Source organism: Photobacterium sp. BZF1 (genome assembly GCF_014349205.1).
Classification (GTDB): Bacteria; Pseudomonadota; Gammaproteobacteria; order Enterobacterales; family Vibrionaceae; genus Photobacterium.
Map to the genome: position 1 here is coordinate 1 of NZ_JACSOF010000001.1, position 57,671 is coordinate 57,671.

Here is a 57,671-nt window from a genome sequence, read left to right on the forward strand (position 1 = left end):
AGCCCGTTTGGCGAAAAACCACCCGCCACAACTAAGATTTTATACTATCAGGGTAGCGAACGAAATATTGTTCCAGTATTATCGAATTAAGATTCGTTTTGGAATAACCAATCATGGATATTGAAGTTGTCGCAAAGGCACTCAAAGAGCTGGGCCACCCTACCCGCCTAAGTATTTACAAAGCGGTTGTCCGCGCGGGATTTCAGGGCACACCTGTAGGAAGCTTGCAGGAGAAACTTGCCATACCGGGTTCTACGCTTTCGCACCATATCTCAAGTCTTGTTTCGGCAGGCCTTCTTACCCAGCGCCGTGAAGGGCGTACTCTGTATTGTGTAGCAGAATACGAGCAGCTTGACTGTGTTATCGGATTCCTGAAAGACGAGTGTTGCGTCGAAGAGCAAGTTCAGCAGCCCAAATAATGACTGAAGTTTTGTCGACTGCAGACACGCTAACATCATGGATACCTAATAAAAAAGCCCTCAAATGAGGGCTTTTTCTATCTTTCAGCATGCCTAATCAACGTGTTTAGGCACACTCAATCTGCTTTTTTTCCAGAACAGACTCTTCTTCACCGGAATACATACGCAGGTATTGCTCAGCCGCATCCTTCCACTCAAAGCGGCAAGCCATTGCATTTAGCTGAAGGCGCTTGAACTCTTGAGGGCGCTGACAATAAAGCAACAAGCTTCGCTGCATCTTGATAAGCAGTCCTTCCGGCGTTGGGGCATCAAATACAAAACCTGTCGCAAACTGCGGAGTAGCATCGTAATCGATAACCGTATCTTTCAAGCCACCTACACCACGAACAATCGGCAAAGTGCCGTATGCAAGGCTGTAGATTTGATTCAAGCCACAAGGCTCAAACTGAGATGGCATCAAGAAGAAGTCAGAGCCGGCTTCAACACAGTGCGCAAGCGGGTTATCGTAAGCTTCGATAAACGCGAATTTATCTGCAAACGCTTCGCTAATTTCACGCAATGCAGAGGCCAACTTAGGATCACCGCTGCCAACAAGCACAATTTGCACATCGTTGACCAAGAAGTCACGAAGAACAGGCAATAGGTATTGAATACCCTTCTGCTCTGTCAAACGACAAACCATACCATAAACAGGCACATCATCCTGAGGCAGGTTCACCTGCTGCTGCAGATCACGCTTACACGCTTTCTTGCCGCGAGCAAGGCTAACTTTATTCGCTTTGAAGTGCTGCTTGATATACGGGTCTGTCTCTGGGCTCCAATCGCCATAGTCACAGCCGTTTACAATGCCATAAAGGACATCTGAACGGTGCTGGAAATCTGTTGCCATACCGTGAGAACCCAATTCCGTCAGCAGTTCTTTGGCATAATTCGGGCTTACTGCATTTACCTTGTCGGCAAATGCAACGCCAGCTTTTAGCATACTGATGTTGGCTGCACCATCTTCAAGTTGCAGATAGCGCTTCTGGATCAACTCAGGGATCAAGCTGTACTGGTCGTAATTAAACGTTCCCTTGAATACTGCATTATGAATAGTGATAACACTTTGCATATCCGCATAAAAAGCATCATCGGCATAACGCGTTTTTAGCAAGAACGGAACTAGACCTGTGTGCCAGTCATTACAGTGAACCACATCAGGCTTGAACCCTAGTTTTTCACACATATCCAATGCGGCAGCACTGAAGAAAGCAAAACGCTCACCGTTATCACGGTAACCTTCGTTGTTCTCAGCATACAACTCGGGGCGGTCAAAGTATTGTGGCGCATCAACCGTATAAACAGGCACATCACCATTATGTAGCTGTCTTACTTTATACGATACGGCCTGAGGTTGAGTTGATACCAGTAATTCGGTATCAAGTAACTCAACAGCTTCAGTACCATTAGGTACTTTGCGGTACAGAGGCATCACCACCCGCACATCATGCCCTAGTTCCTTTAGAGCTGCTGGCAGCGATTTGGCAACATCTGCCAAACCTCCGGTTTTGACCAATCCGTCTACCTCTGAAGCAACAAACAATATTTGCAGTGGCTTAGAGTTAGATTTCTTCCTAGTAACCAATTTTTGCTCCTTTTGGTATCACAACAATTCCTTCGTCAGATACGTGGTACTTCTTCTTATCTTCTTCTAGGTTCTCACCAATCACCGTGCCCGGAGCAATCATCACATTCTTATCGATAATTGCGCGGCGGATAGAACAGTTAGCACCGATTTTCACATCACCCAAGAGCACAGATTCACTGATAGTCGTGTCGTGATCAACGTTGGTACGGAAACCCAATACAGACTTATGTACCTTAGCACCACGGATATAGCTACCTGCAGAAATCATACAGTTGTTGATATCAACTTTGCAGTCATCACTATCTAGTACTGTCGCAGGTGGTAGTGGTGGGTAGTATGTGTGTAGCTGCCACTGACGGTTGTATAGCGAGAATGGTGCATCTTCAGAAAGAAGATCCATGTGTGCCTGCCAGTAAGACTCGATAGTACCTACATCACGCCAGTATCCAGCTGTTTTTTCACCAGGGATAACATTGGTCATAAAGTCATAGACAAACACTTTTCCTTGTGGGAAAAGCTTAGGAATAATGTCTTTACCAAAGTCATGGCTTGATTCTTCGTTAACAGCATCTTCTTCTAGCTCTTTGCAAAGAACATCTGTTTCGAAAATGTAGTTACCCATAGAGACAAGGGCATTTTCTGGATCACCCGGAATTGACTTAGGGTTAGCCGGTTTTTCTTCAAAACCAACCATACAACCGTTTTCATCAACCTCGATAACACCGAATGCACTTGCTTCACTGAGCGGCATACGAAGAGCAGCTACTGTTAGATCCGCTTTTTTCTCATTATGGAAATCAAGCATTTGCTTAACATCCATCTTGTAGATGTGGTCACTACCAAAAATACAAACCTGATCAGGTTCTTCTAGCTGCATGAAACGCATATTCTGGTAAATGGCATCTGCTGTACCATCATACCAGCGCTTACCCATACGCATCTGCGCTGGAATAGGATCGATAAAACGCCCTGTGATCCCCGATACATTCCAGCCCTTCTTCATGTGCACATACAAAGATTGAGATTTGAACTGAGTCAGAACATAAATCTTCATCAGGTCAGCATTCAAAAAGTTGTTTAGTGCGAAATCGATAAGGCGGTAACTGCCACCAAATGGCACCGCAGGTTTAGTTCTTGTATCTGTTAATGGACGCAGACGAGAACCTTCGCCACCTGCTAAAATCATTCCTAAAACACCAGCCATGGTGTACCTCCTTGTTAGTAAGCAATCGTAGTCATATATACCATATTCCAATGGGCGATTAGAATAGGCTTTCAATGAAAATTGGTGAATAGTTTCAAAAATCTCGTTTTATTACATTTTGAACACTGATTTTTACATCACCTCATACCACCTCATCCTTAGTGGTAGAACTATCAATAAACCATATAACAAGAAAATGCCAACAAAATATTATTTTGTTTACAGTACGGACAATTTTCAAACATTTTTGCAATAGTGGTCTGACTACTCCCCCACTCCTCCTCCCCTTTTTTTAGTCAAACAGCTGAATACTTTTTCATCAACTAGCGGTAGACTGCGCTCAGTTCATTGAAGGGACACAAACCATGACCACCAGCAATACGACCAAGACGACAATCAAAGCGACCAATGTCATTCTTCATGCCTTTGACTGGCCGTATAATCGAGTCACACAGTATGCTAAAGACATTGCAAAATCAGGCTATAAAGCCGTTCTTGTCTCTCCTCCTCTGAAATCATACAAACATGAAAGTGGTACTCAATGGTGGCAACGCTACCAGCCGCAAGACTACCGAGTGATAGACAACCAGCTGGGTAACACCCAAGATTTCCGTACCATGACAGCAGTATTAAAAGAACATGACGTGCATGTTTATGTCGATGTTGTCTTTAACCACATGGCCAATGAGTCATACCTCAGAGATGATTTAAACTTCCCCTCTGAACAGATATTGGATGAATATAAGCAGTCAGCAGAAAATTATGAAAAGTTGAAGTTATTTGGAGATCTCACTAAGCCCTTATTTAGCGAGCGGGATTTTATCAAGGCGTTTCCCATCAAAAACTGGACCGATCCATGGGAAGTTCAGCACGGTAGGATCAGCGGGGGGAACGAAGACCCTGGTTTGCCGACACTGAAATGCAACGAAAATGTAGTAAAACAACAAAAAAACTATATTACTAGTTTAAAGCAATTAGGTATAAAAGGGTTCCGAATTGATGCCGCCAAGCACCTAACGCTCGAGCACATTCAATTAGTCTGGGACAAAAACATTAGCGCTGACGTCCATATTTTCGGTGAAATCATCACCGATGGCGGCGCAACAAAAGAAGAGTATGAACTTTTCTTAGCTCCCTACCTGAAAGGAACCAGCTTAGGGGCGTATGATTTCCCGCTATTCCACGCCATGTATAACGTATTCGAAAAAGGCCAGCCGCTTGCTGAATTAGATAACCCTTACTCAGTGGGACAGGCATTAGCCTATGACAGAGCTATTACCTTTGCCATTACCCATGATATCCCAAACAATGACGTATTCTTGGATCAGGTGATGGAGGAGCGAAACGAGCTCTTTGCTTACTGCTATATTTTGGGTCGGGATGGTGGGGTTCCGCTAATCTATAGTGATTTAGATACCAGCAAAATTAACAACACCAACGACTTGCCTCGCTGGAAAGATAGATGGAACGATCCCTTGTTAGTCCAAATGATCAGCTTCCATAATTTGATGCAGTGCCTGCCTATGAAAGTGCTGGATAAGGGGGAGGATCATTTAGTCTTCAGTCGGGATGATAAAGGTATTGTTGCGATTAACAGAGGCAGCGAGCCACTGAACATTAAACTTCCTTCAGGCAAATTTGCTTTCCTGATGAGCTCTGATGAAAAAGGCTCAATCTCAAATGAAATGGTATCTGATCAATTCACAATCGAAGCACAAAGCTGCGCTATGTTGGTACAAGCTGACATGATCAGTTAGGCATAAAATTAAAAAAGCCGCGGCTTCTATTTATCAAAGCAAATGAACGTCGCGGCTTCCTTTAAATCAATGATAATTGAGCAACAGTTTAATCTCGCTCTACAGCCAGTATTTTCCCACTAAAAAGATCCATTTCAATCTCAACTCTGTGGCCATCGGCATTACGTGCTTCAACTTCAATCTCGTGCTCGTCACGTTCCACTTTAATCTTGCGAAAATCATGATAGCCATGGCTTTGCAACATCCTCATTGCCTTTGGCACTGTAAGCTCTGGAGTGGCTGTTCGTTCTACCGGATCGGCGTAAACAGGCAGATAAAAACAACTCACTGTGAGCACTGCTAACAGAGATTTAAACATAACTTTCATACATCCACCTGTAACCATTACTACTCAGCGCATAATAACAAAAGTGCAGGCAAGAGCTTGCTTACACTGCATGGAAGGTGTGAAACCCATCACGCATTTATTTCTTTAGCCCTGAGTATGACCTATAGATTGCATACACCCCGCTTCATTTCTTGGATTCTATCTATTGCTCCTGCTATGCAAGTCAATTCTTAGTTAATTATCTCGGAACCATGAATTACATCTAAGCTTTTCGTAGCACCTTCATTTCTGATTCCGAAGGGGGACACCATGACATCACGATACCGGACAGAAGTTGACAGCATGGGGGAAGTGAGAGTCCCGACAAAGGCGCTTTATCGCGCACAGACTCAGCGCGCTATTGATAATTTCCCCGTCAGCGGCATACCTATGCCTACCCTATTTATCCAAGCCCTTGCATTCATCAAGCAGGCCGCAGCAAGGAGCAACCTAGAACTTGAGTTACTGGGCTTCGATAAAGCACATGCCATCATCGACAGTTGCCAGGAGATCATTGATGGGCAGCACATAGACCATTTCCCTGTCGATATTTTTCAGACAGGCTCTGGCACCAGTTCAAATATGAATGCTAATGAAGTCATTGCAACCCTAGCCACCCAGAAATTAGGCGATGAAGTGAGCGCCAACGATGATGTCAATATGGGGCAAAGCAGCAATGATGTTATTCCAACAGCCATTCAAGTCAGCTCAGCACTTGCTTGCCATCGGTTATTGCTTCCAGCTTTTGATCACATTATTGATACACTCGAGAAAAAAGCGCTCAGCGTTGGCCACCATGTCAAAACGGGTCGTACCCACTTAATGGATGCGATGCCCGTAACCCTTGGGCAGGAGTTGGAGGGGTGGCAAACACAACTCTGTAAAGCCCGTCAGGGTATTGTGATGGCCTTGGATAATGTCATCGCCCTTGGGCAAGGCGGTACTGCTGTGGGAACAGGGATAAATTCAGCCCCTGAGTTTCCCGCCATCTTTGCCAATAACATTTCAATCTCGACAGAAATTGATTTTACAGTCAGTGATAATTTCTTTTATAACCTCAGTAGCCAAGATGCGATTGTCAGCCTGTCAGGTCAACTAAAAACAACGGCTGTTGCTCTGATGAAAATCAGTAATGACCTAAGATGGATGAATTCTGGCCCGCTTGCTGGCCTTGGTGAAATCGAATTGGAATCTTTGCAGCCGGGATCATCAATTATGCCAGGCAAAGTGAACCCAGTTATTCCAGAATCATCAGCCATGGTGGCCGCTCAGGTGATGGGCAACGATACCACCATTTCGATAGCCGGTCAGTCGGGTAACTTCCAACTCAATGTGATGTTACCCGTTATTGCTTACAATATATTGCAAAGTATCGAGTTACTGGCCAGTTCGCTAGAGTTGCTTGCAGACAAAGCCATTGATACCTTCCAAGTGAAGCAGGACACGCTGGAAAACGCCCTAGCTCGAAACCCAATTCTGGTGACCGCCCTCAACCCAATTATTGGTTACTTAAAAGCTGCAGAGATTGCTAAAAAAGCCTATAAAGAACAACGAAACATCATTGATGTTGCAGATGAAGAAACAGACATCAGCAGGAGTGAGTTAGAGAAATTACTTGAGCCCCACCATCTGACTCAAGGTGGCGTCGCAGATAAAGAGTAATGGTTCTATTTATTGGCCAGCCGAACTAGTATTAATTTGACTGGTCAATATTCCCCTTGTTATCAGTTTGACCTGATCTTACGTTAAATTGATTTGCTACATTTATGCCCTTAGGAAAGCCGACATAATATCCTTGAAGGTAATCTGCTCCTAGTGAAATAGCTGCATGATAACCTTTCAAGTTTTCAACACCTTCAATAATGAACTTTGCATTCAGTTCACGACATAAAGTGCTTACCTTTAGAAGTGGCTCAGTGTTCCCTTGCAGATAGTCTACCAATAACGAAGCATCTGCCTTAATGATGTTCGGATAAACATGCCTGGCACGTCGCTCTGACGAACCCTCAACGCCAAAATCATCAATAACAATGTTCAGTCCAGCTTGCTTCAAATGCCTTATCGCTTTTGTTAGAGCCTCATCGTCTTCGGTGTGATGCTCTAAGATTTCTACATAAATTTGCGCTGGATTTAAGCCAAGTTCATAAATTCGAGGCAAAAATATAGAATCCACCAGACCTTCATCTTCACAAAAAAGTATAGTGACTGGCATCATATTTATAAATAATTTGGTTGAGCTTTGCGAACGAGAAAAGTTTCTGAGGTGAATCACCCGGGCAAGGCGATCAATATTAATTAAATGAACAGGGTGGCCTCGGTAATAATTAATTAAATCACCATTGTTCAGTAGTAAGCCATCTGAGTTATATATTCTCATCAAAGCTTCGTAAGCAAAGATATCACCATCGCTCTTTACTATTGGCTGAAAAGTGCTTTTAAGAACAAGGTCTTGATATGTAGCAACATGCTGACCTTCCTCTTCTAGAAGATGGTTCTCAATGTCATTTCTTGTTCTTAATATCTTATCCACAGAGAAAATTCCTAATATAAGCTATTTTGAGCCACCATCGTATTAATGATTAAAATATTAACTATGTAGTTAGGTTAGACCATATCCTAACGATATTCAGTGTATTTACAATATCTTGACAATTCACACTAACGATAAACAACAATTTATTAGTCAAAAAAGTCTATTCGATGGCAAGAACGGTAAAATAACGACCCCGAATGCATAGTGAATTTAACCCTCACAAAATGCAACAAATCACATAACGTTCTGCGACTTTACAATCACTTTCCATGAAATTAATTGTGAAAGGTGATCTCATATCGTCTTACAGGTAGAATTGCCGGCCTAATCCCTATCCAAACCCACCTTGAGAGGGATAGATAGGACTGGATAAATTCACGATAGATCAGCTTATGCACGCCCCGGAACACTGTTTTACGCCCTTTACTTCATCTATCGAGCATTTTGAATTGCCCGAGCGTTTTACATACCCGTTCTACTATGAACCTCATCCCTTGTGTCTCGTAGCTGCAGAGCAACTGCAACAGCACTTAGAAACACAAACAGACTGGCAGCATAACTTTGGCTTAGACGGTAATACTGAGTCTGCCATCGGCAAAATGTTTGGCGTTCTGCTGGTTAAAAACCAACAGGGTCAAATCGGATACCTTTCGGCATTCTCTGGAAAAATAGCCGATCAAAACTTGTTGCCACACTTTGTCCCACCCGTTTTTGATATGCTCGCGGAAGGGAGTTTTTTTCTAAACGGTCAAGATAAGCTCAACGAACTTAGTCAGCAGATCAGAAGCTTAGAAGCTAACCCAGCCTTGGAAGAAGCCAAAAATGCCTTGAAAGAAGCGCAATCGGCTGCCAGTGATGCATTAGCAAGCCACCGCAGCAATATGGTCGAAGCAAGAAAGGTGCGTAAGGCAAAACGTGCGGCAAGTGCTGATCTTGAACCTGAAGTTCGCAATGAGCTAAAGAAGCAACTCAGCCAAGAAAGCGTTATCGAAAAGCTTCAACTTCGCGATCTCAAGATTCACTGGGAAGCCGAAGTTGCCCGTAAACAACAGCAACTTGATCACTGGCAAAATGAAATCACACCACTGATTGAGCAGCGTCGTAACTTCTCGTCTTCGCTACAACAACAATTATTCGAGCAGTACCGTTTTCTGAATAGCAAAGGCGAAGAGAAATGCCTCGGTGAGCTTTTTGTAGATACAGCACAAGGCGTCCCACCTGCTGGGGCTGGCGAATGTGCAGCGCCAAAGTTGCTACAGTATGCCTTCAAACATAATATGACGCCTATCGCGATAGCTGAATTTTGGTGGGGTAGCTCACCGAAATCTGAAATTCGTCGCCATAAGCATTACTACCCTTCTTGCCAAGGTAAATGCCAACCTATCCTGACTCATATGTTAGAGGGTATGGAGCTTGATGATAACCCGCTCCTGACTAACCCTGCCGAAGGAAAGAGCGTCGAAATTATCTACCAAGATGAAGATATGGCCGTGGTAAACAAGCCGGCTGAGTTCTTATCTGTACCAGGAAAAACCATTGAGGATTCAGTCTATTTGCGGATGAAGCATCAGTACCCTAAAGCAACAGGGCCATTGATTGTTCACCGTCTAGATATGTCTACTTCCGGCCTAATGGTTATCGCTATATCGAAACGCGCTAACAAAAGCCTGCAGAAACAGTTTATCCAGCGTACGGTCCAAAAAAGATATACTGCATTAATCGACGGCGTGCTGGAGCAGGATACTGGCTATATCAACCTCCCGATGCGTGGTGATCTCAATGATCGTCCCCGTCAATTGGTCTGTTACGAACACGGCAAACCTGCTGAAACCAAGTGGGAAGTGATCAGCCGTAATAACAAACACACTAAGGTCCATTTGTACCCTAAAACAGGTCGAACCCACCAGTTGCGTGTTCACTGTGCCCACGCTTCAGGGCTTAACATGCCTATCCTTGGTGATGATTTGTATGGTGTGAAAGCCAACCGCCTTCATTTGCATGCTGAACGTTTGGAACTAGTACACCCTATTACTGGCGAACCGATGGTCTTCCAAGTTGACGCAGAGTTTTAAACAAACTTCAAAGAGGGTGTAAAGCAACACCCTTTTCATAGATATAAAAAAGCCCCGGAACCAAAAGGCACCGGGGTTTTCTTTTTCGAATCTGATTAAGACTGAGCTGCTGCCTCTTGGGTGCTTTCGTCTTGGTTCTTATACAGCTTGTAAGACATGATACCGATAACCAATGCTTTGATGATCATCATCTGAGGGTTACCGAAGTATCCAACCATTCCAACAAAGCCAGAAATTAACATGAGAACACGGTATTTGCGTAGGCTAGTCATGTAGATGGCAGTAAGGATAATACCTAAGTCCATAAACTGGAAACCTACCGCCAATGTTGGCTCAGCCACAAAAGAAGAAACAGCCACGTAAAGAATATAGCCAATACCTACAGCCATAACGCTGCCCAAGGCAATCAGCAGTGCCTTAGAGACTTTCATGAAATCTTTTGCGTAGCGATAAGAGTTAACACTTGCTACCGCTAGATTAAGAATCACCTTTGGGTACCAACCCATCAACAGGGCCCAAACCGTATCGTTCGCAGCAGAACCAAACGCAGCAAAGCGCGTTGCCTTCATACTATTGAAAATAGTCAGTGAAATGTAAAAGGCGACACTGGTCCATCCCAGCACTTCGACGATAAAGTCCATTAAAGTATCTCCACAAGGTAAAATTCGGCGTAGATACTAATGCTGTAGACCTGCTGAAACAAGCGTTTTCGCCAGTTGAAACAGAATTAAACACTATATGAAAACCGAAAACCAGCCATTAACAAACAATTAAAAAGCATCAACAAAACATCATAAAATTATACCGAATGAAATTCATTAAAATAATCAAGCTGTAACCGTTACGACACTTTATCAATCTATCGAGTTATCCACAGTTTCTGGGGATAGTTTGTTGCTAATCCTGTTTATAGCTACCAGATGTATAAGTTGGTCATCTATGTTGGCTTAACACCTGCCGCCATACTTGCACAATATCATCACCAAAAAGGTAAAACGTCTTTTCAAGCGACTTGAATTCATCTTCCAAACAGACAGACACCGCTATCTCCGCCGCTTCATTCAGTGGATAACCATACACCCCACAAGATATCGCTGGAAAAGCGATACTCTCACAGCCATTTTCCAATGCAAGGCGCATAGAATTACGATAAGAAGAAGCTAACACCAATGCTGCCGCTTCTGACTGTGAATAAATAGGCCCCGCGGTATGAATCACATATTTTGCATTTAATTTTCCCGCCGTTGTAATCCTTGCTTCGCCAAACGGGCACCTTCCCCTTTTGGTTAAAGGTACTTGCTTACAAGCAGCCAGTAACTCCGGACCCGCAGCTCGATGAATAGCCCCGTCCACGCCACCGCCCCCTAACATGGTTGGGTTTGCCGCATTCACTATCGCATCAGCTAAAGCTCGGGTGATATCACCTTGAACAATATGTATGCCCATCCAACATCCCTCTTTCGAGATAATCATTAGAAAATACTGATTACAACAATAACCAAAACCAAATATCGCTTCACTCCAACACCGCGTAACCTTCCTGGGTAACAGAGATATTGAGGTTTGTATGTATATTGAAAACAGTCGCGCATTAATTGTAGAAGGTGGCGCAATGCGTGGCATTTTTGCCAGTGGTGTATTGGATGCCTTTATGTCTTGCGACTTTCAGCCGTATGATTTTGCCATTGGTGTTTCAGCCGGCGCGTCTAATTTGCTTGGTTACCTTTCAAACCAACCCAAGCGTAGCTATAACGTCATTACTGAACTTGCGACAAGCAAAACGTTTTTCAACCCGAAACGCTTTCTAAAAGGAGGGGATTTAGTTGATGTCGAATGGCTATGGCAAGAATCAAACCGTCGATACCCTGTTGATAAGCAAAGCCTCTTTGAAGGTATCCCCTTTTTGGCAACCGTTACCAATGTATCTAATGGTCATGCTGACTATTACCGCATCAACGAGTCAAATATGCAGGAAGCACTCATCGCAACTGCAGCATTACCGGTTGCAGTGAAAACGCCCTCTTGCTTTTCAGGCGCATGCTATACCGATGGCGGGGTTGCAGACTCTATTCCGGTAAAAGAAGCTTACCATCGCGGTGCTAGGGATATTACGGTGATTCTCTCTCACCCTTTAAGTTACCAAATGAACCCCGCCAAGCACCCTTGGTTGATGAAAAAACTGTTGTCACGCTACCCAGGTGTGGCAGAGGCAATGGTACACCGCGATGAAAATTACAACGCTTCACTGGAGTTCATCCGTAACCCTCCGGCGAATACCGTTGTAAAAGTGATAGCACCACCGGAAAATTTCGCGGTTAAAAGACTGACAATGAAGCCTGAAGTATTAGAAGAAGGTTACAGCATGGGGCTGGATGCGGGTCACTCTCATATCAGCAACCTAATGGGGCACCATGGGCTTACCGACGAAAACTGCCACTTCTGTCTATGACCACTTTGATACACAAAATAAAAAAAGAGGCTGCACTGTGCAGCCTCTTTCCTTTTTGAAAATTGTTCAATGACTGAAATTAGTTCGCTTTACGGTCAAGCTCAGTCAGTGGTAGCCAGTTTACTCTTACTCCAGCCTGCTCAAACATTTCCTGACTCACTTGGATTTTATCCCCCCAACGTGACAGGAAGTCTTCTGTCTGCTCAGGACAATGGACAGTTGAAATGCCGGTCTGAATAATTTTTGCTGCACAGTTTGGGCAAGGAAAGTGAGTCACCCAGATATCACAGTCGGCCAAATCACGCTTAGCAAATAAAATGGCATTTTCTTCCGCATGAAGCGTTTTCAAAAGCTTCATCTCGCGGTCATCTGTATCGGCACTGTCCGAAACACCGTGTGGATAGCCATTAAAGCCTACCGATACAATTCGGTTCCCTTTGGTGATCACAGCACCAACCTGGGTCGAAGGATCTTTACTCCATGAGCCTACTAGCTCCGCCATTTGAAAAAAGCGCACTTCCCATTTCGAAATCATGATCTTTACCTTTATTACTCTTTATCGGCATTATTCCATGCGTTCAAGATACGGCAACCAGCCAGCCTTGAAATCAATAGGATATATGATGCAAAACTTATGCCTGACACTCAAGTCCGACCTTGTCAAAGAATGTGTTTTTATCGCCAGGCCAATACCCTGACTTCATTGCCTTCCTCGGGTTTGGCAGGGATATTCAGTGACAACAGCAGTGATACACCGGCCATAGCGGCACCAGCGAAAAACACTGCGGCAGGCGACGTAAGCCAGAGCAGCCCGAAGCTAACCGGGATAACAACCGCTGCAATGTGGTTGATGGTAAATGCGACCCCGGCAGTTGAAGCCATATCAGCGGGGTCGGCAATTTTCTGGAAGTAGGTTTTCATTGCCAGCGCCAGGGCAAAAAACAAATGGTCAACAACATATAGCGCTGCAGCCATTTCAGCCTGCTCCACAACTGCATACCCTGCAAAGACACCGATTAGCCCCACATATTCAAATACCAATGCCTTGCGTTCACCCACTTTACCGATAAAGCGGCCAATTTTTTTGGCAAATAGCCAATTGAATAGATAATTGATTAAGAACAACAAAGTGATATCCGCTGCAGAATAACCGAACTTCTCTACCATCAGGAAACCAGCAAATTATGTACTGGGATTTTTTTGTAACAGTAACAATTTAGCCTAAACACCTATCATAAATAGGCTTTTACTTAAATGCTATTTACAAAATGATTATAGCTGCTACTCTAAGTGCATTCTTAAGTGACGGGGCTGTTTTGTAATGATGGCTATAGTGACAAAGTTCAAACACGAAGATGGTAAACAGGATGTTGTGATCGAGGACGGACTAGGGTTGCCCGCATGCCTTCATCTTTCGATGTACCTGGCAAACAACTATCTGAAGAGTGCGTTGAACACCAGGGTAACCTACGCTCATACCCTAGCCTTTATACTCCGATATTTTAACCGAGTCGGAATCGACTTGCCCTTGCGCGTTGAAACCGGAGGGTCCCTAACCGAGGAAGAGTTGCAGGGGTTTTTCAAGCATTGCTCGTTTACTGCAGACTCAGCCTTCGCCAGTGACAATGATAGCAACGTCACATCCTTCGCCCGGTTCAGTGGCCTTAAACAAGACAAGCTAATGCATGCCTCACAGGCCGCTGACTCAGAGGTCAGCAGTTCGACGGCAAGGCTGAGGCTTCAACAGTTTAAACACTACATGGACTGGCTGAACAGGCATTTCCATGAGACTGCCCACCAAGACTCTGATGCTTCTGTCAGGCACCTCTCCCTGATCCGGGCTATCGACAAAGAACTGAGATCGATGAAGGACCAAAACAACGTCACCCAAGACCCCTTCCAGTCAGTTATTCCAGATGAGATCTTCATGAAGCTGATTGCTTGCATTAACCCTATGTCCGATGAGAATCCATTCAAAGGAGCGCGCATCCGCAACCAGTTGCTGCTCACCCTGCTCAGGGAGACTGGAATGCGTCGGGGTGCTTTGATCAAGACAAAGCTGTCTGACGTTGTCACCGACCACAACAATCCACGAATCAAGATCACCCGAACCCCGAACGACCCCTCAGATCCCCGCAATAACAGACCTGCGCAAAAAACCAGAGCCTACGCTGTCCCCATTTCCCAGCCCACCATGAAGTGCCTGAAACTTTATGTGGAAAGCATCCGTGCAGGGATCCCTGGAGCGGATCAACACGATTTTGTGTTTGTGTCCGAAAAAGGCAATTCAGCTGGCCAACCACTGTCGATAACAGGGTTTAACTACCTATTTGATGTCCTGTCGAAGTACCTGAGATTCAAGCTTAGAGCTCACATGCTCCGCCATAAGATGCTTGAGATACTCGACGAGGAAGCCGAAAAGCAGGGGATACCTCCCGATGTCATCAAAGATATGGCGGTTGCCACCTTGAGCTGGTCAGAAAACACCAAAATGTTTGCCCACTACAACGAAAAACGCCTAGCCCAAAAGGCTGCGGAGCTGTCACTAGGTCGCCAGGCAGAGCAATTTAACCCAAAGGAATCCGCTAATGACTAAGGCACGACAACCTTCATCCGATGACCGGGGTTATATCACCGACCCGGAGATGCTGAGACTACATCAGGCTAAAAACAAGGCGTTTGATTTTCGGCCCTCGGAAGACCAATGGATGCTGGATGTGGCAACGCTAGACAACATCGACATGCAGTGGTTTCACACCGTTGATATCGGTGTCGACCGCAAGCGTGCAATGCTGTACGTGTTCACTGACATGGCCACGCGCTTAAGTCCCAATACGTTCTATAGCTACGCCTTACTAATGAAAAGTCACATCGAATCACTGGATCGTCATGGCATCGAGCAGGTGTGGCCACAGTTATCAGTATCGTACCAGAATAAACTGGGCACGTTTTTCAACACTACCAAGGAGATAGGCCATCACGTCTTTGATGATGAACTGGCCTTTATCGAGCGGGTCGGCTTAGAGGAAATCCAACGAAAAATTCTGGATCCCTACAAAGGGGCTTTGTCGGAAGAAGAGGAGGACTCACTAACCTATGCGCAGCGCTTAGCCACCGACCAAATGCTGAAAGAGGTCGCTGGCTGGCCCCAGGTCGTGAGTCCAACGCGTATTACGCGGCTGGGAACACAGCTGGCCTACCATCTGATGCGGGCCATTCTACGGCGCCCCTGCCAACTGGTAGCAATGAAATGGGACGATGTACGCAAAGCAGGCGTTCCCTTCAGTCAAGCCATTACCAGTCCACTACTGGCCGAGGATGATGTACTGCATCTACGCACCTTCAAAGGCAAGCAAGGCGAGATGCGTGGTTTTGCTGAGCGTCGTAGCCACCCTTTGACGCGAGAGCTGTCCAGTTTGGTCGTGCTGTATCACAAGCTCTACTGGGCAACAATGACTGATAACCTCAAAAAGTCAGGCATTGTACTCACGAATGAGGAGTTGACTGAAGTACGCAAGAAATCGCCTGTCTTCCCGGAGTTAAACCTGTTCACGACGGTGTTTCCGGATAAAGCCACGCTGTTTCAATCGCTGTCCATGAAGAGCAAAAGTTACCACACCTCTGCAGAAACCATGAGGGTAAAACTCGGCAACTTCTTTAACGCCAACCTGCGGCCGCACATGCGCAGTGACCGAATTGACCCGCTCGAAATAACGGTGGGTAACAACCGGTTGCGCCACACCACGCTCACCAACGGGTCTATCCAGGGACTGAACGACGACCAACTGGCTGCGATACACGGGGTGACGACAGATGCGGTGAAACCCTATATCGACCTGTCCCATGAGGCACGGGTGCGGATTGATGAGGCGCTGGCGGGTAATCACATTCTGGGCAACTTTGGCCGTATTAGCGTGGCTGAGACACAGCAAGAACCAGGCTTTGCCGTGGTCAACGAGTTCGATGAAGAGGTGGGCATTTTACGCGAACCACATAGCTGCGATAGTTGCAAGGCAAAAGGGGGGAAGCCATTGGGCTGTTATCCATGCGAAAACTTCAAGCCACTTTTGGAGGGAGACCACGAGTACCAACTGGCCAAGGCTGAGCGCCGCCTAGAGCTCAACCGGAAGAACGAGGCCGACGAGCTGGTCTTACGTCGCTGGCGAAGGATTATCCTGTACATTCGAGCAACCATCATGGCGTGCAGTGACAGGAAGATGAGCAAACTGGAGGGCACCGCATGAAAACCCTGAACCCACTGGAGGCCAACCGCCATCGCGCTATTCAGAAGATGCTCGACACCCCCTTGCTGGGCTATACCAACCAAGCAGGACTGCCGGCCAGCTATGATGATGTCGCGTGGCAGTACCGTTATCCCGATGGTCGCACCGTCAACCTCTACTTTCACGACCCTGCAAAGGCTAACAAGAAGATAGTCAATATGGGCAATGTGCAGCAGGCATGGGCGTTGGATAACGAGCAGCGTCACCTGTTGATGGCCTACGCCATCGAGGTCGTGGCCACCAATGGCACACTGAAACGAAAAACAGCTCTTGTCCACAATGCTAAAATTTTGCTGCAACCGCAAATGCACCTGCTGTCACAAGCCGATGTGGACCCCCTGGCCTCGTTAAGCGAGGGCTCAGGCAGGAAAACTCGAAATTTCTTTTGCTGGCTTCAGGCTAACAAGTTTATCGCAGCAACGCTGCGGTATCCCAGCATTAAGAGTAAAATTGATGGCTATGACCGGCTGATAAGGAACAGCGAGAAAATGCCTGATGACAAGGTGTTGACGGCTTTGGGGGCGATTTGTTTTGATGTGGTGCCGCCGGATGAAGCCGAGTGGCCACAAACACAGGCGAAGCCGGACAATCCGCGCCAGGCGTTGGTGTGCACCATGTCTGCCCTTGCCTTGGCCGCGCCTAACCGGGTGGCTGCTGAGCTGCCCGCGCTGACCAATCAGGAAGTTAAAAGCCACACCCAAAAAGGCCGCACGGTTCACTGGCTCGACTGGCAGGGCTCAAAAGGCTACAAGGACAATCGGAATCACCTGGTCGCAGGTATGGTGGAACCAGTCAAGCGTTGCCTGAAATATATGCGCCAACTCAGTGAGCCTGCCCGTATCCTGGCACGCTTCTACGAGCACCCGGACAAGCCATTGAAGCAACTGCTGGGTAACTTCAAGCCATCGGCCAGTCGTATAGCCAAATCCAACAGTGACCTGAATGCCCCTGCCCACCTGTTGCAACTGGGCTACCTGCTCGGCTTCTATGCGGAAGACGCCACGCTGCAAGTGCCCAAGGGGACCGAGGGAGCAGCACGAGCGAAGCATGCGACATACCCGACTAAAGCGGTGTGCCAACTGACCCGTGAGGACCGCATTTTATTATCCACAGCCAGCTCGGATGCTGTGCTGGGCCTTAAGTTGCAAAAGGCCCACATCGATACCATTTTCGAGGGCCATATTGCGAATAGGCAGCTGTCGGTAACGGGGTTCCAATCGGGCTGGCTGGCCTACCTTCGAACTGTTCTGCCAACCTTTCCCCGCTGCTATGCCAGCGGCGAGAACTGGGTGGCCTACTCGAATGCGGCCCTGCTGTTGACCGGGCAGCAGTGGTATACAAATGCAAAGAAAACCGCCTATATTGGCGCAATGAGCTGGTTCGGTCTCATTGGTGGCGAGCTCCTTTCGGATGCCTTTTCAGTCGCCCTGTCCGCAAAGACCCCGACAGCGACTATCTTCCAACAGTTTGGCTTTTCGAGTGATTTCAGCATTAATCCACACCAGTTTCGCCACTGGCTGAACACCACAGGGGAGCGTGCAGGCATTTCACACAACCTGCTGAACTTATGGTCTGGTCGGGTGAGCCCGGAGCAGGTTTTGTCATACCTGCACAGTACGGAAGATGAGCGCACCGGCGTCATTCGAGACGTGTTCTTCAAAGAGCCAGAAGATGAGCGCAAGCCCGAAGAGGTTGCCCAAACCCTGCGTGTCTACTCCATGGGCGAATACGAGAGACTGACCGGTCGGGGTGATGGCGTGGCCTCGAAAACAAGTGTGGGCTTTTGTGAGCAGAACCTGATGTTCAGCCCGTGTGAGTACCTCAGCGATTTCGAGCTGCAATGTACGCTGTGTGAGTCCTCCTGTCACGTCAAAGGGGATGACGATGCCCTGGCATTGCTGAAAGGCGACTGTGCGGTTCAGCGCGCTCGTTTGGAGGACATTGTGACCAGACCCAACTTCCCTGGCAGCGTGCGCATGCATCAGTTTTACAAAGCCCACAGCGGCAACGTTGAAATGCTGGAGCAACTGATTGAGCTGCTCGAAGACCCCTTGATTGATAATGGATCCGTGATTCGGGTTGTCCGCTCCAAAAACGAAATCCGAATTACTGACCTCCAGAACGTAGTCGTCCACAAACGCGCCTATGTGCTACCTGACCCAGAAACGGCGCTGCAAAAGGCTCTCGAGACCTGCAAACCGCAGGAAGAACCCCAAAGCATGATGTCCCAATTGCTGACGCAACTCCAGGAGTTATAAATGAAACCGACACCACTGACCACACAGCAAATCAGAGACATTGAGCGCTTTATCGCGGTATGGAACGGGAAGATAACCTGGGATTCACTGGTTGAGCAGCTCGAAACTTTCCAGAGTCTAAAGACAACGCGACAGCGGCTTGAGCGGTATCCGTCGATCAAAGAGGCCTACCTCAGAGCGAAAGCCAGAGCGAGGGGCAAAGGTAATGGGCAAGAGGCTGCGGCTTTAGAGACGTTCTTGAAACTATCCAAATCAGATCGGGATCTTGTTGAACAGTACCGCGCCGTAGAGGCCGAGAAAGAGCACTTTAAACTCAAGTCGGAACAGCAGTTTGCTGTTATCGACGCCATATTGAAAAAGTGTGCCACTAACCGGCAACTGAAAGACGCTGTGGCTGAGGCACTTATACGGGCAAAGAAGGAGAAGTAGATGACCAACAGATATGACAAAGCAAAATCTGGCGAACTTCCAAGCCTGGGTGGCAACGCAAACCGATGATGACATGCAACAGTTGATCTGACGGGCCAGCAAGGAGCTAAGGAGCGAAAGAGATGGCGAACGGACGTGAAAAAGCAAAGCAAAACCTGGCAAGCTTCCAAGCCTGGGTGGCAACGCAAACCGATGGTGACCTGGAACAAATCATCTGGGATGACAAGTTAAACCGGACGGAAATTGCCAAGGCGTGTGGGTTTACTAAATCAGTACTACGGCAGAATCCAGCCGTGGCCAAGCTGCTAGCAGAGTTGGAAGACCGTCTACGTGAGAGCAAGGTGCTGCCCGCCCTGACAGCGAAGGCAGCAGCCAATAAGGGCAAGCCCAAGCCCTACGATCATACCGCTAATCAGCGTCGACTGGACAGCAGCAATCTGTCTGCCCTAGAAAAGAAAAACATCGAATTGATGGCTGAGAACGACAAGTTGAAAGCTGATAAAGAGGAGTTAGAGGCAAAAGTTGCGAAGCTGGAGAATATGTTGGCCTGCTTCAAAGAGGAAGCAGCAATAAGAGCTGAAATGGGAGTGATGCCATGGTGAATCCACTCGTTCACAGTGATCAATTTCGAGTCACCAGTGTCCGTTATGAATCCAAGGACTTAGTCATATTTGCTGGCACGCCATTGCTCAAGGGCAGTCACCTGGTGAAATCAGCCAGATACTGTATTGCCGTCAAGACCCACCCGAACGATTTACCCGTGAAACCTGTTAAGGGCCAGCACTGGTCCGTGACCGGGGCGAGGAAGCAGAGCACCATAGAGTTAGGGGATTATCAGATAGACGAACACCTCTACGACAAACCGGATGATCTGCAATGTAATCTGGAGATAACCGGTGAGGATTTTATTCAGTTTATTGCCTCAGACAAGCAATTCCGGGGCATAGGCGTATGTAAAGCCAGGGCGCTCTGGACAGAATTTGGCAAGGAACTGTATTCACTGCTAGACCATGATTGTCGTGCATCCAGAGAGCGTCTCCAAGGCGTTCTGAGCGTCGATGCAATCAACGGCCTGTATGAGGGATACAAGAAGTACGAGAACCTGAGTGCCTGCAACTGGATGTCGAAACATCAAATACCCAGCCCTATCCAACAACGCTTACTGCGATACCACAACAAGGGATCCATTAAGGCGATCCAAGAGAATCCATATCGTCTGCTAGGGTTCGGCATGCCGTTCACAGCGGTTGATAAGCTGGCCCAGGGCAAGTTTGCCATTGCAACCGATGATCCCCGTCGCCTCAGTGCGGCACTGGGATCCTGCATTCACGCCGAGACTGACAAGGGCCATACATACACCACACAGGACGCTTTGCGACCAAAGCTCAAACGACTGCTAAAAGACAACGAACTTGTCTCTCAGGCGTTCCGTACTGGTTACGAAAAAGAGCAGTATGTACTAAACCCGAAAACGGGGACCTATCATCCGACAGCTCAATTGTTTATGGAAAAGGTGATCGCCCAGCGGTTACTGACGTTGGCCTCACAGAGTAATCTGTTTGATGAAGTGGCGAATAACGCTTATATCCAGGCCGCAGCCGAACTGCCCTACGAACTGCTCGCCCGACAGCAGGAAGCAGTGCTGGAAAGCCTTGATAACGGCGTGGCGTGCATTACAGGGGGAGCTGGTACCGGTAAAACAACCGTGCTTCGAACCGCATTGAGAGCGTTTCTGGCTCTGGGTTATGAGATCCATGCCGTCGCATTGTCAGGCCGTGCTGCGAAACGGATGAACGAGTCGATTGGGATGAAGACCAAGACCATCGCGGCCCTGCTCAAGGGTGAAATGATTGTCCCAACAGCGGAAAAGCCCAGACATCTGCTGGTCATTGACGAAGCATCGATGCTCGACATCCCGACTACTTATCGGATCGTCACCCACTTACATCCGTCGGTTCGGATCCTTTTGACTGGCGATCCTGATCAGCTCCCACCCATCGGATGTGGCAAGGTGCTGTCTGATATTGTGGAAAGTGCCACGATCACTAATACGACGCTCGATATTGTAAAGCGCCAGGATGGCGCTACGGGGATCCCTGAATATTCAAAATCAGTGAATGCTGGTCAGGTTCCTGAAAACCTGACCACAGGCGCAATCACCTTTCATGAGACCCCGAGGCAGCAGATTGCCCAGCGCTGTACAGAGCTATTCCAGGAGGCGCCAGAGACCACTCGCGTTATGGGACCTACCAGAGACCTGGTCAGGGTAATTAACTCCCAAACTCAAACCGTGGTGAACCCCGATGGCAAACCGCTTCAGTTCGAACTGCAAGGCGAACTGTTTTACCGAAATCTATGTCAGGGTGACGCTATACTGTTCACCAAAAACCTGTACGATAAAGACATCCAGAATGGTTCACTGGGGGTTCTGGAGAGCGTTGAGGGTGCCGGCGAGTCATTGGGTACAGTGCGGCTGGACACTGATGAAGTCGTTGAGATCACCCCTACGGTATTGGACTGTATGGAGCTAGGTTATGTTATCACGCTCCACAAGGCTCAGGGGTCACAGTTCCCCCGGATCATCGTGGCGCTTCAATTTGGCCGTATCACTGACCGTGCTTGGCTCTATACGGCGATCACTCGGGCAGAAGCTGAAATTCATATCGTCGGGAGTGCCGAAGATTTCCGGCGGATCACAGAGGCACCCAGTAATGCTCATCGCAGGAACAGCTACCTCGCTACCCTCTTGAAAGACGACAATGCGTAAGCGAGCTCGGTTGATGCCCGCAGGGCATGGAAGGCGTCTCTCCGATGGTCAATTATCCACTGCTGTTAATACGCCGGGACTAGGCCGAAGGCCGTCTCGATCCTGATTCGGTAGTGACCAACATGCGCAGCGCGCCCCTGCAAAGCGGCTCTTGATCTTTGTCTTTATATCTGGCCGCTAGTGACCAAACATAAATGTTTTTTTGTAATACTTGCGGGCTTCTGCGGAAGGTTTTTGGAGCGAACAGAGGGATAAAAATACGGTGTATTACAAAAAGCAAAAATACTGTAACGGTATTTTGGGGGAGTAAATCTAGGGAGAAGTCAGGCAAAGCTTGGAATGTCACTCACTCACTCACTCACTTAATTTTAAGTTTTCCCGTATATAAAGCCAGCACAATGAAGATCTGACGACGGGCACCACTCATGAAGGTTAACGCATAATATAGCCAGTAACGTTTGCGCAAAACCAGCTTCTTGTTCTGTACGGTTTCACTTTTAAATTCAGGAAATGTCACTGCAATAAAAACCAATACTGCAAAAGCCGCCATGCCCGTAATGAGGTAAACCCACTTAAATGACAATTCAAACTGCTCAAGCATCAGCCATAAGGCACCGTATGTGCAAAGTGAAGCCAAGGCACCTACCGAAATAAGTTTACCCAGTACTTCTGGTGCCTCTTCTTTACTCAGCCATTGTAAGGACAAAGACTGTTTGAGCGTTTCAAAGTAATGAAACCCGGTAGACATTAACAGGGTTGTCATTAATAGGCCGAACACTGATGGGAAAAAGCCTGTAATCGCGACTCCGATCGTCAGCATCGCAAGCGAGAGCAACATGAATCTCTGCTCACGAATAAACAGTAAAACGAAGACGGCTGTAAAGGCCAAAAAACCCGGTATTTCACGTACACTTTGTAATAAGCCGATATCAGCCCCTGTAAAAGACGCTTCCTCGATAACAAAGTTATTCAATAATGCCTGCCAGCTTGAAAATGCTACAGGTACAATAATTGAAATTAATACCAAAAATACCTCAGGCGTCTTCCACCCTTTTCCCTGATCATGTGCTTGCATGGTTTTCTACTGTTGAATCAATATTCAACTAGCTTAACAGCACAGTTAAAAAAGGCTAAGAGAATAATTGCTACTACCAACGTGAACGATACTGGCGGTGACACGCTTTACATGTAGATTGGGCACTCTTTAGCCCTTGCTGAGCGGCTTTTTTATCTTCTGCCAAAGTTGCCTGGTACAGCAGCTCAAACCCCGCATCCATTTGGTTCAATGAACGTTCGAATTTTGCTTTGTCTTTCCAGACCTTCTCTTTGGCTTTGCTCCCTTGCTGGCTTCCCTCCGGGAACAAAGAATGCAAGCTTACCGATGATTGATACAACTCTTGTGAAATTTGCTCCAGGCCCTCCCAATCGACTTGTTTATTATCGAGCATCTTTCCTGCCAGCTTGGCACCCGATTCAATTTGGACAAAGGCCTGTTGGCGTTGTTCGATACTCTGCGCAGCACTAGACTCGGTATCTTGTTGCCCTCCACCACTAGTTGCTAGCGAGACAGTAGAGAAACTGAGGCCAAGTCCCAACGCGACACCCATCACTACAGATTTTCTTTGCTTCATCATCATTTGTCACTCCCATTTTTAGCTTGTTGTAATTAGTCATTCTGTTTCGACGGGATAAATTTACATTGCAATAGTTGTAATTGCAACTATTGCAATGTAAATTTATCCCACCAACCATTCAGAACTACTTAAAAAAGGTCAAAGACTATGAAGATTTGGGATTTACCAACAAGGCTTTACCACTGGCTACAGGCGTTACTCTTCACACTTGTTGCAATGAGCGGCTTCAATGGCGGAGGTCCCCATGTTACGTTTGGACTAGCATTACTTTCTCTTTTGCTGTGGCGGATCTGCTGGGGAGTGTTTGGCAGTGAGACGAGTCGATTTTCGCAATTTATCCGCTCACCACGCGTGGTACTGAACTATCTAAAAGGGAAACACTCACCAAAACCGGGGCATAACCCTGCAGGTGGTTTGATGGTATTTGCCCTACTCACACTTTTGATTATCCAGTGTCTAAGTGGTTTAGCGCTTGCCGGTTGGTTCGATAACTTCGCGTCTCTAGAACATATCTTGAGCGATCAGTTCTACCACATAGTTGAAGGTATCCATGTTTTTGTTGCCAAAACCTTGGTTGGGCTTGTTGTTATCCACCTGGCAGCGATTGTCATCTACAAGTTACGCAAAAAACCACTGGTACTGGCCATGATCACCGGCAAGCAAACTCACCCCGAGCCTATACAGTCAGGTACGCTTCATTTTGCGAGTAATCTAAGAGCATTGGTACTGTTTGTTGCTGCCCTATCAGTTACAATAGCAATAGTTGCCAGTTTATAATCCATAAAGGTTAGTCTTCCCTTATGACACAAGAATTTGACCGACAGTCCAGCTTCGGGTGGCTGATCAATGTTGTCGCCAATAATGCGGCAAGGACTTTCGACACAGAATTAAAGAAACATGGGCTTACCATCGCACTCTGGCCAACGCTTATGTGCCTATGGGAGGAGGAAGGGGTTACCCAAACTGAGATATCACAAAAATCTAAAGTGGAGAACTCTACGACGACACGTACTATCGATAAGCTTGAAAAACTAGGTCTAGTTGAAAGGCAAAACGACCCAAACAGTCGCCGCTCATTCCGCATCTTTCTGACCAAAAAAGGACGTGAGTTAAAATCGGAGTTATTGCCGATTCCCGTCGCTATAAATGATCAGGCTCTGAGCAGCTTAGATACAGATGAGAAACAGCAATTAATTTCACTCTTGCAGAAAATGGTCAAAGCCCTCTAACAAGAGAGATATGTCGCTTTATATGAAGGTGAGTCCAGTTTAGGCACTTACCTTCATTTATCACTTTCTATCCGCCCTTGGCTAGCCAAGCGACGATCTACTGTTCTCCTGTACCAACCAGACAGCCGTCTTTTCACAAAAGGTAATGCCACTACCATTGCTAATGGGCGTAAATACCATACCTGATTAAACAGCAAGATATAGGCATCAAGCTCTTTGAGGATTTCCCCCTCAGCATTCATTACATGCAATTCTCTAATAGCTAGTTCTGGGTCTACACCTATCGCTTTCAAGTCCGCGTCTCTACCCGTAATATCATACCAATCAACATGTTCTGGCTGACTGAGGCGGCGCTCAAACCAATTACGGTCATTGACACAACTTGGACAGGCACCATCATAGAATATAGTCAGCTTTTGCTTCGCCATCTCTTCCTCTCCCCTGCATTTCAGCCCGAAAAACTCGCTCCTCTATTAAGTGTAGCGAGAGGGCTTTGCAGCAACACGAGCTACATCCCCAATAGACTCTCCCATGAAGTCATATAGGTATACTATGCTTTCGCTGTGAGTTTACCTCTTACTTAAGGGAGTATGATTATGGCAAAAGCATTGATAGTAGTTACCAGCCATGCAGCATTAGGCAATACAGGAACAACGACGGGTTTCTGGCTATCGGAATTAACCCATCCCTACTTTGCACTTGTAGACAAAGGGATCGAAGTGGATATTGTTTCAATCGCAGGTGGAGAAACACCTATTGATCCAAAGAGTTGGGATGAAGAAGATGAATCCAACGCACGCTTTCTGGCAAACCCCGACCTTGTCGAGCAATTAAAAAACAGCCACTCCCTTAATAACATTATGCCCTCTGATTATCAGGCTATCATTTTTGCCGGCGGTCACGGCACCATGTGGGACTTTCCCGATGACGAACACGTGAAACGTGTCGCCATTGCCATCTATCAGCAAAATGGCATTTTAGCTGCCATCTGCCATGGCCCTGCTGCTTTGGTTAACATGACTTACGGTAATGGCGACCATCTCATTGCCAACATGAAAGTCACCGGCTTTACCAATGAGGAAGAAGAAGCCGTTGGGCTAACAGGCGTTGTTCCTTTCTCGCTTGAAGACAAGCTAAAGCAAGCCAATGCCACATTTATTGGTGCTGATGCATGGGCCAATAATGTTGTTATCGACGGACACCTTATCACCGGCCAAAACCCTCAATCAGCTACTGGTGTTGGCGAAGCCGTTGCAGAATTACTGTTAGAATAGTAACTTGGCGATGAGCAATAGCTAACTATAACAGGATGTACAATGGAATATTTACATACAATGGTAAGGGTCAGCGATCTCGATGCATCGCTAGATTTCTACTGTAATAAACTGGGCTTGGTTGAAACCAACCGCAAAGAAAGTGAAAAAGGTCGCTTCACACTGGTCTTCCTTGCTGCTCCTGGCGATGCAGAGAACGCCAAGACCACCAGCTCACCTTTGGTTGAACTGACCTACAATTGGGATCCTGAAGAGTACGCCGGTGGACGTAACTTCGGTCACTTGGCATTTCGTGTCGACAATATCTATGACTTATGCGCACACCTCCAGGCAAATGGCGTAACCATCAACCGTCCACCTCGTGATGGCCATATGGCATTTGTCCGCTCACCAGATGGTATTTCTATTGAGCTATTGCAAAAAGGTGAAGCGCTTGCCCCAGCCGAACCTTGGGCTTCAATGGAAAACACTGGCCAGTGGTAATAATGCCTGATTAGAATCTGCAATTTTCAGCGCTTTATCGCACTAGATAAAGCGCTGTTTCTTTGCACCAAGCAAACCACGTCCAAGCAGCCATCCTTCCCTACCATATATCCCAATGATCTCCCCCATACCTTCAACTTGCCTCTTCCCCTAAGCACTTTTCCAATCACATCTGACTTATTGTCTTGAAAAGCCGACTTATTAGAACGCAGATTCTTTCTCATTCAGGAAAATGTATCCCATTTTCGAGACTATTCGCAAAGGTGAAACACTGTTGTTTACCCTGTCTAACTAAGATTTTTTTGTTTTCTTTTAACTTTTTTGTGTATCAATTTTGACTTGAACACCGCTACAAAATGCGTTTCAGCAAGGAGAAACCATGAAGGCATTAAGGCTGTATTGCCTCGCAGTAGGTACTCTAGGATTAAGCGGCTGCCAGCTGACCCATCAAGAATTTGTCAGCCACAGCTTTGACGATCCTGTGACCATTCATGACTACCAACTTCCCATCTACCCCGATGGGATCACCCTAGTGTCAAACTACCGACAGCGGCGTAATCAAGATATTTGGTATTGGTCTGAGTTACAAAACGAGACCTACCAAAGCGGTGAAAACTTAATAATCCAAATCGTTTCCAAAACTCCTCTCGAGACTCCACCAGCTCAATTTTCCTTTGTACTGCCGAGCCAACAGGCAGAGCGGAAATACAATGCTGTAGGCCCCTACCAACGCTGGGTAAACGTTATGCCCAATGGCGACAAATGTACTTACGCCCAGCAGCATACCCGCCGGATGGATCAGTGGTTGTCGGTCTTTATCCACTACTGCACGCCGGAAAACCAAGATGGCCTCAAATGGCTGGATGATCTCAAACCAAGTTTTTACCTGCAGGAGTTTTAGTGATGCGTATTTTCAATGCGGTATCATGGATGAAGTGGTTGGCTGCCAGCATCCTTATAGTTGCCATCATCAGTTTGGCGACCCTACAAGTTTCGATGGAAACCCACTTGTGGCTATCAGCTAGCGCATTTCTCATCGTTCTAATGGCAATGACGGCCAAAAATAAACCCTATTTACACCTACTGATGTTGTTAACAGGGGCATTTATATCTATCCGATATATCTGGTGGCGATACGACCAGACCCTACCGTGGGAAAGCAGTTTAGATATTCCGTTCGCATTGGCCTTGCTGATTACCGAAGTCTACGGTATTACAATCTACTTATTGGGTATGTTCGTAAATGCAAAACACCGCGAACGTGACATTACCCCTATCGATAGCAGTAAACCGATTCCCACCGTTGATGTGTTCATCCCTACTTACAATGAATCTCTTCGGGTAGTCGGTCCCACTATTGCTGCCGCAACACAATTGAACTATCCCGGTACTGTCAATGTCTGGGTGTTGGATGACGGTGGTACTGCGCAAAAGCTCAACGATAGCGACCCGGATAATGCGGCTGTGTCCCGGCTGCGCTCAAGGTCCCTCAAGCAATTATGCCAAGATCTCGGGGTCAATTACCTTACGCGCCCAGCAAACGAGCATGCTAAAGCGGGTAATATCAACCACGCACTAACCCATAGCAGTGGTGAACTAGTCCTTATCCTCGACGCTGATCATGTCCCGTCAACAGATTTCTTGAGCAACACTGTAGGGCAATTTCAGGACCAGCCTAATCTCGGCTTCGTCCAAACACCGCACTTTTTTGTCACGCCAAACCCCATCGAAAGAAATTTGGGCATCGAGAATAAAGTACCGGCTGAAAATGAGATGTTTTACAACGGCATCCTCAAGGGGTTGGACTTCTGGAACGCCAGCTTTTTCTGTGGGTCTGCAGCTATCATCCGTCGTAAAGCATTGAAACAGGTTGGAGGGATCTCAACTCGGACAATCACTGAAGATGCAGATACCGCTTTGGATATCCATGCCAAAGGCTGGGACAGTGCCTATATCAATAAGGCAATGATTGCAGGGTTATCACCAGATACCATCGGCAGTTATGTCACCCAGCGAACCCGCTGGGCGCAGGGTATGCTGCAAATATTGATGTTGAATAACCCAGTGCTCAAACGCGGACTGACAATCCCGCAAAAATTGTGCTATCTCAACTCCACCCTGTTTTGGTTCTTCCCTCTTTTTCGAGTTGTCTACCTCATAGCTCCGCTATGCTATCTATTGTTTGATCTGCAAATCTTCGTCGGCAATGCCAATGACTTCATTGCTTATGCCATTCCCCACTTGTTGATCAGTATTGCGATTACCCAACACTTGTTCGGCAAAAACAGAAATACTTTGTTTTCAGAGTTCTACGAAACCATTTTATCGGTATTCCTCGTTATTCCCGTACTGTCGGCCATTATCAACCCACGCAAACCAAGCTTTGCAGTGACACCCAAAGGTGAAACAACCTCGAAAACCCACTTTTCACCACTGATGCCGGTTATTGCGACGATAACTGCAATTGTATCCTTTGCCGAAGTGTTCGGGTTATTCCGTTTCTATCAATATCCTGCCGAACAAGGTCAACTGGCGGTTGTATTGGTGTTCAATACCTTCAACTTGATGATGTGCTTCGTATGCCTTGGAGCCATGGTCGAAAAGAGACAGCGCCGGTCGGAACCCCGCACCCAATGCCGTAGCCATGCCTTTGTCGCCATAGGCAAAAACACATCGGAGGCCATCATTGAAGATACATCCCTAAATGGTGCCCACCTAACCATCAAGTCACTGGAACATGACCTAAAACCCGCCGATATTGTCGAGCTAACCTGTTATGTCGAACAAGCCGGAAAATCTATCAACGGCAAGAAGAAACTCAAACCCCAACGATTAGCAATGCGAGTTAACCAGGTGAAATATCTTGCCAACGGCCAATCAGCAAACTGCCAAGTCGTAGAAAGTAGCACCCAAACCTGGCAAACATTTACCCGTATGACATTCGGTGATAGCGAGAAATGGTCCCAGCGCAGACAGTTTGAAGAGCAACAACGCCGGGGTGTGATCCACGCGATCGGCCATTTCTTCAAACTAGGTTTCAAGAGCCTAGCTTACAGCTTATCGGTTTCGCGCCACGCATCGACAAACAGCAACCAAACCAATCTCAACCAAACAATCCGCAACGAAAACAACACACAGGATGTACGCCAATGAAACGTTATCTATTCCTTATTTGCGGTTTGTTTTTCTCTGCCATAAGCATTGCGCAAACAGTGAATGTACCTCTCAATTTCGTATTACCGGAAGGGAGGGACTCAACATTACGAGGCCAGTGGGACAAGATCAGTTTTCCACTGACCATTTTGCCGAACCAGCAAGTCAATAACCTCAAAGTCTCCCTGTCACTGACCCATTCGGGAAATATTGATCTCGCCCATTTGTGGGTCAACCTGGGGGAAAAGCCAATTGCCAGTATCCAGCTGCAACCCAATGGGGAATCACAGCAAATAGTGGTAAACCTGTCGCAAGCCTTGCTCAAGCGGTACGGCAATATGATGACTATTTCGGTTCGTCACCAGTTACCTGCTTCGTTGAGCCTGACAGAGCAACGCATTGAAGCTTCTGAGGCTGTAACAGAAATATTGGCCCAGCAGTCTTACTTTGAACTCGACTACACAACAAGGAATACTGAGACAACGCTAGCTGATTTGTCAGCCTTGATTTCAAGCGGGCAACTCCATGACCATCCAGTACAGCTTCTAAGCCATATTGACGATAATTCTCAGTTATCTCTCACTATTGCAAGCCAGCTCGTTCAGGGCTGGACATTGAGAAGCGAAAGCAAATCTTATCAATACCAATATGTTGCTGGTACTGAGTCGGTAAGTACTAGCCGGATACAACTGGTATACGGCTTGCCAAAGCAGTTGTCTGACATAGGCTTATTGCCCGATGACTACTTAACCGGCATTAAAGGCCCTTATCTAGGCTTGGTCCAATCCGGCCATTCAGGTAACTGGCAATTAGTGGTATCCGGTAGAAATGAACAGGAGTTACTTGAAGCAACGGCCTATTTTGCCAACCCAGACTACCCACTCCCTGACCATAAATACGCCGTCGTTAACCGCTACCAGCAACCAGAAAAAAACCAGCTCGAAAGCAAAGGAGAATACACGCTATCCCAATTTACTCCTCAACAAACTTTCGGCGAAGAGCCTCTGGTTTTGCCTTTGATGATGCCATCCAATACGCTGTTCAGCCCAAACGAGACAGCCCATATCAATTTGGTCCTTGCACACCCTTCAGTCCAACCGGGCGAGGCGGCAATGGTGATCCGAGTTAACGGTGACTATGCCAACAGTATGCCATTAAGAGCTAGCCGCTGGCGTGAAACACAACACTATCGCTTGGCTTTTCCTATGAACCAACTTCGACCTGGACTCAATAAGGTCAGTGTCGAATTGTACGGGCCTGAGCAAATCGATAGCTATAGCGCTACAACGGTGCCATTCATTGCAAAAATAGAGGATAGCTCTGCGATTAGACTGGGTGCTTGGGTGAACTACCTGACAAAATTTGATCACCAGTTACCCGCAGACCAGCTCTTGTTCCTTGCCGATAACAATGGCAGCGAAAGTCAGGTGACCCTGAGTTTCGACCAACCTAGCCAACTAAATGCTGTGTGGCAGTTACTCAGTCATTTGACTCATCAGGCAAGACGTCCGATGAACGAGCTTTTGGTCACTGACAACACTAGCCAACAACGGCCAATTAACCTGACTTTTGAGGTCGGCAACTCAGCAAAAGTAACCACCCCTGCCGGACAAGAAAGTGATGGCTTGCTCTCTTACGTACGCCATAAACTCCTCAAGACTATGGCTCAGCAGCAAAATACCCCTTACGGTGCATCAACCCAACCAGCGCATAAAGATATGGGGCCTTCAAGCCCTGCCAGTGGGAACTTCTACCAGTACAGTACCAACAAGGGATATTTGAAAAGTAGCAGCGACACAGATCAATTGGCCAAGCTAACCACGGCGAACAATGGTTGGAGAAACATAGTGTTCAGCGCCATTAGCGAAGAGGCTCTGAACCAGGAAATGCAGATTTACCTTAGCCAACAGCGATCGTCAGGGCCTGGTGAAATTGAACTGTCCATCCATAGCATTGAGGCCGATAAACAACTCGCACGCTCTGGCTTTATCGCAGCCCCCTACTCGTTGCCCGTTGTACTTTTACTACTGCTGCTACCACTTACATTGCTTATCCACCGTCAGCTGGAGAAGCCTCTATGAAGTGGATTCCACTAGTGATCGCATCCATTCCCTTGCTCACCAGTTCGCAGGTTGCAGCCAAAGTACATGGCTGCAACATCAAAGCGGATCAGCAACTATGGAGCTTTTACAAGGACAAGTTCATCACCGCTGATGGTCGGGTTGTCGATAGTGGGAATAACAGTATCAGCCACAGTGAAAGCCAAGGTTACGGCATGCTAATGGCCGCATTCTTTAATGACCACCAGACATTCAAGCGGCTATGGCAGTGGACAAAAAGTCACCTCCAGCATCAGAACGATCCTTTGTTTGCTTGGAAGTGGCAACCTTCCAAGCCTCATATTCCAGATAACAATAACGCCAGCGACGGTGATATTTTTATTGCCTGGGCACTCCTCAAAGCAGACGAACTTTGGCCGGAGCAACGTTACCAACAACAAGCCAAAGCCATTATTGAAGCTCTCGCCTCCTCGCATTTCGTCACGCTCGGCGAGCATCAAGCCCTTTTGCCAGCTCATTATGGGTTTGAAAAAGCCAATGCCACGATAGTGAACCCGTCATATTGGGTTTATCCAGCATTCAATGACTTTGCCAAAATGAACAGTGTCTGGACGGCACTCAATCAAGGTGGACTATCCATTCTGGACAGCAATCAGTATGGCACTTACCACCTGCCCTCAGACTGGCTGGAATATCGCGACAATCGCTGGCAACCCTCGGAGCAGTTCCCTAGCCGATTCAGCTATTCCAGCTACCGTGTTCCGCTTTACCTAATCTGGGGCGGTTATGAAAACGCCGTGAATGACAATTTCCGCCGCTGGTTATTTGAACATAACCGGGCCTGGGTAGATGTAAGCAATGGCCAAATGGCTCCCTATGGTGCACCAAATGGGGCCAATGCCATTGCGACACTGGTACAACTGAGCCAAGAAACCTACAAGCACCGTAGTGCCCTGCCTCACCCTAATAGCAGCGATGATTATTACTCTGCCAGCTTGATTATCTTTTCCCATATTGCTTTTCACGAGAGGTATTGCCAATGAAACGCCTTACCCTAGCCTTTCTTGTTGCACTTCCAGCAACCGCTGCCGAACAGGCTTATATCCAACTGTTAGAAAGTGACGTCTCTGTGCAAGTTAACCCACGAGGACAGTACAATTATTTTGATGAGGGGCCAATCTGGGAAACCTTGGAAAAGTCTGGTTGGCAAGAGGCCCAGAAAGCCGCCGCTAACCAGCCTGTTTCCGAGTCCTTGCAGGAAGAAATAAAGTACCGCTCTTCCCTTGAGCAACTCGACAAAGCCATCTCATCCAACCAAACAGCGCAAGCAGAACGCCTACTTGCACAAAACCCGCAATGGTCAAACTGTACAAGGGTCCAGTGGGCCTGGCTGGATCTCAAACAAGAGGTCCAATCGGGGTATGGGCCAAAGTCCAAGCAAAAACTATCACAGCTATTGTCTAATTGTCCGGAACACGCCTTGTCGACCACCCAGAAAACACTCGGTTGGGCAAACGCCTATGCAGGGCCAGATATTTTGAGCCGCTACAAAAATAGCAGTAGCTACAGTCCAGCAGAGTACGAAAAGCTCGCCTACCAAGTAAACCTAGCCAGTTTGGGGCAGCAAAAACTGAGCACCAGCCAAACTCGCTCTGCAAGCCAAATAATTTTACAAAAGAAAGATGCCAAGGGTGCCGAGCTACTCGGTTGGCAACACCTCAAGAAAAAACAATACAGCAGCGCGTTGGAATGGTTCGAGAAGTCAATCAACTGGACAGCAACACCAAGCCAAAAGCAAATTGAAGGGAAGATCCTCAGCCTCCAGCAATTAGGCAAAGCTGACGAAGCAAAACGTTACCAGCAACTCTGGGCATCCCGTTACCCTGGATTGAAAAAAATAGGCTCGGGCAATTCTTCTCCGCAACTTGCCAAGGCCTGTCAGTCCGACCCGCAAGCATGCCTGCAAATGCTCTATCAAAGCAAAACGCTAAGTGCCGAGCAACATGCGCTGGCAGGATGGCAATGGTACAAAATCGATCGCCCGCTTACCGCCAAGCGCTCTTTTGAAAAGGCGCTGGAAGGTATGGACAGTAATAACAAGCAATACCAGTCAACCCAATATGGTTATACTTTGGCGCTCAACAAAGCCGGATTCGAACAACATGCCGAGTTGTTGGCGAACAACCTAGCCGATCCCAGCCAAAAAATGCTCTACGCCAAGCAAAAAGAAACCAAAGCGATTCTCAATGCCTACGAAAAGCAAGACTACCAGTACGTCATTGACCGCAGCGAAGCCTTTGAGCAAACCTATGGCAAAGAGGTCGGGTTAGCAGAAATCAAAGGCTGGGCGTATTACAACCAGAAGCAAAACAACAAGGCGGTAAAAACTTTCCGTGAACTGGTCGATGCCTACCCGCATGACGACAATTTGCAAGATGCACTAAAAACCGCCGAATGTGCGCTTAAGAAAAGCTATAAGCTGTGTTACTGAACTCATGAAAAAGCCCCTGCCAGAATCTAGCAGGGGCTTCATTTATCCACTAATTATTGAGACATTCACAGTCTCGGTCTATGGCACACCATGACCTTTTGATGCAACCCAAACACGGTACCACTGCTCGCGCGTCAGAGTAATATTAAGCGCATCTACCGCCGCTTGTACCCGCTCAATTTTACCTGAGCCGATGATTGGTAGCGGATTTGATGGCAAGCGACGTACCCAAGCATAAATTACCTGGTCAATACTCTCTGCTCCAACTTCTTCGCGAATCGCTTCCAGTTCATTGCGAACTCGGACTTGCTGTTCTGACTGACCAGAGAAAATAGCGCCGCCGCCCAAGCAGGACCAAGCCATAGGTTTAACACGCTTCATCTGCAGTTGATCAAGTGTACCATCATGGGCCACTTCGAAATTCAGCGGGTTGATCTCAACCTGGTTGGTTACCAGAGGCGCATCCAAGCGGGACTGTAGCAACTCGAACTGTGAAGGTGTGAAGTTAGATACACCGAAGTGGTTCACTTTGCCCTGCTGCTTCAAATGGACAAAAGCATCTGCAACTTCATCAGCATCCATCAATACATCCGGACGGTGGATAAGCAAAACATCAATATTCTCGATATTCAATCGAGACAATGAGTTGTTCACCGAGTTAACGATGTGCTGTTTGCTGGTATCGTAGTGGTTGATCTTACGCTCTGGTACCAAATCGCTACAAAGATTAATATCGCACTTGGTCACGATTTCAATTTGATCGCGAACACTAGGCTCAATCGCCAGCGCCTCACCGAACAACTGCTCACAACTGTAGTTGCCATAAATATCGGCATGATCGACAGTTGTAACACCTAGTTCAATATGCTGTTTCAGGAAACTCAATCGCTCCTGTGGGGTCATATTCCAATCAGCTAGACGCCAATACCCTTGAACTAACTCAGAAAACTGCTGCCCGTTCGGGGTGAGTTCAACTTTTGCCACCATCTGGACTTAACTCCGTTTACTCAAAAATCGCCATCCATCCTAGGCTTGTTCAGCCAAGGAGGCAATGATATAAATCCTAACCTTCGAACTGGAGTACGAACTATGACTTTTTCCTCCCGCCTCAAAACCTTAATTGGCGAAGAAAGCATCAGCGGTTTTGCCCGCAGGGTTGATATCAGCGAAGCCTTAATCCGCAAATACCTCAAAGGCAGTGAACCAAGTTTAGCCAAGGCCAACCAAATCGCCATGAGGGCAAATTGCTCACTGGAATGGCTGGCAACAGGTTGCGGCTACCTCTACCGTCAAGCCGAAGTTGTCGACAAACCGGCACTTAATGCCGCATTTGAGCATGTTAACGGTAAAAAAATCAGCGATACTGAATCAGATAATCTGTTAAAAATTGTGACAGGATACCAGTACCTCCGAACCCATAAAAAATCTGATGGTTACTTAGATATCAGCGGGATGGCAACATTCCTCAGTGTCGCCAAACAAGATAAACCTGAATGATTTCTGTCAGCACGCGAATTTCCCAACTGGCAGGAGTAGTGTTTTTATATTAGGGGGTTACAATCCGCCGCAGTCATTAGCTAAGAAGTACTGCTATGCCAAAATTAAATCTCCATCGACGTGACCACATGAAAACCGTGGTCAATGACTTCACTGCGGACGAGCTGCAGCAACGCCTTGGTTCTAACTTTGCCAAGCCGGAAAAAAAACAGCCACGTACTCCCTACCTCACCCCCAAGGCGGTAGAGCGACGCTGGCAGATGCTCGACAACGAGGAAGCCAAAGCACAACTGCTCGATGGACACACGCAAGAGCAGATGCTCTGCTACAACAAAAACATCGAGAACTTCATTGGCACAGTCAAAATGCCTATCGGCATTGCGGGTCCTTTACGAGTGAACGGCCTGTTTGCTCAAAACGATTTTCATGTCCCTCTAGCGACCACCGAGGCCGCACTTGTCGCTTCCTATAATCGTGGATCTCAGCTGATCACCCAAGCCGGTGGTGCTAGCGCTATGCTGCTGAATGAAGGGGTTACCCGTACTCCGTGTTTTGCCTTTTATGACTTGGCACAAGCTGGGCAATTTGTGGCATGGGTGGTTACTCAATATGATGAATTCCGCCGCATTGCCGAATCAACCACTCGCCACGGTAAATTAGCCGATATTAGTGTTAACATCGAAGGTAATCATGTTTACCTTGTGTTCGAGTACCTGACGGGTGATGCTTCAGGCCAGAACATGGTGACCATCTCCACCAATGCTGTGTTTGAGCATATCTTGCACCATTCTCCAATCACACCGCTTGAAGCCTTTCTTGATGGCAACTTATCTGGTGATAAGAAAGCAACAGCCCAGACACTACGCGGCGTACGCGGCAAAAAAGTCACGGCCGAAGTCAATATCGACAAAGAACTGGTTGAGAAGATGCTGCACACCACGCCACAAAAGATGGCAGAGTTTGCCCGCATGAATACTATCGGCGGCACGCTCAGTGGCAGTATCGGTATCAATGCTCACTATGCCAATGCACTTGCGGCTTTTTATATCGCTTGCGGTCAAGATGCAGCTTGCGTGGCTGAATCAGCCGTCGGCATTACCCGTATCGAAGTCAACCAACACGGTGGATTGTATGCGTCGGTAACCCTGCCAAATCTAATGGTAGGCACTGTCGGTGGTGGGACATCTCTACCTAGCCAAAAAGCTTGCCTGGACTTGCTAGGCCTGCATGGCTCTGGTAACTCTCAGGCGCTATCTGAGGTCTGTGCTGCATTGTGTCTGGCTGGAGAACTCTCCATTGTTGGCGCTTTTTGTGCCGGACACTTTTCCCGCGCACACCACAAACTAGCCCGCTAGCCTCACCATGTTCATTTCACAACCGGCCTGACCAAAATCCCAATAGGTAAAGGCTGGTTGTTATAAACGCACGTTTTTTCCTACCTTGTTTGGACACTACATTTCAATTAACATCACGACTCTTTGATTTTATTCATCATTAAAACAGCAACTTAATGACATTCACGGGATTAATCCATGTTATCCAAAGCAATCCGTTTCAGAAATACACTTTTCTTGGTTGGCCTAATAGCAGGTATCGTTGGATGTAGTGCTCAGCCTGCAAACGTCAGTACAGTCGATCAATTTGTAGGTAAGTGGAATAACGCAGATCTCAATACACAAGGGATCACTCGGATTGAAATTCAAAAAAGTAAAGATGGAATTACCGCTGAGATGTGGGGACGATGCCACCCAACAGAATGCCATTGGGGTAAAGAAATCGCTACATATAATATAGAGTCGAACACACTATCCGTTAATTGGGATCACTCGTTTGCTCTAAGATCTCAAATACTTCAACTGAACGAAAACCAACAGCTTATCGTTAACAGTCGCTCTGTTTATATCGATGGCAGTGGTCGTAAAACTCAAGAAGCGGAATACCTATACGAAAAAGGTGTAAAGCATGATTGGAGCGATAAGGAATAGCTTTAGATAATGGGCTATGGGCAGTTTTGCTTATTTTGGTTGAGGGCTCAATGCTATAGCCCTCTCTATATCACTTAAATTAATCAAAGCTGCTCAATATCTATCAACAGCTGTTTGGCTTTATCTAGAACCGCTTGCTGGTTTTCATCAGGTTGGTTATCCCAATTGCGATAAACCATCCCCACCCTTGGGTTTCGTTCAAATTGCTCACGATGCTGTGTCATAAAATGCCAATACAAGCTATTTAACGGACAGGCATTTTCCGCCGTTTTTTCTTTCACTTGATAATGGCAATGCTGGCAGTAATCGCTCATTTTATTGATGTAGTTACCGCTGGCGGCATAAGCCTTACTACCTACAATCCCCCCATCGGCATATTGGCTCATACCTCGGGTATTTGGCATCTCAACCCATTCGATAGCATCAACGTAGATGCCTAGGTACCAAGCATCGACTTCGCTGGGGTCAATGCCTGCTATCATGCAAAAATTACCGGTGACCATTAACCGCTGTATGTGGTGGGCGTAACCGTACTCAAGGGATTGAGATATGGCATGATGTAGGCATTTCATTCTAGTTTCGCCATTCCAAAACCAGCTAGGCAGTGTCCGGCTGGCTTCAAGATGATTATGCTTGGCATAGTCCGGCATATGGGTCCAATAAATCCCTCGTACAAACTCGCGCCAACCAAGGATTTGCCTGACGAACCCTTCAATCTGGGCGATATTGATCGCCTCACCTGAACGGTAATGGTCGATTGCACATTCAACTACCTCTAGCGGGGTGATGATTTTACTGTTCAAAGCAAACGACAACCGGGAGTGATACAAACTCCATTGTTTTTCATCCACTAAATCGTCAGCCTGGCATGTCATCGCATCCTGAAAACGGCCGAAATTAGGTAAGCAGTGAGTACAGAAAAAGTCCAACAGTTGCAGCGATTGCTCCCTATTAACAGGCCACAGCAATGTATCCCTACTTACACCTATACTCTTAACCTTGTGGCGAATTAGTCGCTGGTTAATCTCCGAAATATCATTACCAAACAAAAGCGGGGCTGGAAGTTCAGCAATATCTTTAGGTTTGAGTTTATCCCTATTGGCTTTATCAAAATTCCACTTGCCTCCCTCTGGCTTCTCTTTATCTTCCATCAAAATTTGATGCTTTTTCCTAAGCTTTCGATAAAAGGTTTCTAACCGACCATTTTTGTCTCGGGTGAAGTACTGAGGGATATCGTGAAAAGGCACAATGAAGTGCTCACTATCAACACATGATGTGGAAATCGTTTGCTGCTGGCAGAATGTGCTGAGTTGCTGGCACAGCCTAAATTCATCCGGCTGCTGATATTCAAATCGCTGGCACTGAAAGCGTGAAATTAGCGAACTCAACAAATCAGGAAGGTCAGCGTATTCAGACGTCTCATCCAGCGTTAGGTGCAAAACTTGATGATCAGATTCCGTTAACGAGTTTGCCATATGCTGCATCGCTAGGAAGAAGGCTTGGATTTTTTGGATATGATGCGAGGCGTAATCCATTTCCTGCGGCAACTCTGCGATCACGTATAGAGTGCAATCATCCGGCTCTTGAAACCAAGAGTGATGCAAGTTCAATTGATCCCCAAGGATCAGCCTCAAACACTCGTAGTGCTTATCCATGATTTACCCTCTTCTTCTGCATACGGCAACGTTTGGAGCAATATTTAACCTCACCCCACACCTTCTCCCATTTTTTGCGCCAAGAAAAAGGCAGGCCGCAGACAACACATTGTTTGCTCGGTAAGTGAGATTTCTTCATAGCTCTTTGCTAATAATTGTCCAAGTTACTGAACTTAAACGTCTATAACTGGTATATCGATCATAGGAAAGTGTGACGAAAAAACAAAAGAAAGGAGCCAGTTAGCTCCTTTTTGTGGTTTAACTCTTACGTTGGCATTTAGAATGGCTTAAGTTGAAGTTGGATAAGGATGGTTATTCACGACATTTCATGTTTCATCTCTTTGCGCAATAGTTTTGGGGCATAAACCAAGCCTGCCAATACTGTCACTACAGCAAAGACGCGAACCACAAGGTTTAGCTCTGAATACAAAGCAAGGAATAAGCCGACAATGACTAATGCGATGCGCATCAGCATGTTCAACCGTCCACCAAGATAGCCAGTGATGGCACCTGCAACCAATGTTAGTCCACCGATAATGGCAATTAGATGCCCGACAATATTGTGAACTTCACCTTCCATGCGCATTTCTGGGACGAAAAGATAACTCAGGCCAACGATATAGCCCGCTATTGCCATTCGCGATGCGTGTAAGCCGGTCACTAGCGGGTTACAGCGAGCGATAGAGGCTGCCGCGTACGATGCAATCGATACAGGTGGGGTCGCATCGGCTAAAATCGCGAAGTAGAACACAAACATGTGAGCTGCAAGCACAGGGACGCCAAATTCATTAATTAGCATCGGTGCCCCAATGGCCGAAGTTATGACATATGCAGCTGTTGTCGGAACTCCCATCCCCATCACCAAAGTGACAAACATCAGAATGAGTGCTGCCAACCACAAACTACCGCCAGACACATCAGAAATGATACCGCCGATAGAAACAACTAGCCCTGTTTTGGTCAGCACGCCCACAATGATCCCCGCCCCAGCACAGGCAATCGCGATTGGGGCAGTATTCACACCTGCTTTGTACATCACATTCAGCAATTTCTTCAGGTCAAAACGGCTGCTGGTTTTTAGTGAGGTGACCACCAATGTCGCCACAATAGAATATAATGCAGCGGTATGCGGCGAGTAACGCATCATCAGCAAAGCAACTAGCACAACGATGGGCAGCAAGAGGTGAAGATCTTTAGCAATATCTTTGAAGATAGGAAGATCAGCGGGATCCATCCCCTTCAGATTGTTTTTCTTCGCTTCCAAGTGGACCGAAATAAAGACTAGCGAGAAGAAACAGAACGAGCCTAATACCGCCGCGACGATAATGTCGGAGTACGGTGTGTTGGTCATCTCCGCCATAATAAACGCACCCGCGCCCATTATAGGTGGCGCACTCTGTCCACCCACGCTGGCCGCAGTTTCTATGCCAGCAGCCACTTGAGGGCGATACCCAATACGCTTCATCATTGGGATGGTAAAGGAGCCTGTGGTAAATACGTTGGATGACGCAGAACCACTCATGGTTCCGAAAAAGGCCGACGTCACAACCGACACCTTGGCAGGACCGCCAGCATAACGACCAGCAATCATCTCACCGCCATTGGTAAACAATCTCCCAGTACCACTGGCTTCCATAAAAGCACCAAAAGCAATGAAGATAGCCACCATAGTAGCTGCAATACCTGTGATAGAGCCTAAGATCCCCTGTCCATTCATCAAGAACAAGGTTTCAACAATCTCATCAAAACCAATAGGGCGGTAATGAAGCACTCCCGGCATATAATCAGTGACAAACAGGTAACCGATACTTACCGCTACTAATCCCGCAAGTACAGGAGAGACGGCCCGGCGGATTGCTTCCACTATAAGAACTGTTGCCAGTGTACCCATCACCATTTCAACAGGCAGGATTTCATCCACCCCTTCAAGACGGTAGTTGATTCTTTCAGCCTCAAACCATGAGTAGGCAAATGGCACAATCGCGATAAGGAACAGCAAGAGTCCAGACCAACCCGGTAAGAAAAACTCGCCTCTGCTGAGACTAGATTTACGGCCTGGCGTGACAAGAAAAATAAGGGGGAGTAAAAATAATAAATGAATTGAGCGCTGGGTCCTCGGCTCTAGATAGCCAATGAATGCACTGTAAAAGTGGAAGCAGGTGCCAACCACAGCCCAGGCCATAATAAACAGCATTAACAAACGTTGAAAATCAGTCTGCTGCGGTTGAAGTTCCTTCATATCAGTAGCCATGATAAGACTCCGTTTCGGGCTATTGAATAAGATCGCAAATACAAATTCATGAAGAAGCACAAGCTACTGTACTTGGCTTGTGCTTTTCATTCAGGAAAAGTAATTACAAATAGCCCTTTTCCTTGAAGTACTGCTCGGCTCCAGGATGGATAGGTGCAGGGGCATCTTGCATTGAGGTCGCGCAGTCAAACACAGACATGCTGTCATGGATAGATGGCAACTGTGATTGGTTTTCACATAGGGATTTAGTGATCTTGTACACCGTATCACTCGATACCGACTTATTGACCATTAGCGTTGTAGCCATCTTAATGGTGTGGGCATCTTGCGAGACGCCTTGGTAGGTATCAGCTGGGATAGCTGTTGGTAAGAGGCCATAGCTCTTATTCAATTTCTCTAGCTGCTGCTCAGAAAAGTCGACAAATGCCAAATCTCTTGATTGGTTCATCTCGATAACCACAGCACCAGGCAAGCCTAAGTTGCCAAAGACATAATCAATCTGGCCATCTTTGAACTGCGAACTGAGCTCAGCAAAGCTACCATGGTTGATTTTAAAGCCCTGTTTCTTTCGCAACGTATTGTAGTCAGTACCATTAGCTTCCATGATCCAACGGAATGCCTGCTCACCTGACGAACCTCGCTGGATAATACCAATCTTTACATTCTTACCTTGAAGAATGTCCTCAACGGATTGGTAAGGTGCATTTTCTGCACGAATGAAATGGCTGTATACATCTGAAAAGCTCATACCAATGGTCTTTAGATCATCATGTGGCTTGCCATTAAACAACACCGTGCCGGTATAAGCCTGATAAGTGAAAGTATCCAAACCCCAACCAATCTGACTTCTACCACGGTTGACTTTAGTCGGGTTAGCCGTACCGCCGCCAGGCACCACTTTGAGGTTAAACTCTGGGTTATCTTTTTTGATCAAGTTAGCCAGACCTGAAGACATACTGTACCAACCGCCACCAAGTTGCCCCGACGTCCACTCGATTGTCTCAGCTTGGCTAACCGCAGGAAGGAGTATAGAAGTAGATAAAAGCACGACTTTGTTGAGCATTTTCATTGTTTTCCCTCACTTTTTTGATGAATACCTTGCGCTGTAATCGTTGTTGTTCGCAAGCCACTTTCCGATTTTGTATTCTAAACTGTATACAGAACAGAATATCAAAGGTCAATTAACAGTGATAAAAATGTGATAGAAATGTAAATTGCGCACAATGAAAAACGGCCCGCATCAACATGGTGCAGACCGTTTAGAATAAGTATTGTCAGTGTGGCAAACTAAATGATTTTTGGGGTATTCCCCGTATAGATATGGCCATAGCCTTCACGAATATAGTTGGCAATTTGCTCTTTTCGTTTTTCAACATGGTTTCCCATGATCGTCATCGCTTTAAGCCCATCTCGAGCAATCAAAGCTTCGATAATGTGAATATGCTCAGAGTCATTGCCGGTGGGGCGATCTGTCAGGTTGACCCAACGAATAAAATAGATACGTTGATTCACTTTCTTCAACGCCTCGGCCAACTCTTGGTTACCCGATAGCATAACAAGCTGTTGATGCAGTTTTTGGTCAAAATCGAGTAAGACTTCTTTTGGCGTATCATCACCGAGTTTTGAATACTCTATTGCTGCGGCTTTAAGTGCCTGAAGTTCTTCATCACTTGCTCTCTCTGCAGCGAGAAAAGTCGCCTGTTGCTCAATAATTTTACGGAACTCGTACAAGTCGAAAACTTCTTTCTCATCGAGCATATGACAAAAGAAACCTTTATTCCGCTCCCAGCGTAGGAGTTTATCTGACACCAGCTTTTGCATTGCTTCACGCAAGGGTGTACGGCTAACCCCAAGATAGGTTGCTAGTTTACCTTCGTTAATTCGCTCTCCGGGCTTGAAATGAAACGAGATCGCCATGTCACGAACGGTTTGGTAAACATCAATATCTTCACTACTTTTTGCTGTTTTTTTCATAGGCTTATCTATGGTTGAGCTAGGCATTCTTAATTTACTTTTCTTATCCATTCTCGATGAACTGTATTCAGTTTGTTTCATCCGAGTCAAGGTTTATCCCCTGCCAGACAGCAAAAATCAGCACTGGCTTATGAAATTTAAGAAAAATACCGTTTAATCGCCAAAGTAAAAGCATGCATCGAAAACCCCTTCCGATCACATTTTGATAACAAAGCATCTACACATTTTCAAGTCACTCGCTAGACTGTATACAGCTTTGAATAAAGTTAAGAATACAAGTAAAAAGTCAGACAATGGTTTAACTAGTCGAGAGGAAGATTATGGCTGCCGATACCCTTGCCCCAACCGCTCCAATGAACAAAACTGCCCAGATAGAAGCCATCAGGAATGCCGAATATGGTGTGGCAAGAACGATTACAACCGATGACATTCCTGTCATTGATATCGCACCGCTGATTGCGGGTGAGAATATAGATGCTGTCGCCAACCAGATCCTCGATGCCGTTACCCACAAAGGCTTTTTCTATATTGCCAATCACGGTATTCCACAACAGGTCATTAATGAAGCCAGTTCGGCAATGCGCGGCTTCTTTGCCAAACCACAAGAAGCCAAAGGTGAGATCCCTGTTAATACCAGCCAACGAGGTTGGCTGGCTCCGGGTATGGCCACGTTGGAAGGCAATAAGACCCATGATCTAAAAGAGATCTTCTTTTGGGGGCCAGAGCAATGGACAGAAGAGTTGAATAAAAAGCGCTCTGAGCTTCCGCTCATTGCCGATAATCTTTGGCCGGATAACTCAACGCCCGAGTTGAAAACTGACCTACTCCCTTACTATGATGCTGCTTGCGAAGTAGGACACAAGATCTTGTCAGCTATCGCACTTGCGCTTGGGTTAGAGAAAGACTTTTTCGCAAAGCGCTACCAAACGCCGCTCGCACGCGGTCAGTTGGTTTACTACCCAGTATCAACTGAACAAGACGAAGCTGAAGAGCGCTACGGCTCAGCCCCTCACACTGATTACGGTGTTCTCACCTTGCTGTTGCAAGACATGAATGGTGGCCTCGAGGTACTCACTAAAGACAATGAATGGGTAACAGCGGTCCCTATTCCGGGAACCCTCGTATGTAACGTTGGTGACTTGCTGCACCGCTGGTCTAACGATCGCTTTAGCTCAAACCTACACCGAGTGATAAACCGTTCGGGTAATGAAAGACATTCCATCGCTATTTTCTTTGACCCTACACCGGATGCCGTCATCGATCCTAAAGATATGGGGCTGAAAGACAGTGATGATGTGCGTTATGAGCCAGTAATCACTGCCGACTACATCAATACGCAGAACAAGAAGTCATTTGCACAATACAATAACAATGGTAACTAATCTCATTGTTTCGCAAGTTACATTTAACACTTCAAAAGCGCCGGTTGCGATTGCAACTGGCTAAACTCAATTCATCACACATATCTAATGCGTTGTGCACCATTTTCAGGCAAACTTGCGGCAGCGATTACCATTATCATTTGCAGCTTTTTTTGGCTGCATTACAGCTGAGGTTTCAATTTCACCAATGCACAAAGCCCTTGTCCCCTCTTTTCTGAAAAACTCTTTTCTGGGCCAACTCCCTGTTGGGCTCAGATTCATGCTGCTTTCTGCGCTTGGTTTTGCGCTCATGGCTGCCTGTGTCAAGCTGGTCAGTTCCACTGGCATGCCGATTTTCCAAATTGTTGCTGCTAGGGCATTCATTTCGTTGGTCATCAGTTATCTTGATATCAAGCGCAAGAAAATTCCGGTATGGGGCAACAACAAACCGCTTCTAATCGCTAGGGGAACCGTCGGAACACTGGGGCTGATTTGCGTCTATTACGCCATTGCTCATCTGCCGTTGGCTGAGGCGACTATTCTTCAGTACCTACACCCGGTATTTACAGCAGTGCTCGCCCTGCTGTTCCTAAAAGAGCGCATCCAGCTATCAACCATTGCCTGTATCGTGCTAAGTATTCTTGGCCTAGTCATTACGGTTAAACCCAATATGCTGGCAAGTAACGCTGTCGAGCTACCGACTTTCGCTGTTGGTATCGCCATGTTTGGCGCATTTTTCAGTGCGGTTGCCTACACCATCGTCAAGCGCTTGAGCAAAAGTGAAGATAGCTCAGTTATCGTGTTCTACTTCCCATTCATCGCCCTACCTCTATCCCTTTTCCTATTGGGTGGTGATATTCAAATGCCAACACTATTTGAAGCTGGTTTGTTGTTACTGGTGGGTATCTTTACTCAAATTGGGCAGGTTTGCCTAACCAAAGCCATGCAAACAGAAGCGGCAAGTAAAGCCACTGCTTACTCTTATATCCAAGTGGTCTTTTCAATCTTGCTAGGCGCATTCCTATTTAATGAATTGCCTTCGGTTTGGACACTGCTGGGCGGCAGCTTGATTATTATCGGTACGCTTATCAATATTTTTGGCAGCCAGCGGGCAGCACCGAGTAAGTAAAAAAAGAATTTCACTAATATAAAGCTCGAAAAAAAAGACCGCCATCGGCGGTCTTTTTGTTGTGTTACCAACAAAGATATTTATCTTAGGGCATTCAGTTTCAGTTGCGCTTGGCCCAGTACGCTATCGACCGGATAGATGCCATCCAATCCAGCTTGCCCTGCTGTTTGACCAATTAGAATTTCAATAGCTTCAGTAACATGGCGAATCGCCCAGATATTGAAGTCACCTTTCTCAACCGCTTCTACAATATCTTTTCGCAACATCAAGTTATGAACATTGCACTGGGGAATAATCACCCCTTGTCCTGACGTCCGCCCCTTGATTGCACAGACGTCGAAGAAGCCTTCGATTTTCTCGTTCACGCCACCAATTGGCTGTGCGGCGCCAAACTGGTTCATCGAACCTGTGATGGCAACCCCCTGCCTAATTGGCATTTGCGAGAATGCCGAGACAATGGCACAAAGCTCTGCCATCGACGCGCTATCGCCATCGACACCACCATAAGACTGCTCAAACGTCAGATGGGTGGTCAGTGGGATACGTTTGTTGCGACCGAACACAGATGCAAGGTAAGCCGATAGAATCATCACCCCCTTGGAATGGATACGGCCACCCAGATCGACACTACGCTCAATATCAAATACCCCACCCTCGCCATACGATGTCGTAGCAGTGATACGATTAGGTGAGCCAAACTGATAATCCGACGTCGAGATAACCGACAGGCCATTAACCTGTCCGACCGCTTCTCCGTCGGTATCAATCAGAGTCGTCCCGTTGGTAAAGGTCTGCATCACATGATCTTTGAGCCTGCTTACCCGCATTTCCTGATTGCTCAGGGCAAGCTCGACATGGTTGGCCCTAATCATGGTCGCATTGGAAGACTTAGCAACGTAGTTCGACTCACGCAACAAGTTGGCGATATCCGCTGAATGCAATGACAGTTTGTTCTGATCATCGGCCTGACGCGAACTGTATTCAATGATCCTGCCGATCGCCTTGCGATCGCAATGTAACATCTTGTTATCATTAACGATGCTGGAAATGAACTTGGCATACTGAGCCTCTGACTCATCGGTACGGTTCATTTCGTCTTCAAAATCAGCGGTGACGCGGAATAGTTCGCTAAATTCAGGATCATAGTGCTGGAGCAACTGGTAGGTCTGGTAGTCACCGAACAGGATGATCTTCACATTCAGCGGGATCGGCTCTGGATCCAACGAGATAGTGCCCGATAGCGTCACTTCCTTCTCAAGAGAGCTTACACTGAGCTTGCGTGAACGCAGTGCCCGTTTCAGTCCATCCCATACATAAGGACGCTCCAGTACTTTCACCGCATCCATCAAGAGCACACCACCATTGGCCTTGTGCAAGCTACCCGGACGGATTAATGAAAAGTCAGTAAATACCGTACCTTTATAGGTAGCATTCTCAACGTAGCCAAAGATCGAGTGGTAGTTCGGGCTCTCTTCAACCACTATCGGGAATTTGGCCCCATCTTGGTTAACCAGCACATTGACCTGATAGCGCCGAGGCATTTTCTTGTCCAGAGCAGCATATGCCAGCGCAACCTGCTCTTCGCTTTCTTCGAGGAAGATATCGAGGTTTTCGAGAATATCCGCCTGCATCGCCTTTAGATAGGCAATTACTTCTGGCAGAGACTTATACTCTTCTTTAAGTGTCTTGATGAAATGAGCGACCACATCAAGTGCAACTTCTTCGTTGAGTTTCTGGATCTTATCCGAGAACTCTTCTTCTAGCTCTGTAAGTTGACGGACAATACCACGCAGTTGGCGCTCAAGCTCGTTGATAGTATCTTCAAACGCCTGTTGGTCTTCTTCTGATAGCTGAGCAAAAGTTTCTTCGGTATGGGGTTCTTCACCGTTTAGAGCAATTAACTGATACTCACCTGTTGTTGTGACCGACAAGCTAACACTATGCTCTTTCGCTTCTTGGGTCAGCGTTAGCAGCGCACTCTCCTGCTTCTGGGTCAGCTGGTTTTTCAACTTTTCCGAACGGCTGTAATACATTTCGTTATCGAAGGCTAAAGGCAGGGCTTTAACCAAACGAGTCATCAACTTTTCAATATCTTTCTTAAAAGCATGACCACTACCTGCAGGTAGCTTTAGGATTTTGGGGCTTCGAGTCTCTTCAAAGTTGGCGACATAACACCAATCATAGAGCGGATTGCCATTTCCATTAGGATCATGGCGATTGAGATAGCGCAGCACCATGGTGCGCTTGCCTAGACCATTACGGCCAATAGCATAGATGTTGTACCCCTTCTCCTTGATAGACATAGCAAATTCAACGGCCTTCTGGGCTCGTTCTTGACCTACGATTTCATCAAGTGGGGTCAGGTTCTTGGTCGACTTACAATCTTCAGGCAAGCCATTTAGTTCTGAGGCGCGATACAGTTTGTCACTGCTTAGCGGATGAATAGTCATATGGCTCCCTCCATAAACAATCAGTTACATCCAGTGTAGACAGTAAATTATTATGATTTAGTGACTTAGACTACGTTTACTGCAGCAGTGCAAGCTTAAAAGGTATCGTTTGCTGCATTTATAAACAAAAACCACACTAACATAAGGTTTTTATACGATTACAGCCTCGCTCATAGCCTATCCGCCTATCACTTACATTTTCTCTCTGTTAATATGCCGCGCTTGTAACAAGCTCTGCGGACATCATCAATGAAAAACAACCGAGTCAGTATTGGACTAAGCAACCCTAAAAGCCCTACCAATGTTGGGGCGGTAATGCGTGCAGCAGGCTGCTATCGAGTCGATTCTGTTAAGTATACGGGCAACCGCTACGGATATGCGGCTAAGTTCCATACCGACACCAAAGACATTACAGATAAGATCCCACTGACCAACGTAGAATCGCTACTGGATGATTTATCTGCCGACACCAAGATTGTTTGTGTCGAACTTGCAGAAGGAGCTACTGCTCTGCCGGCTTTTGAGCACCCTGAAAATGCTTTGTATGTCTTTGGCCCCGAGGACGGCACAATTGCCCAGGAGGTTGTCGATCAGGCCGATGCTGTTGTTTACGTACCTACCGTCGGTTGTATGAACCTAGCTGCAACAGTAAACGTACTGCTTTATGACCGGTTAGCAAAAGCAGAAAATGTGATTATGGGTGATGAACTTATCCGACAGAGCCGGGATAACCGTAACAACCTCGTAGTGAAAAAAGCGAATAAAAAATAAGGCCAGACTACTGGCCTAATTGAGAAAGTATCTTCCTAACGTTCGCTGCATTGTTTTCATACGCAGCGAGCATCTGTATGACGGTCAAACAATCTTCCGTTAAGTTAGATTGGTTATTTTCGATAACCGTGGCAAAAGTCGATTGCGGAAAGTCATCCCCAAGCCCCTTGGGTTCAACGTACAGCACCTTGGATTCTTGGTAATCCCGGTGGTACTTCAAGCATGGCCAACTGATCATTTCGACCGCAGCTTTGGCAATTCCACATTGCCACTCTTCACGAACCTCCTCCGGCGATTGTTCGAAATGTATCTCTTCTTCACTGCCAATATCTAACCATCGCTGCACTGATGCCAGGTAATGTTGGTGATCATAATCCTGAATCAGCTCAACAATCGAAGATGATGAATACGAAAAGCAAGCACTCATAAAATACAGCTCTGACAAGGATAACTCTTCAAGGGAAGACAATGCCGTGTTGTATGCTTTTTCATGAAGCACAGCTTCGACACGCTCTCTTTGCTTTTCTTCATGCTTACGTATTTCTTTCAGGGATTGTACACGGGCTTTACCATTGTCAATGAGTTGCTGCGCTTGCTGCAACAGCTCTATTTCAGCGGGTGAATACAACTCAATGAAGTCGACCAAAACTACGTTTTTGATGATATTGGAAGCTGTGGTCGCTTTTGCCTGCTTACTCTTCAACACGCTGCTATTTGCCAAATCAAGCATAATATCCCCCTAATAATCGAAAACAGATGCCTACGCATCGATAAGGTTAAAAAACGGATAATCAGTTATTGGGAAGGGTGAGAAAAACGGTTATTAGAAAAGGTACAGGTAGAAAATGACAAGACGTCACTTAGTTACAGTATAGAAAAGAAACTATCCAGGTTAGCGACTTAAGTTCGATTTATGATCCTTGTCTAACAATCTTAAGAGCTATTGCCGACAAGCAGAGACACTAAAGCCGCTACAGTGAACTTACAAATTAGACAACGTCCACCAGAATACCGCGCTCATTAAAGTCATCAATACAGCTAGCCGGAAACTCACTGTCAGTGATCACTTTATCAAAGCACTCGATATCCACAGCATGAAACGTTGCTACCTTGCCATATTTTGACGAGTCGCTTACGAGATAGTTTTGTTGCGATGAGGCAATAATCGCCTTCTTCACTAATACCTTTTCTTCACTTGGCGTTGAGATCCCACGCTGATTCCAAGAGGAGGTTGAAACGAAAGCCAAATCAATATTCATTTCCCGCAAGATATGCGTTGCTTGTTGACCGACACAAGACTGGTTTCCCTTATCAACCTTTCCACCCGTATGATAAATGCTGCACTCAGAATGGTTCATCAAATAACAAGCTATGGCGAAGTCATTCGTGATCACTAAAAGATCATCCCTATGGTTAAGCTGATGGGCAATTTCAAGCGTCGTCGTTCCCGCATCGAGATAAACCGTCATATTCGGTTTAATCAGTTGCGCAGCATAGAAGCCAATATCAGCCTTTTCATTACGATGCTGGTTAATTTTCACATCATGTGAATGCTCGGTATGGATTGTCTCGGTAAGTTGCACCCCACCCGATACCGACATAACACGCCCATCAGACTCTAGCTTGGCGATATCACGCCGAATAGTCATATGTGAAACGTCAAGTTGGTGAGTCAATTCACTAATGCTGATGACTTCCTGATTACCTAACAAAGTCAGGATCGTTCGTTGTCGTTCTGCCGGAATCATAATGGTTCTTCTATATCTAGTTATCTTGCACATATCTTAACAGCACAAACCGCAAAATGTGAACATTTGTTATTTTTTGAGAAAACCATCAAATAGCTCTCCCCCACTGCCTAGAAAACCAAACAGCCAACACTATAAACACAAAAAAAGAACAACAATCACCATCACCTGTCAAAAATTCACAAAACATTTCACCCACCATGTTAAAAAATGTGATGAAAAACCTAGAATATTCCTATTGAGAATCATAGAATCACAAACAAGAACACAAATTCACAAAAGTTAACATGGAGAGGCAAATGGAGAGTCAACAATTACAATCAGTTGCCGTAATTGGGCTTGGTTCGATGGGTATGGGTGCTGCTAAATCCTGCATTCAAGCTGGCCTTAACACCTATGGTGTCGATCTAAACACTGAAGCCCTCACAGAACTCGAAAAAGCAGGTGCAAAAGGTGTTTCGCATAATTGTGCTGATTTCGCCAACGTACTCGATGGAATCTTGCTATTAGTTGTGAATGCCCGCCAAGCAAAAGCTGTACTTTTTGATAATCAACTTGCCGCACAGCTAAAACCTGGTACTGCTGTGATGGTTTCTGCGACTATCTCGGCAGAAGATGCCAAAGCGATTGAGGCCGGTCTCAGTGAACATCAATTAATTATGCTTGATGCGCCAGTTTCAGGTGGAGCGGCGAAAGCCAATATTGGTGAAATGACCATTATGGCATCAGGCCCAGAGGAAGCCTTTACCAAGCTTAAGCCTGTACTCGATGCAACAGCAGGTAAGGTTTACAACATTGGCTCCGAGATCGGTATGGGTGCCACAGTCAAAATTATCCACCAGCTGCTTGCAGGTGTTCACATTGCTGCAGGTGCCGAAGCCATGGCCCTTGCCGCCCGAGCCAATATCCCTCTGGATTTAATGTACGACGTGGTAACCAACGCTGCGGGCAATTCATGGATGTTCGAAAACCGAATGAAGCACGTCGTGGATGGCGACTACACACCGACATCAATGGTCGACATTTTTGTTAAAGATCTCAACCTTGTCTCTGATACTGCAAAAGATCTGAAATTCCCACTTCCTCTCGCCTCTACAGCACTGAACATGTTCACCAGCGCCAGTAATGCAGGTTTTGGCCAGGAAGACGACAGTGCGGTCATTAAGATTTTCGACGGTATCGAACTGCCTAAGAAGGAGCAATAACCATGTTACTAGGAGTTATAGCTGACGATTTTACCGGCGCAACAGATATTGCTGGCTTTCTCGTTGAAAACGGCATGCGCACCATTCAACTCAATGGTGTCCCAGAAACCAAGATAGATATTGACGCCGATGCGGTCGTTATCAGCCTAAAATCACGTTCTTGCCCTGTTAACGAGGCTATCGAAACCTCAGTTGAAGCCCTTAACTGGCTACAGCAGCAAGGCTGCCAACAGTTCTACTTTAAATACTGCTCAACATTCGACAGTACTCGCGAAGGCAATATCGGCCCTGTCACCGATGCCTTGCTCGAAGCCCTAAATGAAGAATTCACTATCGTTTGCCCTGCACTACCGGTTAACGGGCGTACTGTATTCAATGGCCACTTGTTTGTCATGGGTGAATTACTTTCTGACTCGGGTATGCGTAACCACCCAGTTACCCCGATGACAGATTCAAGCCTTGTACGTTTGATGGACGCACAATCGACAGGGACAACAGGCCTGGTTAACTACCAAACTATCGAGCAAGGGGCGCAGGCTGTTACAGAACGCTTCTTGGCCATTGCCCAAGAAGGCCAGCGCTATGCGGTTGTTGATTCCTTCAACCAAGCCCACCTTGAAACATTGGGTGAAGCAGCAAAATCACTCAAATTGGTAACAGGCGGCTCTGGTCTTGCGTCAGGTATTGCCAAAAACTGGGCCGAAAATTTAAGTGACCAGTCATCAGCAAAAGAAGCCGGTAAACCTCAACAAGCCAAGACTGTGGTTCTATCAGGTTCCTGTTCAGTCATGACCAATCAACAAGTTGCCACTTACGCTAAAAAAGCACCAAGTCTAGCATTGGATGTTAAAGCGTGCCTTGAGCAGCAAGATTACTGTGAATCCATCTTCAAGTGGGTGCTTGAAAACCTTGATGCTGGCTTCGCACCTATGGTTTATGCCACCGCAGAGCCAGAAGTACTAAAAGCTATCCAAGCTCAATATGGCGCTCAGGCGTCCAGCCAAGCGGTTGAACAATTATTCAGCCAACTAGCCCACCAGCTAAAAGAGAATGGCGTAGAGAACTTCATTGTCGCGGGCGGCGAAACATCCGGTGTTGTAACCCAAAGCCTTGGTGTTAAAGGTTTCCATATCGGCCCTCAGATTGCACCGGGTGTGCCTTGGGTCAAAGCGGTAGACAGCAACCTGTCACTGGCACTGAAATCAGGCAACTTTGGTGACGTCAACTTCTTTGAAACGGCACAAGGGTTCTACCATGACTGAACAACAACTCAGGGAGCAAATGGTAACGCTTGCTCGCTCGATGTTCGAACGAGGTTACGCCACCGGCGGCGCGGGTAACCTTTCTCTCAAACTGCCTAACGGGCACTTTCTCGCCACACCAACAGGCTCTTCTTTTGGCCGTTTGGATGCGGAGCGTTTATCGGTTGTGGATATTGACGGTAACCATATTTCAGGTGACCGCCCTTCGAAAGAAGTCGCGTTCCACTTGGCGATTTACCGAAACAACAGTGAATGCAATGCCATTGTTCATTTGCACTCGACCTACCTAACAGCACTTTCGTGTTTGCAAGGACTGGATACCGACAATGCTATTAAGCCGTTCACGCCTTATTTCGTTATGCGTATAGGGAAACTACCCGTGATCCCTTACCTACGTCCGGGGGATCCTCGCATCGCTGAAGAGTTAGCAAAACGGGCTAAAGATTACCGTGCCTTCTTGCTAGCTAACCACGGCCCAGTTGTTACAGGTAGCGACCTTATTGATGCCGTCGACAATGCCGAAGAATTGGAAGAAACCGCGAAACTCGCATTGATGTTAGATGGCAAACCAATCAGATACCTAAGCCAAGAAGAAATTACTGACCTACAAGGGAGAGGCAAATAATGGCTAAGTTCGCAGCAAATCTCACCATGCTATTTACCGAAGTACCTTTTTTAGAGCGCTTTGAGCAAGCACACCAAGCCGGTTTTAAGGCCGTGGAATACCTTTTCCCATATGCCTTTGATGCTGAAGTGCTTGCGAGTGAACTAAAGAAATATGGCTTCGAACAAGCATTGTTCAATATGCCTCCGGGTGATTGGGATGCTGGCGAGCGTGGCTTTGCCGCAATCCCTGGCCGTGAAGATGAGTTCCGTGCCAGTGTCGACACGGCATTGAACTACGCTCTCACCCTAGGCTGTAAAAAAGTTCACGCAATGTCAGGTATTGTCGATAACGCCTTTAGCTACCAACAACATGTTGACACCTTCATTAGCAACATTCGTTTTGCCGCTGATGTGTTTGCTGAACACGGCATTGAACTAATGATTGAGCCACTGAACAACCGTGATGTGCCTGGGTACTTCATCTCACGCCAGCGTGAGGCGGTTGAACTTATTAAGCAGGTTGATCGTCCGAATGTGAAGCTGCAGCTGGACCTCTACCACGCCCAAATTATGGATGGTGACTTATCTGTACTTATCCGTGATTTGGCTAACTACACCGGCCATATCCAGATTGCTTCGGTGCCTGAACGACACGAGCCAAGTGAGGGCGAGCTTAACTACCCTCACCTGTTCAATATGTTGGACGAGTCAGGCTACATCGGTTGGATTGGATGCGAGTACAACCCTAGAACAAACACCCAGGCGGGTCTGCAATGGGTTCAACCTTATTTATAAATCAATAACAAATTATAAGTAGCCACAGGTTGGCTACTTCAATCAAACGACGTGAAAAAACAGGGAATGAAAATGAATATAGTGATTACCGGCGGAGCTGGATTTATCGGTACCCTACTTGCCGAATCCCTCCTAAAGAACAATGATGTTAATAAAATCACCCTTGTCGATATTCAGGAATCAAAATTAGTTGGCACAGATCCAAGGCTTGAATCCATTAATATCGATATGACTCTCCCTCACAATGTTGACCAAGTGATTACCGATAAAGTCACCCATGTTTTTCATTTAGCGGCCATTGTGTCGAGCCATGCCGAGGAAGACTTCGACCTTGGAATGTCAGTCAACCTAGAAACTACCCAACTGCTACTGGAAAAATGCCGTCAGACCAATCCGGCAATTCGTTTTGTTTTCTCCAGTTCATTGGCTGTGTTCGGTGGCACCCTGCCGGATGAAATTCTACCTATGACCGCCATGCAACCTGTATCGAGTTATGGCACACAAAAGGCCATTGGCGAATTGCTTGTTAACGATTATGCACGCAAAGGGTATGTTGATGCTGTTACAGTAAGGCTACCTACAATTTGTATACGCCCGGGCAAACCAAATAAGGCCGCAAGCTCTTTTGTCAGTGGAATCATCCGCGAACCTTTAAATGGCCAAGAGTCAAACTGCCCTGTCGATCCTGAGTTGAAGCTATGGATCTCTAGCCCAAACAAAGTTGTAGAGAACATCGCTCGCGCAGGCTTTATCTCAACACAACAACTCAATCAGTTAAGTTTCCGAACACTTAACCTCCCGGGATTTCAAGTTACCCCGTCAGAGATGATTGCGAACATGAATGCCGTTGTCGGTAAAGACTTATCGCATTACATATCCTTTGAGGCCGATGCTCAAATTAACCGCATCGTTAGCAGCTGGCCGCAGTGCATCAATAATGATATTGAGAAAACTCTTGGCTTTGTGGCAGACAGCAACTTCACTGAGGTGCTAGCCCATTTCCTAAATTCAGAGAATAAAGAAACGGAGGCAACATTATGATTCTTCCAACTTCTGTTGTCGGCCTAATTATTGCTGTCGCGGTATTGGTTTTTCTAGTACTTCGTACAAAGGTTCACGTGCTTATTGCCATGCTAGCAGCTGCATGTATCGCTGGTATCATCGGAGGTCTCAGTGTTAATGACACCATGTCGACTATCAGTGCTGGGTTTGGTGGCACCCTAGGTGGAATAGGTATTGTCATCGGTCTTGGTGTAATGATGGGCGCAATCCTTGAAACAACTGGAGCCGGCGAATCTATTGCCTACCATTTCATCAAGTGGTTAGGGAAAAAGAAAGAAGAGACCGCTTTGGCAGTAACTGGATACATAGTCTCTATTCCCGTTTTCGTAGACAGTGCTTTAATTATCCTCTACCCAATTGCCAAGTCTCTTTCTAAGACATCACAGCGCTCTATCTTGACCTTGACTGTTGCTCTAGCCGGTGGCCTAGTTGTAGCCCACCACGCAATACCACCGACTCCTGGCCCCCTTGGTGTAGCCAGTATCTTCGGGGTTGATTTGGCATCAATGCTTGGCTTTGGTCTTGCCGTGGCGGCTCCATGTATCATGGGTATTGTTTGGTACGCTCGCTGGCTTGAAAAGCACTTCCCTGAATTTGTACCTGTAGAGCACCTGAGTAAAACAGATGAACAACTTGCCAAAGATCATACTGACTACCTAGCCAGCAAGGAAAATAAGAACTTACCGACACTTGGGCGCTCAATTGCACCAATCATCGTCCCAATTGTATTGATTCTATTTAAATCCCTGATGGCATTGTTCGAAAGCAACTTTGGTTTTGAAGGTTTATCTCAGAGTGTTATTGGCCAATTCATTGATTTCGTAGGTAGTCCGGTTATCGCTCTATCTATTGCAACCTTACTTGCAATCTACACACTAGGGAATCATCTAAGCAAAGAACAAGTCACAGAAAAATTAGAAGAAGGTATCTCAACCTGCGGGATCATTTTACTTGTTACCGGTGCCGGTGGTGCACTTGGTGCAGTACTTCGTGAAACTGGGGCGGGTGCAGAAATTGCCAACCAAGTTGCATCATTACCCATTTCACCAATCATGATCCCATTCATCATTGCGACCTTGGTCCGTATAATACAGGGTAGTGGTACTGTATCGATGATTACGGCAGCCTCTATCTCGGCCCCTGTTCTTATCGAAATCCCAGACGTAAACTTACTCTTTGCCGCCACCGCTGCCACTATGGGGAGCTTATTTGCTGGCTATTTCAATGATTCGTTGTTCCACATCGTCAACCGCTTAATGGGTGTGACCGAAGTGAAGAAGCAACTTGTTATCTGGACTATCCCTACGACCATTGCCTGGGCGATTGGTGGGACCTTAGTAATGGTGTTAAATCTAGTATTCGGTTCACAAGGTTCAATTATCGATCCATTGCTACCGTTGCTGGTATTAGTTGGTTGCTACTTCTTTATTC

Annotated in this window: 51 protein-coding genes and 2 pseudogenes (1 of these 53 running past the window's edge); 32 read left to right on the plus strand and 21 right to left on the minus strand. The window is 46.6% G+C overall.

What is annotated here, in order from left to right; translation table 11 throughout:
* Positions 1–113 precede the first annotated feature (113 nt).
* Positions 114–419 (plus strand): helix-turn-helix transcriptional regulator, encoded by a 306-nt coding sequence (locus BIZ37_RS00005; protein WP_187459759.1) that lies wholly within the window; start codon positions 114–116, stop codon positions 417–419.
* Positions 420–525: 106 nt separating this feature from the next.
* On the opposite strand, the gene glgA is transcribed toward BIZ37_RS00005, so the two are convergent.
* Entirely contained in the window at positions 526–2,043 is a 1,518-nt protein-coding gene (gene glgA, locus BIZ37_RS00010) for a glycogen synthase GlgA (protein WP_187459760.1), read from the minus strand.
* A complete protein-coding gene (gene glgC / locus BIZ37_RS00015; RefSeq protein ID WP_187459761.1) occupies positions 2,033–3,250 on the minus strand; it encodes a glucose-1-phosphate adenylyltransferase in 1,218 nt (405 codons plus the stop codon). Before glgC ends, glgA begins: the two co-directional genes overlap by 11 nt.
* Positions 3,251–3,615: 365 nt before the next feature.
* Between glgC and BIZ37_RS00020 the strand changes: the two genes are divergently transcribed.
* Positions 3,616–5,007, plus strand: a complete 1,392-nt coding sequence (locus tag BIZ37_RS00020; RefSeq protein ID WP_187459762.1) for an alpha-amylase family glycosyl hydrolase — start codon at positions 3,616–3,618, stop codon at positions 5,005–5,007.
* Positions 5,008–5,095: 88 nt separating this feature from the next.
* Here BIZ37_RS00020 and BIZ37_RS00025 read toward each other — a convergent pair whose 3' ends face one another.
* Positions 5,096–5,374 carry a PepSY domain-containing protein gene (locus BIZ37_RS00025; RefSeq protein ID WP_187459763.1) on the minus strand — a complete coding sequence of 93 codons (279 nt, stop codon included), beginning with the start codon at positions 5,372–5,374 and terminating at the stop codon, positions 5,096–5,098.
* 270 nt (positions 5,375–5,644) lie between these two features.
* Between BIZ37_RS00025 and BIZ37_RS00030 the strand changes: the two genes are divergently transcribed.
* Positions 5,645–7,036: a lyase family protein gene (locus BIZ37_RS00030; protein WP_187459764.1), complete on the plus strand. Its 1,392-nt coding sequence runs from the start codon at positions 5,645–5,647 to the stop codon at positions 7,034–7,036.
* A gap of 31 nt (positions 7,037–7,067) precedes the next feature.
* On the opposite strand, the gene BIZ37_RS00035 is transcribed toward BIZ37_RS00030, so the two are convergent.
* Positions 7,068–7,904, minus strand: a complete 837-nt coding sequence (locus BIZ37_RS00035) for an EAL domain-containing protein (RefSeq protein ID WP_187459765.1) — start codon at positions 7,902–7,904, stop codon at positions 7,068–7,070.
* Between the two features lie 395 nt (positions 7,905–8,299).
* On the opposite strand from BIZ37_RS00035, the gene BIZ37_RS00040 reads away from it, so the two are divergent.
* Positions 8,300–9,979: an RluA family pseudouridine synthase gene (locus tag BIZ37_RS00040; protein ID WP_187459766.1), complete on the plus strand. Its 1,680-nt coding sequence runs from the start codon at positions 8,300–8,302 to the stop codon at positions 9,977–9,979.
* 95 nt (positions 9,980–10,074) lie between these two features.
* Here the strand turns inward: BIZ37_RS00040 and BIZ37_RS00045 are convergent, their stop codons facing one another.
* Together BIZ37_RS00045 and BIZ37_RS00050 are read right to left on the minus strand one after the other, a co-directional pair.
* The gene (locus tag BIZ37_RS00045; protein ID WP_187459767.1) at positions 10,075–10,620 is read right to left on the minus strand and encodes a hypothetical protein; all 546 of its coding nucleotides are present in this window, start codon (positions 10,618–10,620) and stop codon (positions 10,075–10,077) included.
* A gap of 292 nt (positions 10,621–10,912) precedes the next feature.
* Complete coding sequence (locus tag BIZ37_RS00050; protein WP_187459768.1) at positions 10,913–11,425, minus strand: O-acetyl-ADP-ribose deacetylase; 513 nt, start codon at positions 11,423–11,425, stop codon at positions 10,913–10,915.
* 121 nt (positions 11,426–11,546) lie between these two features.
* Here BIZ37_RS00050 and BIZ37_RS00055 point away from each other — a divergent pair, with 121 nt between their 5' ends.
* The gene (locus BIZ37_RS00055; RefSeq protein ID WP_187459769.1) at positions 11,547–12,428 is read left to right on the plus strand and encodes a patatin family protein; all 882 of its coding nucleotides are present in this window, start codon (positions 11,547–11,549) and stop codon (positions 12,426–12,428) included.
* Positions 12,429–12,507: 79 nt separating this feature from the next.
* On the opposite strand, the gene BIZ37_RS00060 is transcribed toward BIZ37_RS00055, so the two are convergent.
* Positions 12,508–12,963 (minus strand): dCMP deaminase family protein, encoded by a 456-nt coding sequence (locus BIZ37_RS00060; protein WP_187459770.1) that lies wholly within the window; start codon positions 12,961–12,963, stop codon positions 12,508–12,510.
* Between the two features lie 140 nt (positions 12,964–13,103).
* A pseudogene (locus tag BIZ37_RS00065) lies at positions 13,104–13,610 on the minus strand (MFS transporter); the annotation flags it as partial.
* Between the two features lie 151 nt (positions 13,611–13,761).
* On the opposite strand from BIZ37_RS00065, the gene BIZ37_RS30635 reads away from it, so the two are divergent.
* The 6 genes from BIZ37_RS30635 to BIZ37_RS00095 all read left to right on the plus strand — a co-directional run bounded on the left by BIZ37_RS30635 (position 13,762) and on the right by BIZ37_RS00095 (position 22,165).
* The gene (locus tag BIZ37_RS30635; protein ID WP_187459771.1) at positions 13,762–15,024 is read left to right on the plus strand and encodes a site-specific integrase; all 1,263 of its coding nucleotides are present in this window, start codon (positions 13,762–13,764) and stop codon (positions 15,022–15,024) included.
* Entirely contained in the window at positions 15,017–16,672 is a 1,656-nt protein-coding gene (locus BIZ37_RS00075; RefSeq protein ID WP_187459772.1) for a hypothetical protein, read from the plus strand. The genes BIZ37_RS30635 and BIZ37_RS00075 overlap by 8 nt, the downstream gene beginning before the upstream one ends.
* Complete coding sequence (locus tag BIZ37_RS00080) at positions 16,669–18,969, plus strand: hypothetical protein (protein WP_187459773.1); 2,301 nt, start codon at positions 16,669–16,671, stop codon at positions 18,967–18,969. Before BIZ37_RS00075 ends, BIZ37_RS00080 begins: the two co-directional genes overlap by 4 nt.
* Positions 18,970–19,398 (plus strand): hypothetical protein, encoded by a 429-nt coding sequence (locus tag BIZ37_RS00085; RefSeq protein ID WP_187459774.1) that lies wholly within the window; start codon positions 18,970–18,972, stop codon positions 19,396–19,398.
* A gap of 122 nt (positions 19,399–19,520) precedes the next feature.
* Entirely contained in the window at positions 19,521–20,000 is a 480-nt protein-coding gene (locus BIZ37_RS00090; RefSeq protein ID WP_187459775.1) for a VPA1267 family protein, read from the plus strand.
* Complete coding sequence (locus BIZ37_RS00095; RefSeq protein WP_222939528.1) at positions 19,994–22,165, plus strand: AAA family ATPase; 2,172 nt, start codon at positions 19,994–19,996, stop codon at positions 22,163–22,165. The genes BIZ37_RS00090 and BIZ37_RS00095 overlap by 7 nt, the downstream gene beginning before the upstream one ends.
* A 388-nt stretch (positions 22,166–22,553) precedes the next feature.
* Here the strand turns inward: BIZ37_RS00095 and BIZ37_RS00100 are convergent.
* Both BIZ37_RS00100 and BIZ37_RS00105 read right to left on the minus strand, forming a co-directional pair.
* Positions 22,554–23,240: pseudogene (locus BIZ37_RS00100) on the minus strand (MFS transporter); the annotation flags it as partial.
* A 73-nt stretch (positions 23,241–23,313) separates the two neighbouring features.
* On the minus strand, positions 23,314–23,802 hold the full coding sequence (locus BIZ37_RS00105) for a cytochrome c (RefSeq protein ID WP_255526634.1): 489 nt from the start codon (positions 23,800–23,802) through the stop codon (positions 23,314–23,316).
* A gap of 144 nt (positions 23,803–23,946) precedes the next feature.
* Here BIZ37_RS00105 and BIZ37_RS00110 point away from each other — a divergent pair, with 144 nt between their 5' ends.
* Positions 23,947–24,576: a cytochrome b/b6 domain-containing protein gene (locus tag BIZ37_RS00110; protein WP_187459776.1), complete on the plus strand. Its 630-nt coding sequence runs from the start codon at positions 23,947–23,949 to the stop codon at positions 24,574–24,576.
* Between the two features lie 23 nt (positions 24,577–24,599).
* Complete coding sequence (locus BIZ37_RS00115; protein ID WP_187459777.1) at positions 24,600–25,028, plus strand: MarR family winged helix-turn-helix transcriptional regulator; 429 nt, start codon at positions 24,600–24,602, stop codon at positions 25,026–25,028.
* A gap of 53 nt (positions 25,029–25,081) precedes the next feature.
* Here the strand turns inward: BIZ37_RS00115 and BIZ37_RS00120 are convergent, their stop codons facing one another.
* The gene (locus tag BIZ37_RS00120; RefSeq protein ID WP_187459778.1) at positions 25,082–25,456 is read right to left on the minus strand and encodes a thiol-disulfide oxidoreductase DCC family protein; all 375 of its coding nucleotides are present in this window, start codon (positions 25,454–25,456) and stop codon (positions 25,082–25,084) included.
* Positions 25,457–25,624: 168 nt separating this feature from the next.
* Here BIZ37_RS00120 and BIZ37_RS00125 point away from each other — a divergent pair, with 168 nt between their 5' ends.
* The 7 genes from BIZ37_RS00125 (at position 25,625) to BIZ37_RS00155 (ending at position 34,489) form a co-directional block, all read left to right on the plus strand.
* Positions 25,625–26,302, plus strand: a complete 678-nt coding sequence (locus tag BIZ37_RS00125; RefSeq protein WP_187459779.1) for a type 1 glutamine amidotransferase domain-containing protein — start codon at positions 25,625–25,627, stop codon at positions 26,300–26,302.
* 42 nt (positions 26,303–26,344) lie between these two features.
* Positions 26,345–26,785 carry a VOC family protein gene (locus BIZ37_RS00130; protein ID WP_187459780.1) on the plus strand — a complete coding sequence of 147 codons (441 nt, stop codon included), beginning with the start codon at positions 26,345–26,347 and terminating at the stop codon, positions 26,783–26,785.
* A gap of 379 nt (positions 26,786–27,164) precedes the next feature.
* Positions 27,165–27,686, plus strand: a complete 522-nt coding sequence (locus tag BIZ37_RS00135) for a hypothetical protein (protein WP_187459781.1) — start codon at positions 27,165–27,167, stop codon at positions 27,684–27,686.
* Between the two features lie 2 nt (positions 27,687–27,688).
* Complete coding sequence (bcsA, locus tag BIZ37_RS00140; protein ID WP_187459849.1) at positions 27,689–29,938, plus strand: UDP-forming cellulose synthase catalytic subunit; 2,250 nt, start codon at positions 27,689–27,691, stop codon at positions 29,936–29,938.
* The gene (locus BIZ37_RS00145; RefSeq protein WP_187459854.1) at positions 29,935–32,019 is read left to right on the plus strand and encodes a cellulose biosynthesis cyclic di-GMP-binding regulatory protein BcsB; all 2,085 of its coding nucleotides are present in this window, start codon (positions 29,935–29,937) and stop codon (positions 32,017–32,019) included. Before bcsA ends, BIZ37_RS00145 begins: the two co-directional genes overlap by 4 nt.
* Positions 32,016–33,041, plus strand: a complete 1,026-nt coding sequence (locus BIZ37_RS00150; RefSeq protein WP_187459782.1) for a glycosyl hydrolase family 8 — start codon at positions 32,016–32,018, stop codon at positions 33,039–33,041. The genes BIZ37_RS00145 and BIZ37_RS00150 overlap by 4 nt, the downstream gene beginning before the upstream one ends.
* Positions 33,038–34,489: a hypothetical protein gene (locus tag BIZ37_RS00155; RefSeq protein WP_187459783.1), complete on the plus strand. Its 1,452-nt coding sequence runs from the start codon at positions 33,038–33,040 to the stop codon at positions 34,487–34,489. Before BIZ37_RS00150 ends, BIZ37_RS00155 begins: the two co-directional genes overlap by 4 nt.
* Before the next feature lie 78 nt (positions 34,490–34,567).
* On the opposite strand, the gene BIZ37_RS00160 is transcribed toward BIZ37_RS00155, so the two are convergent.
* Complete coding sequence (locus tag BIZ37_RS00160; protein WP_187459784.1) at positions 34,568–35,476, minus strand: aldo/keto reductase family oxidoreductase; 909 nt, start codon at positions 35,474–35,476, stop codon at positions 34,568–34,570.
* 102 nt (positions 35,477–35,578) lie between these two features.
* Here BIZ37_RS00160 and BIZ37_RS00165 point away from each other — a divergent pair, with 102 nt between their 5' ends.
* The 3 genes from BIZ37_RS00165 to BIZ37_RS00175 all read left to right on the plus strand — a co-directional run bounded on the left by BIZ37_RS00165 (position 35,579) and on the right by BIZ37_RS00175 (position 37,971).
* Entirely contained in the window at positions 35,579–35,986 is a 408-nt protein-coding gene (locus tag BIZ37_RS00165; RefSeq protein ID WP_187459785.1) for a helix-turn-helix transcriptional regulator, read from the plus strand.
* Between the two features lie 95 nt (positions 35,987–36,081).
* Positions 36,082–37,341, plus strand: coding sequence for a hydroxymethylglutaryl-CoA reductase (locus BIZ37_RS00170; protein ID WP_187459786.1), 1,260 nt, complete (start codon positions 36,082–36,084; stop codon positions 37,339–37,341).
* A gap of 177 nt (positions 37,342–37,518) precedes the next feature.
* Positions 37,519–37,971, plus strand: coding sequence for a hypothetical protein (locus tag BIZ37_RS00175; protein WP_187459787.1), 453 nt, complete (start codon positions 37,519–37,521; stop codon positions 37,969–37,971).
* Positions 37,972–38,054: 83 nt separating this feature from the next.
* Here the strand turns inward: BIZ37_RS00175 and BIZ37_RS00180 are convergent, their stop codons facing one another.
* From BIZ37_RS00180 to BIZ37_RS00200, 5 genes are all read right to left on the minus strand, one after another.
* Entirely contained in the window at positions 38,055–39,626 is a 1,572-nt protein-coding gene (locus tag BIZ37_RS00180) for a cryptochrome/photolyase family protein (RefSeq protein ID WP_187459788.1), read from the minus strand.
* Positions 39,619–39,765, minus strand: a complete 147-nt coding sequence (locus BIZ37_RS00185) for a DUF2256 domain-containing protein (RefSeq protein ID WP_187459789.1) — start codon at positions 39,763–39,765, stop codon at positions 39,619–39,621. The genes BIZ37_RS00180 and BIZ37_RS00185 overlap by 8 nt, the downstream gene beginning before the upstream one ends.
* Positions 39,766–39,942: 177 nt before the next feature.
* Positions 39,943–41,877: a TRAP transporter fused permease subunit gene (locus BIZ37_RS00190; RefSeq protein WP_187459790.1), complete on the minus strand. Its 1,935-nt coding sequence runs from the start codon at positions 41,875–41,877 to the stop codon at positions 39,943–39,945.
* Between the two features lie 103 nt (positions 41,878–41,980).
* Positions 41,981–42,946 carry a TAXI family TRAP transporter solute-binding subunit gene (locus BIZ37_RS00195; protein WP_187459791.1) on the minus strand — a complete coding sequence of 322 codons (966 nt, stop codon included), beginning with the start codon at positions 42,944–42,946 and terminating at the stop codon, positions 41,981–41,983.
* 218 nt (positions 42,947–43,164) lie between these two features.
* Positions 43,165–43,932 carry a GntR family transcriptional regulator gene (locus tag BIZ37_RS00200; RefSeq protein WP_187459792.1) on the minus strand — a complete coding sequence of 256 codons (768 nt, stop codon included), beginning with the start codon at positions 43,930–43,932 and terminating at the stop codon, positions 43,165–43,167.
* Positions 43,933–44,171: 239 nt separating this feature from the next.
* Between BIZ37_RS00200 and BIZ37_RS00205 the strand changes: the two genes are divergently transcribed.
* Positions 44,172–45,233 (plus strand): isopenicillin N synthase family oxygenase, encoded by a 1,062-nt coding sequence (locus tag BIZ37_RS00205; protein WP_222939529.1) that lies wholly within the window; start codon positions 44,172–44,174, stop codon positions 45,231–45,233.
* A gap of 105 nt (positions 45,234–45,338) precedes the next feature.
* Here BIZ37_RS00205 and BIZ37_RS30360 read toward each other — a convergent pair whose 3' ends face one another.
* The gene (locus BIZ37_RS30360) at positions 45,339–45,608 is read right to left on the minus strand and encodes a hypothetical protein (RefSeq protein WP_255526637.1); all 270 of its coding nucleotides are present in this window, start codon (positions 45,606–45,608) and stop codon (positions 45,339–45,341) included.
* Between BIZ37_RS30360 and BIZ37_RS00210 the strand changes: the two genes are divergently transcribed.
* On the plus strand, positions 45,493–46,341 hold the full coding sequence (locus tag BIZ37_RS00210) for a DMT family transporter (protein WP_255526635.1): 849 nt from the start codon (positions 45,493–45,495) through the stop codon (positions 46,339–46,341). The genes BIZ37_RS30360 and BIZ37_RS00210 overlap by 116 nt on opposite strands.
* A gap of 80 nt (positions 46,342–46,421) precedes the next feature.
* On the opposite strand, the gene BIZ37_RS00215 is transcribed toward BIZ37_RS00210, so the two are convergent.
* Complete coding sequence (locus BIZ37_RS00215) at positions 46,422–48,791, minus strand: ATP-binding protein (protein ID WP_187459794.1); 2,370 nt, start codon at positions 48,789–48,791, stop codon at positions 46,422–46,424.
* 249 nt (positions 48,792–49,040) lie between these two features.
* Here BIZ37_RS00215 and BIZ37_RS00220 point away from each other — a divergent pair, with 249 nt between their 5' ends.
* Positions 49,041–49,562 carry an RNA methyltransferase gene (locus BIZ37_RS00220; RefSeq protein ID WP_107296272.1) on the plus strand — a complete coding sequence of 174 codons (522 nt, stop codon included), beginning with the start codon at positions 49,041–49,043 and terminating at the stop codon, positions 49,560–49,562.
* Positions 49,563–49,569: 7 nt separating this feature from the next.
* Here the strand turns inward: BIZ37_RS00220 and BIZ37_RS00225 are convergent, their stop codons facing one another.
* Both BIZ37_RS00225 and BIZ37_RS00230 read right to left on the minus strand, forming a co-directional pair.
* Entirely contained in the window at positions 49,570–50,292 is a 723-nt protein-coding gene (locus BIZ37_RS00225) for a hypothetical protein (protein ID WP_187459795.1), read from the minus strand.
* A gap of 259 nt (positions 50,293–50,551) precedes the next feature.
* Positions 50,552–51,310 (minus strand): DeoR/GlpR family DNA-binding transcription regulator, encoded by a 759-nt coding sequence (locus BIZ37_RS00230; RefSeq protein WP_107296270.1) that lies wholly within the window; start codon positions 51,308–51,310, stop codon positions 50,552–50,554.
* Between the two features lie 299 nt (positions 51,311–51,609).
* On the opposite strand from BIZ37_RS00230, the gene ltnD reads away from it, so the two are divergent.
* From ltnD to BIZ37_RS00260, 6 genes are all read left to right on the plus strand, one after another.
* Positions 51,610–52,515 (plus strand): L-threonate dehydrogenase, encoded by a 906-nt coding sequence (gene ltnD, locus BIZ37_RS00235; RefSeq protein ID WP_187459796.1) that lies wholly within the window; start codon positions 51,610–51,612, stop codon positions 52,513–52,515.
* A 2-nt stretch (positions 52,516–52,517) separates the two neighbouring features.
* On the plus strand, positions 52,518–53,777 hold the full coding sequence (gene otnK, locus BIZ37_RS00240; RefSeq protein ID WP_187459797.1) for a 3-oxo-tetronate kinase: 1,260 nt from the start codon (positions 52,518–52,520) through the stop codon (positions 53,775–53,777).
* Positions 53,770–54,402 carry an aldolase gene (locus BIZ37_RS00245; protein WP_187459798.1) on the plus strand — a complete coding sequence of 211 codons (633 nt, stop codon included), beginning with the start codon at positions 53,770–53,772 and terminating at the stop codon, positions 54,400–54,402. Before otnK ends, BIZ37_RS00245 begins: the two co-directional genes overlap by 8 nt.
* Positions 54,402–55,178 (plus strand): 2-oxo-tetronate isomerase, encoded by a 777-nt coding sequence (gene otnI / locus BIZ37_RS00250; protein WP_187459799.1) that lies wholly within the window; start codon positions 54,402–54,404, stop codon positions 55,176–55,178. The genes BIZ37_RS00245 and otnI overlap by 1 nt, the downstream gene beginning before the upstream one ends.
* A gap of 72 nt (positions 55,179–55,250) precedes the next feature.
* Positions 55,251–56,219 carry a D-erythronate dehydrogenase gene (gene denD / locus BIZ37_RS00255; RefSeq protein ID WP_187459800.1) on the plus strand — a complete coding sequence of 323 codons (969 nt, stop codon included), beginning with the start codon at positions 55,251–55,253 and terminating at the stop codon, positions 56,217–56,219.
* A protein-coding gene (locus BIZ37_RS00260) for an SLC13 family permease (protein ID WP_187459851.1) crosses the window boundary here: on the plus strand, positions 56,219–57,671 show its 5' portion. It continues 50 nt past the right edge of the window; only the first 1,453 of its 1,503 coding nucleotides appear in the window; its start codon is at positions 56,219–56,221; its stop codon lies beyond the right edge, outside the window. Before denD ends, BIZ37_RS00260 begins: the two co-directional genes overlap by 1 nt.

Excerpts from the sequence above, each read along its gene's own strand:
- BIZ37_RS00155 (WP_187459783.1), top strand. The coding sequence starts at position 33,038 with ATGAAACGCCTTACCCTAGCCTTTCTTGTTGCACTTCCAGCAACCGCT.
- BIZ37_RS00055 (WP_187459769.1), top strand. The coding sequence starts at position 11,547 with ATGTATATTGAAAACAGTCGCGCATTAATTGTAGAAGGTGGCGCAATG.
- BIZ37_RS00200 (WP_187459792.1), bottom strand. The coding sequence starts at position 43,932 with ATGAAACAAACTGAATACAGTTCATCGAGAATGGATAAGAAAAGTAAA.
- otnI (WP_187459799.1), top strand. The coding sequence starts at position 54,402 with ATGGCTAAGTTCGCAGCAAATCTCACCATGCTATTTACCGAAGTACCT.
- BIZ37_RS00180 (WP_187459788.1), bottom strand. The coding sequence starts at position 39,626 with ATGGATAAGCACTACGAGTGTTTGAGGCTGATCCTTGGGGATCAATTG.
- BIZ37_RS00075 (WP_187459772.1), top strand. The coding sequence starts at position 15,017 with ATGACTAAGGCACGACAACCTTCATCCGATGACCGGGGTTATATCACC.
- BIZ37_RS00090 (WP_187459775.1), top strand. The coding sequence starts at position 19,521 with ATGGCGAACGGACGTGAAAAAGCAAAGCAAAACCTGGCAAGCTTCCAA.
- BIZ37_RS00230 (WP_107296270.1), bottom strand. The coding sequence starts at position 51,310 with ATGATTCCGGCAGAACGACAACGAACGATCCTGACTTTGTTAGGTAAT.
- BIZ37_RS00245 (WP_187459798.1), top strand. The coding sequence starts at position 53,770 with ATGACTGAACAACAACTCAGGGAGCAAATGGTAACGCTTGCTCGCTCG.
- BIZ37_RS00205 (WP_222939529.1), top strand. The coding sequence starts at position 44,172 with ATGGCTGCCGATACCCTTGCCCCAACCGCTCCAATGAACAAAACTGCC.
- BIZ37_RS00195 (WP_187459791.1), bottom strand. The coding sequence starts at position 42,946 with ATGAAAATGCTCAACAAAGTCGTGCTTTTATCTACTTCTATACTCCTT.
- BIZ37_RS00060 (WP_187459770.1), bottom strand. The coding sequence starts at position 12,963 with ATGATTTCGAAATGGGAAGTGCGCTTTTTTCAAATGGCGGAGCTAGTA.
- BIZ37_RS00110 (WP_187459776.1), top strand. The coding sequence starts at position 23,947 with ATGAAGATTTGGGATTTACCAACAAGGCTTTACCACTGGCTACAGGCG.
- BIZ37_RS30360 (WP_255526637.1), bottom strand. The coding sequence starts at position 45,608 with ATGACCAACGAAATGAATGCCCTAGCAGCAACAATTTGGAAAATCGGC.
- glgC (WP_187459761.1), bottom strand. The coding sequence starts at position 3,250 with ATGGCTGGTGTTTTAGGAATGATTTTAGCAGGTGGCGAAGGTTCTCGT.
- BIZ37_RS00165 (WP_187459785.1), top strand. The coding sequence starts at position 35,579 with ATGACTTTTTCCTCCCGCCTCAAAACCTTAATTGGCGAAGAAAGCATC.
- BIZ37_RS00175 (WP_187459787.1), top strand. The coding sequence starts at position 37,519 with ATGTTATCCAAAGCAATCCGTTTCAGAAATACACTTTTCTTGGTTGGC.
- BIZ37_RS00135 (WP_187459781.1), top strand. The coding sequence starts at position 27,165 with ATGAAGGCATTAAGGCTGTATTGCCTCGCAGTAGGTACTCTAGGATTA.
- BIZ37_RS00225 (WP_187459795.1), bottom strand. The coding sequence starts at position 50,292 with ATGCTTGATTTGGCAAATAGCAGCGTGTTGAAGAGTAAGCAGGCAAAA.
- BIZ37_RS00020 (WP_187459762.1), top strand. The coding sequence starts at position 3,616 with ATGACCACCAGCAATACGACCAAGACGACAATCAAAGCGACCAATGTC.
- bcsA (WP_187459849.1), top strand. The coding sequence starts at position 27,689 with ATGCGTATTTTCAATGCGGTATCATGGATGAAGTGGTTGGCTGCCAGC.
- BIZ37_RS00005 (WP_187459759.1), top strand. The coding sequence starts at position 114 with ATGGATATTGAAGTTGTCGCAAAGGCACTCAAAGAGCTGGGCCACCCT.
- BIZ37_RS00190 (WP_187459790.1), bottom strand. The coding sequence starts at position 41,877 with ATGGCTACTGATATGAAGGAACTTCAACCGCAGCAGACTGATTTTCAA.
- BIZ37_RS00050 (WP_187459768.1), bottom strand. The coding sequence starts at position 11,425 with ATGGGCATACATATTGTTCAAGGTGATATCACCCGAGCTTTAGCTGAT.
- BIZ37_RS00045 (WP_187459767.1), bottom strand. The coding sequence starts at position 10,620 with ATGGACTTTATCGTCGAAGTGCTGGGATGGACCAGTGTCGCCTTTTAC.
- BIZ37_RS00120 (WP_187459778.1), bottom strand. The coding sequence starts at position 25,456 with ATGGCGAAGCAAAAGCTGACTATATTCTATGATGGTGCCTGTCCAAGT.
- BIZ37_RS00215 (WP_187459794.1), bottom strand. The coding sequence starts at position 48,791 with ATGACTATTCATCCGCTAAGCAGTGACAAACTGTATCGCGCCTCAGAA.
- BIZ37_RS00130 (WP_187459780.1), top strand. The coding sequence starts at position 26,345 with ATGGAATATTTACATACAATGGTAAGGGTCAGCGATCTCGATGCATCG.
- otnK (WP_187459797.1), top strand. The coding sequence starts at position 52,518 with ATGTTACTAGGAGTTATAGCTGACGATTTTACCGGCGCAACAGATATT.
- BIZ37_RS00105 (WP_255526634.1), bottom strand. The coding sequence starts at position 23,802 with ATGATGATGAAGCAAAGAAAATCTGTAGTGATGGGTGTCGCGTTGGGA.
- BIZ37_RS00025 (WP_187459763.1), bottom strand. The coding sequence starts at position 5,374 with ATGAAAGTTATGTTTAAATCTCTGTTAGCAGTGCTCACAGTGAGTTGT.
- denD (WP_187459800.1), top strand. The coding sequence starts at position 55,251 with ATGAATATAGTGATTACCGGCGGAGCTGGATTTATCGGTACCCTACTT.
- BIZ37_RS00115 (WP_187459777.1), top strand. The coding sequence starts at position 24,600 with ATGACACAAGAATTTGACCGACAGTCCAGCTTCGGGTGGCTGATCAAT.
- BIZ37_RS00210 (WP_255526635.1), top strand. The coding sequence starts at position 45,493 with ATGCTGCTTTCTGCGCTTGGTTTTGCGCTCATGGCTGCCTGTGTCAAG.
- BIZ37_RS00095 (WP_222939528.1), top strand. The coding sequence starts at position 19,994 with ATGGTGAATCCACTCGTTCACAGTGATCAATTTCGAGTCACCAGTGTC.
- BIZ37_RS00170 (WP_187459786.1), top strand. The coding sequence starts at position 36,082 with ATGCCAAAATTAAATCTCCATCGACGTGACCACATGAAAACCGTGGTC.
- BIZ37_RS00150 (WP_187459782.1), top strand. The coding sequence starts at position 32,016 with ATGAAGTGGATTCCACTAGTGATCGCATCCATTCCCTTGCTCACCAGT.
- BIZ37_RS00220 (WP_107296272.1), top strand. The coding sequence starts at position 49,041 with ATGAAAAACAACCGAGTCAGTATTGGACTAAGCAACCCTAAAAGCCCT.
- ltnD (WP_187459796.1), top strand. The coding sequence starts at position 51,610 with ATGGAGAGTCAACAATTACAATCAGTTGCCGTAATTGGGCTTGGTTCG.
- BIZ37_RS00040 (WP_187459766.1), top strand. The coding sequence starts at position 8,300 with ATGCACGCCCCGGAACACTGTTTTACGCCCTTTACTTCATCTATCGAG.
- BIZ37_RS00030 (WP_187459764.1), top strand. The coding sequence starts at position 5,645 with ATGACATCACGATACCGGACAGAAGTTGACAGCATGGGGGAAGTGAGA.
- BIZ37_RS00185 (WP_187459789.1), bottom strand. The coding sequence starts at position 39,765 with ATGAAGAAATCTCACTTACCGAGCAAACAATGTGTTGTCTGCGGCCTG.
- BIZ37_RS00125 (WP_187459779.1), top strand. The coding sequence starts at position 25,625 with ATGGCAAAAGCATTGATAGTAGTTACCAGCCATGCAGCATTAGGCAAT.
- BIZ37_RS00085 (WP_187459774.1), top strand. The coding sequence starts at position 18,970 with ATGAAACCGACACCACTGACCACACAGCAAATCAGAGACATTGAGCGC.
- BIZ37_RS00145 (WP_187459854.1), top strand. The coding sequence starts at position 29,935 with ATGAAACGTTATCTATTCCTTATTTGCGGTTTGTTTTTCTCTGCCATA.
- BIZ37_RS00080 (WP_187459773.1), top strand. The coding sequence starts at position 16,669 with ATGAAAACCCTGAACCCACTGGAGGCCAACCGCCATCGCGCTATTCAG.
- BIZ37_RS00160 (WP_187459784.1), bottom strand. The coding sequence starts at position 35,476 with ATGGTGGCAAAAGTTGAACTCACCCCGAACGGGCAGCAGTTTTCTGAG.